Annotated in this window: 46 protein-coding genes and 1 rRNA gene; 18 read left to right on the plus strand and 29 right to left on the minus strand. The window is 35.2% G+C overall.

Annotated features, from left to right (window positions below):
- Nucleotides 1-111 (plus strand): IS3 family transposase (locus tag ACYIAJ_RS09655; RefSeq protein WP_483564297.1); only part of this gene is annotated, 111 nt, incomplete at its 5' end.
- Between the two features lie 1243 nt (nucleotides 112-1354).
- On the opposite strand, the gene ACYIAJ_RS09660 is transcribed toward ACYIAJ_RS09655, so the two are convergent.
- Nucleotides 1355-3040, minus strand: coding sequence for a hypothetical protein (locus ACYIAJ_RS09660; protein WP_483564708.1), 1686 nt, complete (start codon nucleotides 3038-3040; stop codon nucleotides 1355-1357).
- Between the two features lie 934 nt (nucleotides 3041-3974).
- Between ACYIAJ_RS09660 and glyQ the strand changes: the two genes are divergently transcribed.
- The 4 genes from glyQ (at nucleotide 3975) to ybaK (ending at nucleotide 8457) form a co-directional block, all read left to right on the plus strand.
- The gene (gene glyQ, locus ACYIAJ_RS09665; RefSeq protein WP_091350656.1) at nucleotides 3975-4907 is read left to right on the plus strand and encodes a glycine--tRNA ligase subunit alpha; all 933 of its coding nucleotides are present in this window, start codon (nucleotides 3975-3977) and stop codon (nucleotides 4905-4907) included.
- Between the two features lie 10 nt (nucleotides 4908-4917).
- Complete coding sequence (gene glyS / locus ACYIAJ_RS09670) at nucleotides 4918-6990, plus strand: glycine--tRNA ligase subunit beta (RefSeq protein WP_483564718.1); 2073 nt, start codon at nucleotides 4918-4920, stop codon at nucleotides 6988-6990.
- A 70-nt stretch (nucleotides 6991-7060) separates the two neighbouring features.
- The gene (locus ACYIAJ_RS09675) at nucleotides 7061-7873 is read left to right on the plus strand and encodes a hypothetical protein (RefSeq protein ID WP_483564709.1); all 813 of its coding nucleotides are present in this window, start codon (nucleotides 7061-7063) and stop codon (nucleotides 7871-7873) included.
- Between the two features lie 98 nt (nucleotides 7874-7971).
- On the plus strand, nucleotides 7972-8457 hold the full coding sequence (ybaK, locus tag ACYIAJ_RS09680; RefSeq protein ID WP_483564710.1) for a Cys-tRNA(Pro) deacylase: 486 nt from the start codon (nucleotides 7972-7974) through the stop codon (nucleotides 8455-8457).
- A gap of 193 nt (nucleotides 8458-8650) precedes the next feature.
- On the opposite strand, the gene ACYIAJ_RS09685 is transcribed toward ybaK, so the two are convergent.
- From ACYIAJ_RS09685 to ACYIAJ_RS09700, 4 genes are all read right to left on the minus strand, one after another.
- Nucleotides 8651-8923, minus strand: a complete 273-nt coding sequence (locus ACYIAJ_RS09685) for an HU family DNA-binding protein (protein WP_065558407.1) — start codon at nucleotides 8921-8923, stop codon at nucleotides 8651-8653.
- A 182-nt stretch (nucleotides 8924-9105) separates the two neighbouring features.
- Nucleotides 9106-9699, minus strand: coding sequence for a YjaG family protein (locus tag ACYIAJ_RS09690; RefSeq protein ID WP_174787341.1), 594 nt, complete (start codon nucleotides 9697-9699; stop codon nucleotides 9106-9108).
- The gene (gene hemE, locus ACYIAJ_RS09695; protein ID WP_483564711.1) at nucleotides 9692-10765 is read right to left on the minus strand and encodes a uroporphyrinogen decarboxylase; all 1074 of its coding nucleotides are present in this window, start codon (nucleotides 10763-10765) and stop codon (nucleotides 9692-9694) included. Before hemE ends, ACYIAJ_RS09690 begins: the two co-directional genes overlap by 8 nt.
- 98 nt (nucleotides 10766-10863) lie before the next feature.
- On the minus strand, nucleotides 10864-11763 hold the full coding sequence (locus tag ACYIAJ_RS09700) for a LysR family transcriptional regulator ArgP (protein WP_091350644.1): 900 nt from the start codon (nucleotides 11761-11763) through the stop codon (nucleotides 10864-10866).
- A 208-nt stretch (nucleotides 11764-11971) separates the two neighbouring features.
- On the opposite strand from ACYIAJ_RS09700, the gene rpiA reads away from it, so the two are divergent.
- On the plus strand, nucleotides 11972-12628 hold the full coding sequence (rpiA, locus tag ACYIAJ_RS09705; RefSeq protein WP_483564712.1) for a ribose-5-phosphate isomerase RpiA: 657 nt from the start codon (nucleotides 11972-11974) through the stop codon (nucleotides 12626-12628).
- A 35-nt stretch (nucleotides 12629-12663) separates the two neighbouring features.
- Nucleotides 12664-13905, plus strand: coding sequence for a phosphoglycerate dehydrogenase (gene serA, locus ACYIAJ_RS09710; RefSeq protein WP_483564713.1), 1242 nt, complete (start codon nucleotides 12664-12666; stop codon nucleotides 13903-13905).
- Between the two features lie 122 nt (nucleotides 13906-14027).
- On the opposite strand, the gene srlR is transcribed toward serA, so the two are convergent.
- From srlR to srlA, 6 genes are all read right to left on the minus strand, one after another.
- Entirely contained in the window at nucleotides 14028-14807 is a 780-nt protein-coding gene (srlR, locus tag ACYIAJ_RS09715; protein WP_483560145.1) for a glucitol operon DNA-binding transcriptional repressor SrlR, read from the minus strand.
- Between the two features lie 98 nt (nucleotides 14808-14905).
- Nucleotides 14906-15265: a transcriptional regulator GutM gene (locus ACYIAJ_RS09720; RefSeq protein WP_091350637.1), complete on the minus strand. Its 360-nt coding sequence runs from the start codon at nucleotides 15263-15265 to the stop codon at nucleotides 14906-14908.
- Nucleotides 15266-15343: 78 nt separating this feature from the next.
- Entirely contained in the window at nucleotides 15344-16123 is a 780-nt protein-coding gene (gene srlD, locus ACYIAJ_RS09725; RefSeq protein WP_174787339.1) for a sorbitol-6-phosphate dehydrogenase, read from the minus strand.
- 11 nt (nucleotides 16124-16134) lie between these two features.
- On the minus strand, nucleotides 16135-16503 hold the full coding sequence (srlB, locus tag ACYIAJ_RS09730) for a PTS glucitol/sorbitol transporter subunit IIA (protein ID WP_483560143.1): 369 nt from the start codon (nucleotides 16501-16503) through the stop codon (nucleotides 16135-16137).
- 51 nt (nucleotides 16504-16554) lie between these two features.
- The gene (gene srlE / locus ACYIAJ_RS09735; RefSeq protein ID WP_483564714.1) at nucleotides 16555-17562 is read right to left on the minus strand and encodes a PTS glucitol/sorbitol transporter subunit IIB; all 1008 of its coding nucleotides are present in this window, start codon (nucleotides 17560-17562) and stop codon (nucleotides 16555-16557) included.
- 26 nt (nucleotides 17563-17588) lie between these two features.
- Entirely contained in the window at nucleotides 17589-18137 is a 549-nt protein-coding gene (gene srlA / locus ACYIAJ_RS09740) for a PTS glucitol/sorbitol transporter subunit IIC (RefSeq protein WP_091350628.1), read from the minus strand.
- A gap of 275 nt (nucleotides 18138-18412) precedes the next feature.
- On the opposite strand from srlA, the gene ACYIAJ_RS09745 reads away from it, so the two are divergent.
- The 9 genes from ACYIAJ_RS09745 (at nucleotide 18413) to ACYIAJ_RS09785 (ending at nucleotide 25642) form a co-directional block, all read left to right on the plus strand.
- Entirely contained in the window at nucleotides 18413-18949 is a 537-nt protein-coding gene (locus ACYIAJ_RS09745) for a Dps family protein (RefSeq protein ID WP_091350626.1), read from the plus strand.
- A 71-nt stretch (nucleotides 18950-19020) separates the two neighbouring features.
- The gene (locus ACYIAJ_RS09750) at nucleotides 19021-19572 is read left to right on the plus strand and encodes an NADPH-dependent FMN reductase (protein WP_483564715.1); all 552 of its coding nucleotides are present in this window, start codon (nucleotides 19021-19023) and stop codon (nucleotides 19570-19572) included.
- 72 nt (nucleotides 19573-19644) lie between these two features.
- A complete protein-coding gene (gene mutH, locus ACYIAJ_RS09755) occupies nucleotides 19645-20316 on the plus strand; it encodes a DNA mismatch repair endonuclease MutH (RefSeq protein WP_483560139.1) in 672 nt (223 codons plus the stop codon).
- A 212-nt stretch (nucleotides 20317-20528) separates the two neighbouring features.
- On the plus strand, nucleotides 20529-20948 hold the full coding sequence (locus ACYIAJ_RS09760; RefSeq protein ID WP_160403428.1) for a PTS sugar transporter subunit IIA: 420 nt from the start codon (nucleotides 20529-20531) through the stop codon (nucleotides 20946-20948).
- Nucleotides 20949-21440 (plus strand): PTS sugar transporter subunit IIB, encoded by a 492-nt coding sequence (locus ACYIAJ_RS09765; protein WP_091350622.1) that lies wholly within the window; start codon nucleotides 20949-20951, stop codon nucleotides 21438-21440. It begins immediately after the preceding gene.
- A 33-nt stretch (nucleotides 21441-21473) separates the two neighbouring features.
- Complete coding sequence (locus ACYIAJ_RS09770; RefSeq protein WP_160403429.1) at nucleotides 21474-22292, plus strand: PTS mannose/fructose/sorbose transporter subunit IIC; 819 nt, start codon at nucleotides 21474-21476, stop codon at nucleotides 22290-22292.
- A 26-nt stretch (nucleotides 22293-22318) separates the two neighbouring features.
- Nucleotides 22319-23140, plus strand: a complete 822-nt coding sequence (locus ACYIAJ_RS09775) for a mannose/fructose/sorbose PTS transporter subunit IID (protein WP_483564719.1) — start codon at nucleotides 22319-22321, stop codon at nucleotides 23138-23140.
- A gap of 173 nt (nucleotides 23141-23313) precedes the next feature.
- Complete coding sequence (locus ACYIAJ_RS09780; protein ID WP_483560136.1) at nucleotides 23314-24558, plus strand: zinc-binding dehydrogenase; 1245 nt, start codon at nucleotides 23314-23316, stop codon at nucleotides 24556-24558.
- Nucleotides 24559-24811: 253 nt separating this feature from the next.
- On the plus strand, nucleotides 24812-25642 hold the full coding sequence (locus ACYIAJ_RS09785; RefSeq protein WP_483560134.1) for a sugar-binding transcriptional regulator: 831 nt from the start codon (nucleotides 24812-24814) through the stop codon (nucleotides 25640-25642).
- 74 nt (nucleotides 25643-25716) lie between these two features.
- Here the strand turns inward: ACYIAJ_RS09785 and argA are convergent, their stop codons facing one another.
- The 5 genes from argA to aroE all read right to left on the minus strand — a co-directional run bounded on the left by argA (nucleotide 25717) and on the right by aroE (nucleotide 30811).
- Nucleotides 25717-27045: an amino-acid N-acetyltransferase gene (gene argA / locus ACYIAJ_RS09790; protein ID WP_483560133.1), complete on the minus strand. Its 1329-nt coding sequence runs from the start codon at nucleotides 27043-27045 to the stop codon at nucleotides 25717-25719.
- A 284-nt stretch (nucleotides 27046-27329) separates the two neighbouring features.
- A complete protein-coding gene (locus ACYIAJ_RS09795; RefSeq protein ID WP_483560132.1) occupies nucleotides 27330-28529 on the minus strand; it encodes an MFS transporter in 1200 nt (399 codons plus the stop codon).
- A gap of 226 nt (nucleotides 28530-28755) precedes the next feature.
- Complete coding sequence (gene aroL / locus ACYIAJ_RS09800; RefSeq protein WP_483560130.1) at nucleotides 28756-29268, minus strand: shikimate kinase AroL; 513 nt, start codon at nucleotides 29266-29268, stop codon at nucleotides 28756-28758.
- A gap of 209 nt (nucleotides 29269-29477) precedes the next feature.
- Nucleotides 29478-29831 carry an Aca2/YdiL-like domain-containing protein gene (locus ACYIAJ_RS09805; protein ID WP_483560128.1) on the minus strand — a complete coding sequence of 118 codons (354 nt, stop codon included), beginning with the start codon at nucleotides 29829-29831 and terminating at the stop codon, nucleotides 29478-29480.
- Nucleotides 29832-29980: 149 nt separating this feature from the next.
- The gene (gene aroE / locus ACYIAJ_RS09810; RefSeq protein ID WP_483560126.1) at nucleotides 29981-30811 is read right to left on the minus strand and encodes a shikimate dehydrogenase; all 831 of its coding nucleotides are present in this window, start codon (nucleotides 30809-30811) and stop codon (nucleotides 29981-29983) included.
- 392 nt (nucleotides 30812-31203) lie between these two features.
- Here aroE and rpmB point away from each other — a divergent pair, with 392 nt between their 5' ends.
- Nucleotides 31204-31440, plus strand: a complete 237-nt coding sequence (gene rpmB, locus ACYIAJ_RS09815) for a 50S ribosomal protein L28 (protein WP_034884345.1) — start codon at nucleotides 31204-31206, stop codon at nucleotides 31438-31440.
- A 15-nt stretch (nucleotides 31441-31455) separates the two neighbouring features.
- Nucleotides 31456-31623: a 50S ribosomal protein L33 gene (rpmG, locus tag ACYIAJ_RS09820; protein ID WP_034884348.1), complete on the plus strand. Its 168-nt coding sequence runs from the start codon at nucleotides 31456-31458 to the stop codon at nucleotides 31621-31623.
- Between the two features lie 147 nt (nucleotides 31624-31770).
- Here the strand turns inward: rpmG and gltP are convergent, their stop codons facing one another.
- From gltP to rrf, 13 genes are all read right to left on the minus strand, one after another.
- The gene (gltP, locus tag ACYIAJ_RS09825; RefSeq protein WP_483564716.1) at nucleotides 31771-33093 is read right to left on the minus strand and encodes a glutamate/aspartate:proton symporter GltP; all 1323 of its coding nucleotides are present in this window, start codon (nucleotides 33091-33093) and stop codon (nucleotides 31771-31773) included.
- Between the two features lie 79 nt (nucleotides 33094-33172).
- Nucleotides 33173-35869 (minus strand): DNA topoisomerase (ATP-hydrolyzing) subunit A, encoded by a 2697-nt coding sequence (gyrA, locus tag ACYIAJ_RS09830; RefSeq protein WP_483564717.1) that lies wholly within the window; start codon nucleotides 35867-35869, stop codon nucleotides 33173-33175.
- A gap of 98 nt (nucleotides 35870-35967) precedes the next feature.
- A complete protein-coding gene (locus ACYIAJ_RS09835; RefSeq protein ID WP_160403447.1) occupies nucleotides 35968-36546 on the minus strand; it encodes an SIS domain-containing protein in 579 nt (192 codons plus the stop codon).
- Between the two features lie 17 nt (nucleotides 36547-36563).
- The gene (locus ACYIAJ_RS09840) at nucleotides 36564-36935 is read right to left on the minus strand and encodes a YraN family protein (RefSeq protein WP_483560120.1); all 372 of its coding nucleotides are present in this window, start codon (nucleotides 36933-36935) and stop codon (nucleotides 36564-36566) included.
- Nucleotides 36901-38745, minus strand: a complete 1845-nt coding sequence (locus ACYIAJ_RS09845; protein WP_483560118.1) for a penicillin-binding protein activator — start codon at nucleotides 38743-38745, stop codon at nucleotides 36901-36903. Before ACYIAJ_RS09845 ends, ACYIAJ_RS09840 begins: the two co-directional genes overlap by 35 nt.
- Nucleotides 38746-38765: 20 nt before the next feature.
- A complete protein-coding gene (gene rlmM, locus ACYIAJ_RS09850) occupies nucleotides 38766-39848 on the minus strand; it encodes a 23S rRNA (cytidine(2498)-2'-O)-methyltransferase RlmM (protein WP_483560117.1) in 1083 nt (360 codons plus the stop codon).
- A 47-nt stretch (nucleotides 39849-39895) separates the two neighbouring features.
- Complete coding sequence (gene lpxL / locus ACYIAJ_RS09855) at nucleotides 39896-40846, minus strand: LpxL/LpxP family Kdo(2)-lipid IV(A) lauroyl/palmitoleoyl acyltransferase (RefSeq protein WP_483560115.1); 951 nt, start codon at nucleotides 40844-40846, stop codon at nucleotides 39896-39898.
- A 246-nt stretch (nucleotides 40847-41092) separates the two neighbouring features.
- Nucleotides 41093-41887, minus strand: coding sequence for a thymidylate synthase (gene thyA / locus ACYIAJ_RS09860; RefSeq protein WP_483560113.1), 795 nt, complete (start codon nucleotides 41885-41887; stop codon nucleotides 41093-41095).
- A complete protein-coding gene (gene lgt / locus ACYIAJ_RS09865) occupies nucleotides 41884-42753 on the minus strand; it encodes a prolipoprotein diacylglyceryl transferase (RefSeq protein ID WP_483560111.1) in 870 nt (289 codons plus the stop codon). The genes thyA and lgt overlap by 4 nt, the downstream gene beginning before the upstream one ends.
- On the minus strand, nucleotides 42750-43322 hold the full coding sequence (gene rppH / locus ACYIAJ_RS09870; protein ID WP_483560109.1) for an RNA pyrophosphohydrolase: 573 nt from the start codon (nucleotides 43320-43322) through the stop codon (nucleotides 42750-42752). The genes lgt and rppH overlap by 4 nt, the downstream gene beginning before the upstream one ends.
- 162 nt (nucleotides 43323-43484) lie before the next feature.
- Nucleotides 43485-43649 (minus strand): YgjV family protein, encoded by a 165-nt coding sequence (locus ACYIAJ_RS09875; RefSeq protein ID WP_483560108.1) that lies wholly within the window; start codon nucleotides 43647-43649, stop codon nucleotides 43485-43487.
- Between the two features lie 184 nt (nucleotides 43650-43833).
- The gene (locus tag ACYIAJ_RS09880; protein WP_483560107.1) at nucleotides 43834-43980 is read right to left on the minus strand and encodes a hypothetical protein; all 147 of its coding nucleotides are present in this window, start codon (nucleotides 43978-43980) and stop codon (nucleotides 43834-43836) included.
- Nucleotides 43981-44027: 47 nt separating this feature from the next.
- Nucleotides 44028-44143, minus strand: a 5S ribosomal RNA gene (rrf, locus tag ACYIAJ_RS09885).
- Between the last annotated feature and the right edge of the window lie 2 nt (nucleotides 44144-44145).

The raw sequence follows: 44145 nt of genomic DNA on the forward strand, positions 1-44145 counted from the left end.
AAAGCGGATATTGAGGAATATATCCATTATTATAATCATAGAAGAATTAAATTAAGCTTGGACAAAAAGAGTCCTGTTCAATATCGGGAGTATTATTTTCCAGCAGCTTAGTTTTTTTGTACAACTTTTGGGGTGCAGTTCAGAATTCCCTTAGCAATCCCGCGCTTGGCTGCAGAATGTGGCCTACGGCTGCCCTCCGCCTTCGCTCGGTCTTAACGCACCGTTTGTGGACGCGTTCCAGACGCAGCACAAACTCGCCAAACATCCTTGTTTGGCGTGCTGACCTCGCTCTGTTGTCGGCACATTCTGATGCCGGAATAGGATAAACAACATAACCATCGTTTTTGGGAAAGATTGTTGTGTTTTTATAATTATATAGTTGATTTTATTTTGATTAAACGCCTACGCGACGTTAAGGTAATTTGGTTTCTCCGCCAACAGATGAGATATTTTCTAAACCGCCTACACGGCGTTAAGGAGAACTCAAGATTTGATAAATCTTGCTATATAAAGATAAACAACAATTTCATCTTTGAAAACCCTTTTTTTGAGGTGTTTTATAATATATTGATTTTATTTAATTTTAAATTATCGTTAAAAAAAGGGTTTGGAGCGGTTAATTTGCTGTTATTGGAGCACTATTCGTGGTTTTGTTGATTTGCTGTATGCTGGCCTTTGCTTAGGTTGTGTAAGTAATTGATTTATCTTAAAAACAGAAAAATAAAAACTTCAATAAAATCAATACCTTTCCTGACCACTTTTTGGATGTAATTGCATTGCTTTTTAACACAAAAATAACTCACCCAAAAACACCTAAGATTATGTTGTCTGTCTTATTCCGGCGTCAGAATGTGCCGACAACAGAGCGAGGTTAGCACGCCAAACAAGGATGTTTGGCAAGTTTGTGCTGCGTCTGACAAATTTGTCTGGAACAAATTTGAACATCTGAGCAAAGCGAAGATGGCCTCGAAGAGGCGAGTATCAGGATGATACGAGTAGCGTAGCCGCAGGCCACATTCTGTAACCAAAGCATGGGATTGCAAAGGGAATTCGCTTTAATTTCCTTTGCTCGGACGTGGTCACGATAGCTATTTTATTCACCAAAGGTCAAAACGTCCGAAACCTTGCCGTACTATAAATAGACCACAACTTTAAACCGCAACAGCATAATCCACTAGGATTACCAACCACGCTTTCAGCGTCGGCGGCGGCGTGATTGTGGCTTCGCCGCAACGGCACAACCCTAAGGGGAAATGCCCCAACTTACGCGAGGGCTTTATTCTTTGCTAGATTATTCTTTATCAGCACCATAACCGCCCCCGCGGCCTAAGGATTAAGGAATAAGAAATAAAAGCTAAGGTGCGACGCAAACAACATAGATGCTGTTGTAGTCGTCCCCGGTGGAGTTGGCGTTGCGGATGACGTAGCCCTTGAACGGGCTGACAGCGAAGTCATCGCTACCTGCTGTGTCACTCGCCCAGTAGATGACGGAGGTGGCGAAGCCAGAATGGTACGCGTCCATGGAGCCCCACTCCGTGAAAAGTCCTGCCCCCCTGTAACGCATGTAATGATTACCAGATGAACTAGGCGTGTCGCCATCTACGCCATTTAAACATGGGAAATTCCTATCCACACCACACTTCGCGTTAGTTAAATCCCTAACTCGTGGCAAACGATAACCCAAACTTCTACACCAATTGGAGCTGTTAGACTGATTACCCATCCGATTCCCAGAGACGAACCACTTCAGTAACACAAATCCATACTTCACCTCATTACCACGACTATCCCTACCCACCAACTCAAATGTCTGTGGCAAAGATGGACGTGTAAGCCAACTAGGATTAGCTGAGTTCTTTTGAGCACTATCCGCCTTAGGCCCTCTTAATGTTACCCGTGTGACAACTTTTCCTCTATCAACACGAGGAAGCCAATATTCATTAGCTGTTACACGTGCCACCGTAGCTGTTATAATACCATTCGTGACAACAGACCACGTCAACTGACTTTCATCCACTCCACCTATGAGCAAATCAAAATACAATTTATCAGCACCCGTATTGGGAAAATTTCGGACGTAAGATGAAGAATCATTAGACTGAGTTAAAAAACCCTTTGTAGGAGACCACATGCTAGATGAACCTGCGTAGCGAGGCGCATCCCAATAACTGACGTCAGTTGTACCACCCAACGTTAAAATCGGCCTTGCATGACAAACACGAGGACCACCATACGGATTAATATAATAATCTACCGTAGCTCCACTGAAACTTGTCCTATTAGGAACCCCGTACCGTGTTTGTAAATATCCCCCTGTACTACTTAAAGTTACCCTATAAGGAGCATTACATATATCCAATGCACCGTTACGATTAACTGTATTGCCATCCTTATCCGTAAACGATACCGATATATTCCCTGATGCGGTAACTCCATTAGCACCCTGTCCATCCCCATCATCATCACGCCAATAATTATACCTAGTGATTAAATCACTTAAACTCACTGAACTAACCGATGATGGGACTATCATATCTATATTACCCAGAGTATTCCTTGCATAAGGCAATCCTATTGGATTTGATACACTTGATGTATTAGTAGACGGCGTGATAACTTGACCATCCTGCAACTTAATAGACAATAAACTATCTGTTGATATTGCCTTTGTTCGACCACCGTCGAACGTTAAATACGGCGGAGTACCTTCAATTGCTCTTGATGTATGTGCCGTTAATGCCACAGAACTCTGTGAATACGACAACAACAATGCCACGAAGAACAACGAGAATCTAAGTAAACTTGGTAATTTAGATAACCTAAATAAACTAGGTAACTTAAGTAAGATAGAGAAATTAGAAAAGTTAAGTAGGCTACGTAAGCTAAGTAAAAAACTTAACCCCAACAACCTTGCCAAACGCGATGAGCTCAATAACCTCGGTGATAAAAATAAGAACTGTGTCTGATTTTGACTACGATGATATTGAAAAAGATTTAGGGCGTAGGTTTGGCAGGCCAGATGCCAGATGCCAGATGCCAAGTATGATAGCGCATTTCGATTATCCTGTCAAGTAAATTTTTGTTTTATTTGAATTTTTATAATTGACTGCTCAACCAATGAGCACTCCCTTGCTTTGAAGGCGCTTAAATTATAACCGCTTGATTAATAATGCGCTAGTTTTTTTGTTAAATATTTGTAAAGTTTTGTTAAGCACATAAGGTTGAGCTTTTGGTGGCGTATTTTTGGGAAATGGTTTTGGTGAGGTTTTTTTGAATAAAAAACATTAAATAAAAAATTCAATAAAATCAATGCATTTACTGACCGCTTTTTGAATGTAATTTCATTCCTTTTAACACAAAAGCAACTCACAAAAAAACACTAAAGGCTATGCTGTTTGTCTTGTTCCGGCGTCAGAATGTGCCGACAACAGAGCGAGGTTAGCACGCCAAACAGGGATGTTTGGCGAGGCTATTCTCCGTCTGGAACGGATAATAGCCGGTGCGTTAAGACCGAGCGCCGGCAGACAAATTTGTCTGGAACAAATTTGAACATCTGAGCACAGCGAAGATGGCCTCGTAGAGGCGAGTATCAGGATGATACGAGTAGTGCCGTAGGCCACATTCTGCAGCCAAAGCGTGGGTTGTCAGGGAATTCGCTTTAATTCCCTGACTCGGACGTGGTCACTATAGCTATTTTGTTCACCCAAGGTCAAAACGTCCGAAACCACTGCACAATTTATTCTATTCACCCAAAAAAAAGGCCTAATTTTCCGCCCAAAAATCAGTTAGAAAAGATATTGATTTTATTCAACTTTTCATTTTATTGTTTTTTTTACAAAAAAAACACCCATCTTTAACTCACCCCGTATATTCAAGCATAAAACAATTAGACATTTCACAACTATTAATAAAAAGTATAATATATAGCACTATTTAAATTATCGAAAAACCAATTCAACCATAAAGATAACATCATGCAAAAGTTTAATGTCAAAACCTTTCAGGGGTTAATTCTTACGTTACAAGATTACTGGGCTAATCAAGGATGCACCGTGATTCAGCCTTTAGATATGGAAGTTGGCGCGGGGACTTCTCATCCTATGACTTGTTTACGAGCCTTGGGGCCTGAGCCGATTAATGCTGCTTATGTTCAACCATCACGCCGCCCAACCGATGGGCGCTATGGCGAAAACCCAAACAGGTTACAACATTATTATCAATTTCAAGTTATCTTAAAACCTTCGCCCGATAATATCCAAGAGCTCTATTTAGGTTCGTTAAAAGAGTTGGGGCTTGATCCTACTGTTAACGATATCCGTTTTGTTGAAGACAATTGGGAAAACCCAACCCTTGGTGCATGGGGGCTTGGTTGGGAGGTTTGGTTAAATGGGATGGAAGTAACCCAGTTTACTTACTTTCAACAAGTTGGCGGGCTTGAATGTAAGCCGGTCACCGGCGAGATCACTTACGGACTTGAGCGTTTAGCAATGTATATTCAGGGCGTCGATAGCGTTTATGATTTAGTTTGGAGTGATGGTGCATTTGGTAAAACGACTTATGGTGATGTGTTCCATCAAAACGAGGTTGAGCAGTCAACGTATAATTTTGAATACGCCAATGTTGAATTTTTATTTTATTGTTTTGAACAACACGAAAAAGAAGCCAAGTTTTTACTTGAGCTAGAAAAACCGCTTCCTTTGCCGGCTTATGAGCGTATTTTAAAAGCTGCCCACTGTTTTAATTTGCTTGATGCACGTAAGGCGATTTCGGTCACAGAGCGTCAACGTTATATTTTGCGTATTAGGACGTTAACAAAAATGGTGGCCGAGGCATATTATGCATCTCGTGAAGCACTTGGGTTCCCTATGTGCCAAAATTCACGCGCTAACGACAGTGCATCAAAGTAGGAATTAGAAGATTATGCAAAAAACATTCTTAGTGGAAATCGGTACCGAAGAGTTACCACCAAAATCACTCCGCACTTTAGCAGAAAGCTTTGCGGCAAATTTTATACAACAGCTCGATAATGCCAATTTAGAACATGGTGAAGTGCTTTGGTATGCTTCGCCACGTCGTTTAGCGTTAAAAGTTTTAAATTTGAGCGATACCCAGCCCGATAGCCAAATAGTTAAACGTGGTCCGGCGGTGAGTGCGGCATTTGATGCCAATGGTCATGCGACTAAAGCTGCCGAAGGTTGGGCGCGAGGTTGTGGCATTACTGTTGAGCAAGCTGAGCGTATACAAACAGATAAAGGCGAGTGGCTTTCTTATACTCAAAATCAAAAAGGTCAGCCTGTTGTTAATCTTTTATGTGATATGGTTAAAACCGCATTAAGTAAATTACCTATCCCGAAGCCAATGCGTTGGGCAGCAAGACAAGTCGAATTTATTCGCCCATGTCATACGGTGACTATGTTGTATGGTGATGAGCTTGTGTCTGGTACCATTTTAGATATTGAGTCAAACCGCATTATTCGTGGCCACCGTTTTATGGGTGAACAAGAGTTTACTATCGATAATGCCGATCAGTATCCTGAAATTTTAGAGCAACGCGGTAAGGTGGTGGCTGACTATGATAAGCGTAAAGCGATCATTAAACAACAAGCCGAAGATGCCGCAGCAAAATTAAACGGTAAAGCCGACTTAACCGATAGCCTGCTTGAGGAGGTGTCGTCATTGGTGGAATGGCCTGTTGTGTTAACCGCTAAATTTGAAGAGCGTTTTTTAGCCGTTCCTGCAGAGTCGTTAGTGTATACGATGAAAGGTGATCAGAAGTATTTCCCTGTTTATGATAATCAAGGAAAATTGTTACCTAACTTTATTTTTGTTGCCAATATTGAGTCAAAAGATCCGCAGGTGGTAATTTCGGGTAATGAAAAGGTAGTTCGCCCTCGCCTTGCTGATGCTGAGTTTTTCTATAAGACGGATTTGAAACAACGTTTAGAAGATCGTTTGCCTCGCCTTGATACGGTATTATTTCAACAACAATTGGGTACGGTTAAAGATAAATCACTTCGTATTGAAGCTTTATCTGGTTTTATTGCTGAACATATAGGTACCAATGTTGAGCAAGCGAAACGAGCAGGTAAGTTGACTAAATGTGATTTAGTGACCAATACCGTTTTTGAATTCCCTGAAACGCAAGGCATTATGGGCCGTTATTTGGCACTAAAAGATGGTGAAAGCAGTGAAGTGGCCACCGCAATTGAAGAACAATATAAACCACGTTTTGCTGGCGATGAATTACCAAGTACAGCTGTGTCTTGTGCGGTTTCTATCGCTGAAAAAATGGATACTTTAGCGGGTATTTTTGGTATCGGTCAGCACCCTAAAGGCGATAAAGATCCTTTTGCATTACGTCGCGCTGCAATTGGTGTTTTACGAATCATTGTTGAAAAGACACTACCTTTAGAGCTTGTTGAATTAACCAGTTATGCCGCATCGTTATATGGTGATAAACTGAGTAATACAAATGTGGTTGAGGATATTGTTACTTTTATGCAAGGTCGTTTCCGCGCTTGGTATCAAGAACAAGGCTTTGCCATTGATACTATTCAAGCGGTTTTAGCGCTTAACCCAACAAAACCGGCTGATTTTGATGCGCGCATTAAAGCAGTTACTCACTTTAGAACCTTGCCAGAAGCATCGTCATTAGCCGAGGCCAATAAACGGGTGTCAAATATCTTATCTAAAGCCGAAATTACTATTCCAGAACAGATCAATGCAGCCTTGCTAGAAGCAGGTGCTGAAGGTGAATTAGCTAAAAAATTGGCGGTTTTAACCGATAAACTTTCACCTTATTTTAGTGAAGGTCGTTATCAAGATGCGTTAGTTGAATTATCGTCTCTTAAAGAGACGGTCAATGCCTTTTTTGATTCTGTCATGGTTATGGTTGACAATGAACAGATTAAACTTAATCGATTAGCGCTTTTGAAAAAGTTGCAGAACTTATTCTTAAAAGTAGCGGATATTTCATTACTACAAGCCTAATTGACAAATTGAATTTTTCAACAACATAAATGGTGGTAACAAAACCAGTTACCACAAGAAAGGAACTTTTATGGAAGAGCAAAAAAAACTGACTTTTTCTTTAATCTTTAAACAAACAATGAATTTTACTCGTAACCATGTAATGCCTATTTTGTTTGTAAGCCTAATGGTAGCGTTAGCTAATTCGGTTATTACTAACTATCTTTACTATCTTAGTTTGAACTTCCACTTGTATTTAGATCTATCTCCCCATATTCCAATTTTGATTCTAGGTTTGTTAATCCATAGCACTATGAAGTCAATTAGTATTGCAACCATTAGTAATCTTAATAGCAGCGATAAACTTAAGCCAAAGCTATTCTTGTCTAGTTTTCTATCCAGTATGCTAAAAATTCTTGGTTTTTATATTACTTTTATTTTTTTAGTATTCTTAATAGCAATCATTTTATCTTTAGTATTTATTTGTTTAAATTTTTTATTACCTAGCATTTTGATTTTGTTATTAATTGCTTTAATACTAATTGTTCCAATTATATTTTTCTCTATTTTTTCTGTTCTCTTTTTCGGGTCATTAGCTGATCCTAAACAAAAAAGTTTCGCTGATTTACTTTCGTTAAACTATCAGCTAGTAAAAAAATATTGGGCTCCTGGTCTTTTGATGTTATTAATTAGCGGTGCATTTTTTACCCTTTTGGCCAAATTGGGGATGACCTTAGATAATGAAAATATTATATTGAGTGCTATCATTTCATTCGCCTCTGCCTTTTTTGATATCTTTGTTACTAGCTTTTTCTATCGTCTTTATTCGCTAGCCACTAATACTACTAGCCAAAACTTGCCGGCAAAAGATGATTATGAAACAACCAGTAGTTTGATTGTTTAACTATTCTGATCCTCACCAATTTTTGTTGGTGAGGATTAACGTGCTATGTCAATTTGCGTGTATTAATTTGTTATAACAAAACCGGTAGGATAATAACTATGACACCCGCTATTAATTTGCTTAAAAAGTTGAACATCAAATTTAACATTCACCAATATAAGCACGATCCCAACCAAATCCACTACGGACAGGAAGCTGTAGATAAGCTTGATCCAAGTTTAAATGTCACTGCCGCCCAAGTGTTTAAAACGTTGGTTGTGAGCTTAAACGGTAACCCTAAAACCTTAGCAATTTGTGTGTTACCCGTTGATGGTCATTTAGATCTTAAAAAAGCTGCAAAAGCGTTAAATTGTAAAAAAGTAGATTTGGCAGATCCTAATTTAGCACAAAAGGTAACGGGCTATTTAGTCGGTGGAATTAGCCCTTTAGGCCAAAAACAACACTTTCCAACATTGATTGATTTAAGTGCAAATCAGCTCACTACAATGTTTATATCTGGCGGTAGAAGAGGATTAGAAATTGAAATTTCTCCCCAAGATTTGGCTGATATATTAAAAGCCACATTAACTGAAATAACCACTTAAAATTATCGGTAAAACAATTTTTAATTTGCTGTTGAGTTTAAGTGTTACAAAGTGGGATAAAAAATTAAGAAAACAGACCGTTTTCTATTTTTAGCACATATTATTTTATGTGTAGTAGCAGGGGCACAAAACGATGTCCTATGCCCTTGAAATCTTCCATCAATAAGAAATTATCGATAGAAAAAGAATCAACTTATTTGATTGCTTCTTTTAAACTTTTACCAGATACAAATGCTGGTACTTTGCTTGCCGCAATTTTAATTTCTTTACCAGTCTTAGGGTTACGGCCTGTACGTGCTTTACGAGCATTAACTTTGAATGTACCAAAACCAACTAATTGAACTGGTTCACCAGCTTTTAATGATTCAGTGATAGCTGCTAATGTAGCTTCTAATGCTGTTTTAGCTGCAACTTTAGTAATATCTGCTTTGCTAGCAATAGCGTCGACAAGTTCTGTTTTATTCATGGGTATATCCTTACATATTATTTTATTGTTAAAGTTAACATTACATACAAAGCAAGAATCAACAATCCTTGCTTCGTTACTGTAAACAATGTTTAGGTTACATTGCTGTTAAATGTAGTCTATATTTGCTTAAGATTAAAGAAAAATTTAATAAAAAATAAAAAAATCACACTTCAAATGGCTTAATTGCTCAAAAAAACACCAATATTACTTGTTTTAGCCGACCGTATTTCATCTTTTAAGCCTTTTATTAACTCAATCGTTTCGTTGGTTTCATCGCGTAATAATCGAAAGAGTTCCCACTGCAAATCAAACTCGTCAACAACGCTCTGTAAGTTTTGTTGTTCGTCTTCAGATAGCGCAACATTGGTTTTAGTCATTTCAAATTCGGCAACGGTAGTGGCGGATATACCACTTACCTTGGCACTATGTTCGGCTATTTCACCACTCAAATAAGAGTGTAGAACTTCACTAAGCGCCTGACAGGCATCAATAGCAGGGTAAACCATATAAGGGCTGTCGTCAGTTACCGTGGGAATAATGGCTTCTAATTTTTCAAGCTGTAAATCGAAGTTGATTTTAACATCTTCAACCAGTAATGATTCCCAGACTAAATCTAGTATTTTTTTGTAGCTCTTTGCATCTTCTTCATTTTGTTGTTGCTGGCAATAAAAAACAAAATTGGGATACATTCGTTCACATAGGCAAGCCATAAATAAACGTTGTTGCCATTGTGGTAACTTTTCTATTCTTAATTGAATAGGATTTTTAATCATGATGAAACCTTTTAGACTTTTGATGCACTGCGTCAATTAAATATTGCACATGTTCAACGGGAATATCTTGATGAATACCGTGACCTAAATTAAAAATATGACCAGAATAAGCACCAAATTCATTAAGAATGGCGCTAACATTAGATTCTATTGTAAGTTTATCCGCATATAAAACAGATGGATCTAAGTTGCCTTGTACGGCAATTTTTCCCTTTGATGCAATCGAGCTCAAATTTACAGTCCAATCAACACCAATAGCATCACACCCCGTATTGGCAATACTATCGAACCATAATCCCCCGCCCTTTGTAAAAAGCGTGACAGGCACATAAGATGTGATGTCTGACGTTTTATGACCACGTTTTAATTTTGATAAGATTAATTGCATATAATGCAATGAGAATGTTTGATAACTTTGATGGCTTAATACTCCACCCCAAGTATCAAAAATCATAATAGATTGTGCTCCTGCTTCAATTTGAGCATTTAAGTACAAGGCCACGCTATCAGCAAGCTTTTCAAGTAGTCGGTGTAGCGCTTTAGGTTCGCTATAAAGCATTTTTTTTATTTTAGTAAATGCTTTACTGCTCCCTCCTTCTATCATGTAGGTGGCTAATGTCCATGGACTGCCTGAAAATCCAATTAACGGTACTTTGCCATTGAGCTCTTTTTGAGTTAAACGTATCGCTTCCATCACATAATTGAGTGATTGATTTGGATCAGGAATCGGTAATTGCTCAATATCAGACAAGCAAGTAATCGATTTTGTAAATTTAGGTCCTTCACCTGCCTCAAAATGTAAACCAAGCCCCATAGCATCAGGAATGGTTAAAATATCAGAAAAGATAATAGCGGCATCAAGTTTATATCGTGCTATGGGCTGTAAAGTCGCTTCGCAAGCGAGTTCGGGAGTTTGACATAAAGTCATAAAATCCCCTGCTTTTGCTCTTAACTGGCGATACTCGGGTAAATAGCGGCCAGCTTGACGCATCATCCAAATCGGTGTGTAGTCCACAGGTAAACATTGCAAAGCACGTAAATAACGATCATTTTTTAATTGGCTCATATCTTCAGTTCTTTCAATAAAGAGGTTAGTTTGTCAAAAATTTCAGGATAATATGCGTTTAAGCATAAAAATCACCTGTTTTATCTATTATTTGTGCTCTAAACCTGAGGTTGTGATAATGTATTTTGAGCATAACAGATCAAAGCTTCAGAGATATTTTTCATTACACTACTTTCTGGAGCAAAACGATGCCAATATAACATTCGCCTTTGATATAACCCTTCCGTTAGATTGATTAATTCACCACTTTTTAATTCTTGTTCAACCTGTAATTTTGGTAGCATACAACACGCTGAACCTTGTTTAGCTAGTTGTACAAAGGCTTCAGATGAGCTGGTAATATGGCAAATTACACTGCCTGGCGTGAGGTTGAAGTTTTCTTGCAAAAAGGCTTGATGCATGTCATCTAGATGGTCAAATGCAACAGCTGGGGCTTTTAATAATGAGGAGCGAGTTACACCATTTGGAAAGTACTTTTTAGCAAAATCAGGAGAAGCCACAAAAATATAGTCTAGTGCACCTAATAAATCAGATAGGCAACCCGGTAAAGGGTTAGCTTGAATGCTAATTGCAGCAACCACAGTGCCTAAACGCAATAGTTCTAGCGTATGTTCTTCATCTTTAACTTGTATATCAAACCGTAAGATATTTTTATCTAAAACTGGTTTTAATGCAGGTAATAACCAAGTCGCTAACGAATCGGCATTGATTGCAATAGATAATGATAACGGCGTTGTATTTTGTTCATTATCCCCCAACCATTGTTGTTCTAATAACTCAACTTGGTGCAATAACCCTAAAAGATGTTCACCTTGTTTAGTGGCTTTTGGTGGAATGGTTCTGACCAATAATTGCTGACCAAAAAAGCTTTCTAATTGTTTAATACGTTGCGATACTGCAGGTTGTGTTATACACAATTTATCTGCTGCTCGTTCAAATCCTCGCTCTTTTATCACTGCATCTAATGCTTGTAATGCTCTATAATCTGGACGCTTCATAATCTCTTTAATAATGATTTGATCATTGCTTGAATATTTAAACTAATTGAATTCCGCAATAAATTATAAATATATTAAAAATTAATATATTTTCTTAAAATCCTAATGATTTTTGCTTTCCAATTAGTTACTATGCCATATCTTCAATGATTTTGCTTTCAAAATTTTATTTTTTTAACAAAAATTATCCTCAAATTAGGGTGATATCATGACACAAGACGAATTAAAAAAAGCTGTAGGTTGGTCTGCATTAAAATTTATCAAACCTGATTCTTATGTCGGCGTGGGAACTGGCTCAACAGCATCCCATTTCATTGATGCATTAGCAACAATTAAAGATCAGATCAAAGGGACTGTTTCAAGTTCAGAAGCATCAACTCAAAAATTAAAAAGCTATGGTATTCCAGTATTAAATTGTAACCAAGTCGATAGCTTAGATGTTTACGTCGATGGTGCTGATGAAATCAATCATCATTTACAAATGATTAAAGGCGGTGGTGCAGCTTTAACCCGCGAAAAAATTGTTTCTGCTATTGCTAAGCAATTTATTTGTATTGTTGATGAGTCAAAAGTAGTTGATGTATTAGGCTCTTTCCCATTACCTGTTGAAGTGATTCCAATGGCTCGCTCTTATGTTGCTCGCGAATTATTTAAGTTGGGTGGAAAACCAATCTATCGTCAAGGTGTAGTCACTGATAATGGTAATGTTATTTTAGATGTTCATGATCTCGTCATCGCAAAGCCAATGGAATTAGAAAATAAAATTAATAGCATTGCAGGTGTAGTCACTGTTGGCTTATTTGCGAATAAAGGCGCTGATATTGCACTAGTTGGGTGTAGTACGGGTGTAAAAGAACTCAGATAAAATCATTTGTTAGAACAAATTTAAGAGAGGAAATAATGGTTATTCAGACTTTAACCAAAGATGAAAACAAATTTTTGTTACTCGAGGGAGTTCATCCGAGCGCAATAGATGTATTAAAATCAGCAGGCTTTACCAATATTGAATATCATAAAAGTGCATTATCGCCCGAAGAACTTCAGCAAGCCTTAAAAGATGTCCGTTTTATTGGGATCCGTTCAAGAACACAATTAACCAAAGATATTATCGACGCAGCACCAAAACTCGCTGGCATTGGCTGTTTTTGTATTGGCACCAATCAAGTGGATCTTGATGCGGCAACGGTGAAAGGTATTCCAGTATTTAATGCGCCATTTTCTAATACTCGATCAGTTGCTGAACTTGTTTTAGCTGAAGCAATTTTGTTATTGCGCCGAGTACCTGAAGCAAATGCTAAAGCACACCAAGGCAAATGGAATAAGATTGCCACAGGTTCGCACGAGGCACGTGGTAAAAATTTAGGCATCATTGGCTATGGTCATATTGGTAGCCAATTAAGCATTTTAGCTGAATCACTAGGGATGAATGTCTATTTTTATGATATTGAAACAAAACTGCCTTTAGGTAATGCTAAACAAATTTCAACAATGAAAGAGTTATTGTCTATAAGCGATATTGTCTCCATGCATGTGCCGGAAAACGCAACGACTATCAAGATGATCAGCGATAACGAAATCGATGCCATGAAATCAGGTTCAATTTTGATTAATGCTTCGCGCGGTAGAGTCATCGATATTGATGCATTAACTAAAGCGCTAAACACTCATAAACTGAGCGGTGCAGCCATTGATGTTTTCCCAACTGAACCGGCTAGTAATAACGATCCGTTTGAATCACCATTGTGCCAATTTGATAACGTGATTATTACACCACACATTGGCGGTTCAACAAGCGAAGCACAAGAAAACATTGGTATTGAAGTCGCCACAAAACTAGCTAAATACTCAGACACTGGCGCAACGCTTTCAGCGGTTAATTTTCCAGAAGCCTCTTTACCAATTCCAGCTAAAGGCGCAAGCCGTTTTATCAATATTCACCATAATCAACCCGGTGTATTAACCGCTATTAATACCTTATTTGCCGAACAAGGTCTGAATATTTCAGCCCAGTATTTACAAACCGATCCTAAAATTGGTTATGTTGTTATTGATATTGATAGAGTTGAACAAAGCAAAGCTGAAGAGTTGTTAGTGAAACTGAAAAATGTATCAGGAACAATCCGGGCCAGATTGTTATTTTAAGCGATTCAAGCAAGATAGATGGATTAACATTATTTTTTACAATAGGTTAATCCATCCAAAACAAGTTCTAAATCAATTTTATTGATTTTGTCTAATCGTATTTAGATAATGATATTTTTATATTATTTATCAATCACTTTTACTTTAATCACTTTAATACCTTTTTGCATTAGTGCATCATAATATCTATCATCTAAATTATCATCAGTGATAATTGTATCGACAGCACTTAAATCACAGACTACATTTGGGCTACGCCGTCCAAATTTGGTTGAGTCAGCTAATAATATTAATTTTGCTGCTGCTTTGCTCATCGCCACACTACCGTGATAACTTTCATTAAAAGTTGTTATGCCACCCACTAAATCTACTCCATCCGCGCCCATAAATAGTTTATCAAATGTATAAAGTTCAAATGCGGCTGCTGTCGATGCACTATTACTGTGAAAAGAGGCTGATTTTCGACGAAAGGTCCCCCCAGACAGAATAATGGTATAATTATTATTATAAGCAACTAGCTCGTTTACTATATGTAGGCTATTAGTCAAAATAGTCAGATTATCGAATCTAGCAAGCATAGGTATCATTTGTGCAACTGTACTACCAGAATCAAAAATAATTGAATCGCCCTCATGAATCAGGTTAGCCGCTTCTTCTGCTATTGCTTTTTTCGATGCGGTGTTAATGTAAGTTTTATGATCGATGGCTCTATCACCAACTTCACGATTTAACATAGCACCACCATAAGTACGTAAAACCAAACCACTTTGGTGAAGCTGGGTTAGATCTTTTCGAATAGTTGTTCCTGTTGTTTTAAAATGTTCCACCAATTCATCAACACTAACCTGTCCATGGTTTTGGAGGTATTCTAAAATAGCTGTTTGTCGTAGCCTTACTTTCATACAAAAATTCCATCATTATTAGTATACAAAAATTTTTATTTTACAAAATATTATACTGTACAATGAAAGAAATTACTTTTTAAAATAAAAGATAATTTTCAATTATTTGCTGTTAAGGCAGTAGTTAATGCACTTTGTGATGCTGCATCATTCGGAAATATCTTTTCTGGAATGATTTTTGATACTGATAATCCATGTAATTGTAAAATGGGTTTAGGTAAAGCAAATACCGTTATCCCTTTCATTATGACTGAATCGATAACAACTTTATTTTCATCTAATGAAATTGCAATTAATACCCTTGGCATAAACCGTTTACCTTTGCTACGACCAACGCCTAAATAAGTGCCTTTTTTCATGGCTAAGAAAGCTTGATTAAAACGGCGAATTTGAAACCAACTAAAAACGATTTGGATACACCAAGCAATTAAGGCAATAGTGATTAACGTGGTCGTCATATTTGTGATTTTCCATTTAATGTAAGTTAGAATAAAAAGTGCGATAAGTCGTAAATTAACTTTCGCACTTTATTTTAACTAGAACATTACTTGTCCGCCAGTGATGTTGATTGATTGTCCTGTGCAATAAGATGCTTTATCGCTTGCATAAAATAGCAATACATTAAGGACATCTTGATAATCACAACCACGTTTTAACGGCACTTTATCAATATAAACTTGCTCAACTTGCTCATCTGGAATACCTAATTTTTTAGCATATTGAGGTATTAATGATTGGAACATTGGTGATTTTAGCAAATTCCCCAACATTAATGAGTTTACCGTAATGCCATAATCAGCGAGATCAAGTGCCAGTGATTGAGTTAATCCAACACCACCAAATTTAGCTGCACTATAACCAGAATTATGCTTACTACCTACTTTGCCTGATTTGGAGTTAATTTGGATAATTCGTCCATGAGTTTTGTGTTTTACCATTAATTTAGCAAACTCACGCGCACATAAAAAATAGCCTGTAAGATTTACATTAACCGATAATTGAAAATCACTTAATGTAAAATTAGTAATAGGTGCAGCTCTTGCAATACCCGCACTGTAGACCATTAAGTCAACACGTTTGAATGTATCATCAGTATCTTGAGCTAGTTTAATGACACTGTCTTCATTTGTTGCGTCAACAGCAAAACCTTTGGCTGTACCTGCTCCATGTTTTTTGTTAATTTCTTCGGCCACTTTATTTGCATTAGTAACATTTAAATCAGCAACAACAACTTTGTATCCAGCATCGGCTATGCCTTTACATAAAAATTCGCCTAAAGTTTGGCCACCACCTACAACGACTGCTACTTGTTTCATTTTTAAGTTCCTTAGTCATTTAAAATTATAATTTCATCACCCACACAAAGTTGATCTGGTACATCCCCTTTTACATGTACCGTTCCAGGCAATTCAGCCTGATGATTACCATCAAATCTTAATGTGATATGTCCCAACTCTCGAAAATTAATACTGCCTACATCACCGACTGCAGTAATTTCATAAACATGTTTACCTAATTTAATTTCCTGACCTACTTGCAAGTCTTGCTGCAAATCATCATGACTGTGAACAAAACAGTACTCAGCTAAATCTGCTGGTGCGCCATTCTTAAACAGGATTAGCATTCCATCAGCTAATGCCTCTTGGGCAAATTCACCAATTTGATTAATTTTTGAATGATAGATAACATTTGCCATTATTAACCTTCCGTCCGCTTAAGATGGGATTTATTCATCCCATTTTTTAATTTATTGATATATAAATAATGAAACAGCCCATGCAATTAAGACCGTTGGCGCGCCAGTTAAAAAACGACTAACCAACACAGATGGAACCCCTACTCTCACTGTATCTTGTTTAGCTTCAGCTAGTGATAACCCCACAGGAATAAAGTCACATGCAGCTTGAGCATTAATAGCAAACAATGCTGGTAATGCTAAATGAGGAGGAATATTACCAAGCCCAATTTGTACACCAACTAAAGTACCAATAACTTGAGCAATAACCGCTCCAGGACCTAAGAAAGGAGAAAGTAATGGGAAAGAACAGATCAAGGCTAATATAACAAGTCCAAATGGGTTGTTTGCTAAAGGAACAAGCCCATGAGCAATAAAATTACCTAATCCCGATGCAATGATGATTCCAATTAATGCTGATACAAACGCCATAAAAGGAAGTATTGTTTTAAGTACCGTATCAATAGTATCACGACCAGCTTGGAAGAAAACGGCAACGCCAGATCCCATACCAATACCAATCCTTGCTAGTAATCCGTCGCTTTGTTCAGTAATTTTTTTACTGCTGTCATATTCCTTAAATTCAGCTGATTTATTATTTGTTTGCGGTTCTTTGGCTGCTGATACCATTTCGCTTACGCTATCACCTTCTTTTTCTATCAATTTGATATTGTTTGTCTTTACTGCTGAAACATAAATATCTTCAACAATATATTGGGCAAGAGGACCTGATTTACCTGTTGCATGAATATTGACAGTTGGTACGCGGTTTTTTGGATAGATACCACAACGTAACGTTCCACCGCAGTCAATAACCGCTACACCGATTTCTTCTTTAGGTGGTTCACCTTCTTTGAATCCATCAATAGCTTCCCACCCTGTTAATTCCGCTAATGTATCAACAATCGCTGGACGCGTTCCTGCTGCAATATAGACAATTTTTTTCCCTGCAATGACAGGAAGTTCTAAAGGCCCACCCCAACCAGCTTCGCCTCTTTCAATACGAATAAATTTAGCCATTTTTATATTCCTTATTCCTTATAATTTTACAGATGAACTTTTCTTTCTAATTTAATACCCATTTTTCTTTCAAAAATGGCTGTACAAAAGTCAGTAATCCAACCTCTAAAAAAGTTAGTACCTAAACCAACAAGGAAATAACTCACAGCAAGAGGACCTAAAGGTAAATGTAATGTAGTTAAACCTGCCGCTATCCCCAAATAAACAAAAAGCTCACCAGGGTTAACATGTGGAAATAATCCATTCATTGAATGGCAACTATAAGATGAAGCTGCATAGTAGCTTGGTTTGTAAAACTCTGGCATAAAACGACCTAAACTTAATGTCATTGGATTACAAAAAACAAAAGTACCAATAAGCGGTAACAGTAAATATCTAGAAATGGGATTACCCGCACAAGCTTGCGCTAAACGCTCAATACGTTCTTGTCCAATAAATTTAATCACTGCATTCATTACAACAAGTAATGAAATTAATAATGGTAGAATTCCCGTTACCATCCCAACAAATACTTTTCCGCCTTCTTGGAATAAACCAATAAACCATTCAGCACCAAATGAAATAGCATCAATCATATTGTCTCCTATTGAGTTGAATTCGAGTTGATAATATCAACACCAAACCACAAAAACTTTTAAATAGATCACAATTTGAAAAAATATCTTTCATTTTGAAAGAAAGTTAATTCAAAAAATAATTAAATTAAAATAAAGAAAATAAATGAAAGTGATAGATTGCTGAAATAACAGTAATAGTTAAAAATAGCTGATTTTTATTGGACATTAATTGTGAGTTGGCGTAACTTGGTACAAAAGCGTTGTTTTATTATTCAATTTAAGGAGAATATATTATGGCTAAAAGTATTACCTCGGCAAAAAAATTACAACAAACAGCAATTTTATTCCCTACTGACTTAGGTCAAAAAGCGTCAAAAGATATTTCTGGAGCAATGAATTCTGTTTTAGCAGATGTTTTTGCTTTATATTTAAAAACCAAAAACTTTCATTGGCATGTGAGTGGTCCTCACTTTCGTGATTACCATTTAATGTTAGATGATCATGGTGAAGAACTATTTGCCATGACAGATCCAATTGCAGAACGTGTACGTAAATTAGGCGGAACAACACTACGTTCAATTGGCCATATCGCTAAATTACAAAGTATTTCTGATAATGATGCTGATTTTGTTGAACCATCAGATATGCTTGCCGAACTTTGCCAAGATAATGTAAGACTGACTGAGCGTATGCGTGTAGCACATGATATCTGTGATAAGTACAACGATACGGCCACAGCAAGTTTAATTGAAGAGTGGATAGATCAAACAGAACAACGTGCATGGTTCTTATTTGAAGCCGGACGAAAAGTCGACTCATCAGGACATTAATAAATAATTATTAATGAATAAGATAAGAGGCATACTCAGTGCCTCTTATTAAAAATACGTGGAGATTTAAGATGAGTAAAAAAATTGCTGTACTGGTTGGGAGTTTACGTAAAGACTCTTATAACTTAAAAGTGGCAAAAGTTTTTCAGAAAATAGCACCACCATCACTTTCGTTACAAATTATCCAAATTGGGGATTTACCTTTATATAATGAAGATATTGATAATAATACCCCTCCAGCCTCTTATACTCGTTTTCGTCAAGAAATAGCCGATTGTCAGGGTGTTATTTTTGTGACACCTGAATATAATCGGGGCTTACCAGCAGTGATCAAAAATGCAATAGATGTAGGCTCTCGCCCTTATGGTAAGAGTATTTGGTCAAAAAAACCTGCTGCGGTTGTTTCCGTTTCACAAGGTGCAATTGGTGGGTTTGGTGCTAATCATCAATTACGACAATCTTTAGTCTTTTTAGATATGCCGACACTACAACAACCTGAAGCTTATATTGGCAATGTGAATGCTGCTTTTGATGAAAGCGGTAATATTACTTCCAAAAGTAAAGAGTTTTTAACCGTTATCATTAATAGCTACGCCAGTTGGGTTGAAAAGTTAAGTCAATAACGCTTTATTTTACGATTCACAGTCAATATAATTGGCTGTGTTTTCTTAGCAAGCAAATTAACTCGTTTTGTCATGCCTATATTTCTTCCTAATAGTGAACAAAAATTATTACATCGCGCGCAGTTAGTGGCGGGGTACACTTTTGGCGAAATCGCACAATATTTAAACATCCCTATCCCCGCTAATTTAAGCAAACAAAAAGGTTGGGTAGGAAATCTTATCGAAATTTTTTTAGGTGCTAATGCTGGTAGTAAGGCTGAGCGTGATTTTGCTAATTTAGGAATTGAATTGAAAACAATTCCTGTTGATAAGCAAGGTAAACCGTTAGAAACTACTTTTGTCAGCGTCACACCATTAATGGCTAATCATGGCGTTATTTGGGAAACCAGCCATGTTAAATATAAACTAACAAAAGTACTTTGGATCCCAATAGAAGGCGAAAGAACGATTCCTCTTGCTGACCGAAAAGTAGGAAAACCTATTTTGTGGACACCAACTCAAGAACAAGAGCAACAACTCAAGCAAGACTGGGAAGAATTAATGGATATGATAGCGCTAGGACAGGTTGAAAAAATTACCGCTCATTACGGCACCTATCTACAACTGAGACCCAAAGCAGCCAATGGGCAAGCACTTACTGAAGCAATTGGTGAAAATGGACAAATTATTTTAACGCGCCCAAGAGGATTTTATCTTAAAAAGTCATTTACTATGCAAATTTTAGATAATGCAATGAAGTCTTAATAATTTTTATGTTCAATTAAATAGCACACACCATTACATATCATAATCATCACCTCCTAGTTTTAAAAACAAATAATATTACTTTCATATAGTTGACACAAAAATCAAATCTACGTCACATTTTTTCACATTAGTGATTTACTTAGATCAAATGTGAGAATAAATTCACCTTAACATTTGTGAAACAATAAGAGAATTTGTGAGGGTTTAATATGAATTTTATTTTATCTGGGCATGGGAACGTTGCTATTGAAATGAAAAAAAGTATCGAAATGATAGCTGGAAAATACCTCAATTTACATGCAATAACTTTTGAACCTGGTGAAGGTATTGAAAGTTTGCAAGATAAATATCTAAAAATTATTAACCAATCAGAAAACCAGCAATTCATTATTATCACTGATATTTTTTCTGGTAGTCCTTATAACGCGGCAGCGATATTAGCGCTGAAACGAAGAAATATTGAAGTTATCAGCGGGCTCTCCTTACCACTTTGTTTGGAGTTATTAAATTCTGATTACTCCTTAATCAATATTGAAAACGCATTTGAACAACTTGACAACGTCAAATTGGATTTTATCAAGTCATTCAAATCATTATCTAAAAATGCATGTATAGAGGAGGATTTATAAATGATTATAAATTTAGTTCGCATTGATGATCGTTTAATTCATGGTCAAGTGACGACTGTTTGGACCAAAGAAGCCAAAGCAGAAAGAATAATTGTTGTAAGTGATGAAGTTGCCAATGATGAAATCCGTGCAACACTCGTTAAACAAGCAGCCCCTCCAGGCACTAAAGTTTCGGTAGTGAGCATTGAAAAAGCTGTAGCTGTTTATAAAAACATAAAATATGAACATGATACCGTATTTTATCTATTTACTAATCCAACCGATGTGTTGCGCTTAATTCAAGCTGGTGTTCCTATTAAAAATGTCAATATTGGTGGTATGTCATTCAAAGCTGGTAAAAAACAAATTACTAAAGCTGTTTCTGTTGATGAAAACGACGTATCGGCATTTAGAAAAATGCATGATATTGGAGTAAATCTTTATTTAAAAGTGGTGATTACTGATCCTTTTGTCGATTTTATCAAACTACTTGAACAAGAATTTCCATATTAATAATCACTATTAATAACAAAATAGGAGGCAATAATGGAGATTTCATTATTTCAAATCATATTAGTTTTTATTTTTTCTTGTGTGGCTGGTATGGGGAGTGTGCTGGATGAGTTTCAAACTCATCGTCCATTAATTTCCTGTACTGTAATTGGTTTAATTTTAGGAGACGTCAAAACCGGAATTATTCTTGGAGGTACATTGGAACTTATCGCATTAGGTTGGATGAACATTGGAGCAGCGCAGTCACCCGATTCAGCATTAGCCAGTGTTATATCAACTATTTTAGTTGTAGTTGGTAAACAAGATATCCAAACTGGCATCGCTATCGCATTACCAGTTGCTGCAGCAGGACAAGTACTTACAGTATTTGCTAGAACCATCACAGTGGCCTTTCAACATGAAGCAGATAGTGCAGCTGAAAAAGTCCAATTTAGAAAAATAGAATTATTACATTTTAGTGCACTTTTTGTTCAAGCGCTAAGAGTGGCAATTCCGGCGACATTAGTTGCTATATATGTTGATGCAAACACAGTAAATAGATTATTAAATTTATTACCTGATATTGTTACTGGCGGCCTTGCTGTTGCTGGTGGATTTATTGTTGTTGTCGGTTATGCCATGGTTTTAAATATGATGATGGTCAAATACTTAGCACCATTTTTCTATCTGGGTTTTATTTTGGGTGGATACCTAAACTTTAGCCTCCTGTCATTTGGTATTTTAGGAGTCATTTTTGCCATTATTTATGTTCAATTAAATTCTAAATTTAATACAGTTAAAAATAATGAAAATGCAATAAATCTATCAACCAATAGCAAATCAATTATTGCCGATGATGAATTAGATGATTAATTAACAAGGATTTTATTATGAAAGAAATGATAAACACCATCCAAAAAAAAGATATTATTAATACGTTTATTCGATCTAATTTTCAACAAGCTTCTTTTAACTATGAACGAATTCACGCTTTGGCATTTTGTGTGGATATGATACCAACAATAAAACGAGTCTACAAAACAAAAGAAGAACAACGTGAAGCCTTAAAACGACATCTCGCTTTTTTTAATACTACTCCTGCGATGTGTGGTCCTATACTTGGTGTCACAATGGCAATGGAAGAAGCAAGAGCCAACGGTGCACCTATTACAGATGGGACAATTAACAGTTTAAAAATTGGATTGATGGGACCGTTGGCCGGTGTCGGTGATCCATTGGTATGGGGAACACTCCGCCCAATTACAGCAGCACTTGGTGCATCATTAGCGCTTTCCGGCAATATAGCCGGCCCATTATTGTTTTTTATTCTGTTTAATTTAGTTAGGCTTGCTATGAAATGGTATGGACTGACTTATGGTTTATCAAAAGGGATAGGGATTGTTAAAGATCTTTCCGGCAATATTTTACCAAAATTGACAGAAGGCGCGTCAATTCTTGGATTATTTATCATGGGAGTATTGGTCACAAAATGGACTTCAATTAACGTTCCATTAGTTGTATCTCAAACAGCTGACATAAATGGTAACCAAATCACAATGACAGTTCAAAGTATACTTAATGATCTTGTTCCAGGCTTATTACCGCTTGGATTAACACTCTTAATGATGAAACTACTCAGGAAAAAAGTAAGTCCAATAATACTCATTTTTATACTTTTTGCTGTAGGTATTATTGGATATGGTTTAGGAATACTTGCTTAACAAAATGATAAATAAATGTTTATTAAAATTTAAAGAGTTTTAAGTTCAATAACCAAAATTCAAAAAGTACGCAAAAAGGTTAGTCAGTTATTTTATTTACACAATATAAATAAAATCTTTCAGCCTTTTTGTGTCTGCCCTTCAACAAGATTTAACTTATCAAAGAGGAATATATGAAAACTCAAGCTGTTAGGTTGTATGGTAAAAATGATTTGCGACTAGAGTCGTTCGAACTTCCCCAAATAAATGATGATGAAATTTTAGTTTCGGTAGTTGTAGATAGCATGTGTATGTCTTCATTGAAATTAGTCAATCAAGGAGAAGATCATAAAAAAACACCACCTGATTTAGTCAATAATCCTATCATTATTGGTCACGAATGCTGTGGTGAAATTTTAGAAGTTGGCAAAAATTGGCAGCATAAATTTAAAGCGGGACAAAAATATGTAGTACAAGCGAATCTACAACTTAAGGATAGTCCTTATTGTGTCGGTTATTCTTATCCATACACAGGAGGATGCGCCACTTATATGATCATTAATCATGATGTATTAAAACAAGATTGTTTAATTCCATATGATGGCAACACCTACTTTGAGGGTGCTTTAATTGAACCTTTATCCTGTGTTATTGGCGCATTTAATGCTAATTATCATTTAAAACCTAATAGTTACCAACATGTTATGGGCATAAAACGCGGTGGGGATCTGATAATTTTAGGTGGAACAGGCCCAATGGGGATGTTGGCAATTGATTATGCTCTAGGGGGACCAATAAAACCTAAAAAAGTGGTTGTCACAGGACGGAGTAAAGAAAAAATTGCTCATCTTAAAACGTTGTATCCTCCTCGTAATGGCATTGAACTTGAATTTGTTGATATATCAAATGTTGATGACCAATTAGAATCATTAAAAAGCCATTCGACCAAAGGTAGTTTTGATGATGTTTTTGTTTTTTTACCTTCACAAGAATTAATTCAATTAGCATCAAAATTATTAGCTTTTGACGGTTGTCTTAACTTTTTTGCAGGTCCTCAGAATAAAGATTTTTTAGCTGAAATTAACTTTTATGATGTCCATTATAACTTTACCCACATTGTTGGAACATCTGGTGGAAATACCGACGATATGCGTGAGGCAGTCAAACTTATTGAAGCTGGAGCTGTTGATGTAGCTAAAATTGTTTCACATATTATGGGGATCAATCAAGCTAGTAAAGCAACTCAAATGCAAGATAAAATTAAAGGTGGTAAAAAGTTAGTTTATACCCATAAGCAATTTGAACTTAAAAATATAGAATCATTGACTGATAGTAAAGATGATATTGCATTAAAACAAATACTGAATAAAAATCATGGAATTTGGTCAAAAGAAGCTGAAGATTTTATATTAAATTATTTTCCTGATATTGAACCTTAATTTTTGATATACTTTATTAGCATCAAGATGTCATCATGCTGAAAATAAATGACTTCTTGATGTTATTAAATAGGCTAATTTTTAAAACAATAGATAATAAGATAACGCTACAATGATAAATCACAATTTTAGCAATAACGATTTTGAGCAACATAAAATGTTAATTAAAATTGCACAGCTGTATTATGAAGAAAATAAAACGCAGTCAGAGATAGCAAAAATAGTTCATATACATAGGTCGAGCATAAGCCGAATGCTAAAAACAATACGTGAATTAGGCCTCGTCTCTATTTCAATTAATTATGATTTATTACCCAATATCGCCTTAGAAGAAAAGATTTGTAGTCAATTTAATTTAAAACAAGTTATTGTTGTGCCTGTTAACCCCAATTTAGATAATGATACGAAAAATCAAATTGTGTGTAATGTAACATCTAGTGTATTACTTAAAAATATTCACGATAACGATGTTATTGGTATATCTTGGGGACGCTCAATTAATTATATTGTCGATAGTTTAAAAAATGACAATAATACATTTGACAATATAACCATTGTACCAATGATTGGTGGACCTTCTGGAAAAATTGAAACAAAATATCATGTCAATAACATTGCCTATAAATTATCCAACAAACTGAAAAGTAAATCGATATTAATTGATTACCCAGCCATTGTTGACACATCTAAATTGAAAGCTGAAATTGAAAAAACTCAGCACATGAAAGAGTTAAAAGATTGGTGGAATAAAATAACCGTAGCATTGTTTAGTATAGGTTGCCCCGCCATATCTAAAAGTTCAATTTGGTACGGTTTTTATGGCGAACTATTCCAAACGATTACCAATAAAAAAATTGTGGGCGATATATTATCTCGATTTTATGATAAAAATGGAGCTGAATTAGATACACCATTCTCTAATCAAATTATTGGCGTCACCTTAGATAAACTAAAACAAATCCCACTTAAAATTTGTGCTAGTGGTGATCCCGAAAAACTTAATAGCTTAGTTGCAGCATTAAATGCAAATTATATTGATATATTAGTCATTAGTGATGAGTTAGCTAATCAACTAATTGACTAATTTTCAAACCAAAATAATAAAAAATAGTCTTAATTAATAACAATACTCTTTTTGATATTTAATATCAAAAAAATCTAAATAATATCAAGTATTAAAATTTTTGAATTTCGTTGATAATTATAAAGTTGCTTTTTTTTAATTGGCAAATCATCTACCTCTGCTGGATTGAATCCTTTTTCCCTAAACCAGTGAATACTACGAGTAGTGAGAACAAATATTTTTTCTAATCCTAATTGGGTTGCTTTTTCAGTTAACTTTTCAATTAATACGTTCCCCCGAGAAGAGCTACGATAATCTGGATGAATAGCTACACAGGCCATTTCGCCCATTTTTTCTTCAGGGTAAGGATAAAGCGCAGCACAACCTATTGTCATATTATCACGTTCAATAATGGTAAATTTATCAATTTCCATTTCTAATTGTTCACGAGATCGTTTAACCAATACACCTTGTTCTTCCAGTGGTCGAATAAGTTCTAAAATCCCACCAATATCATTAATCGTTGCCGAACGAACCTTCTCAGAATGCTCCATTGCAACTTGTGTTCCAATTCCATCGCGCGAAAATAATTCTTGTAAAATCGAACCATCAATCAAATAACTTACCAAGTGGCTTCGTCTAACTCCACTTCGGCATGCTTTAGATGCCGCGCGTAAAAACCGTGCTTCACTGGATAAATGTTTGCCTTGCTGTTCTTTTTGATTAACATAATTATCTGCATCAACAGGATAAAGGTCAGTAATGACACGACCTTGTTCATCTAAAACCCCTTGTTCTGCACAAAAGCTGATTAATTTATCCGCTTTTAAGCGAATGGCAACTTCAGCTGCAACATCCTCAGATGCTAAATTAAAACTTTCTCCAGTAACCGAAACGCCAACAGGGCCTAATAACACAATAGAGCCACGAGCTAGCTGTTCTGCTATCGCCTCGTTATTGATTCTTCGAATTTTACCTGTATGACAAAAATCAACGCCATCATCTACACCCAATGGTTGGGCAATTACAAAATTACCACTGACAACACTGATATGAGCACCTTGTAATGGAGTATTATTTAAACTCATCGATAAACTTGCGGTAATATTAAGTTGTAATGATCCTGTAACTTGTTTAATGATGTCTAGCGTCATTGCATCAGTGATGCGCGTATTTTTATGATATTTCGGTACAATATGATGGTTTTTTAAAGACTCATCGATCTGATTACGAGCACCATTGACAATAACAAGTTTAATACCAAGACTATAGAGTAAACCAATATCACTGATAATACTTGAATAATTATTACTTTTTAACACTGCACCTGTGAGCAAAATTACAAATGTTTTTCCATGATGAGCATTAATATAAGGTACTGAATGTCTTAATCCATCAACTAATTCAGTTGTACGTTCTTGCATTTTTACAACCACCTTAAAATGAATATTTATTCAAATTAAATGTAATTTTATTTATTTTTAATCTAATAGCAAGTAATATTTTAAGCATCTATCAACAATCTAAATATTTACTATTTATAAAAGATAAAACTGAAAATCGATAAGTATCTGATTGAAAAATGGCCAATTAGCCCAACATTAAATAGTTAATTAAAAAGATTAAATTAAAATTTTAAAAACCGTTAGTATGAAAAAAAGCATGCCATATTGGCATGCCCCATAACATTAAACTTTAGATCTACAAATTATATTTTTGTTAAATCAATGACCTTCTTAAAACGATAAAAAACAATTGATCCAAGTAATACACTTGATACTGCAATAAAAAAGTCTATTAAAATAGCATAACTGACATTGATCATAGCTAATTTTGGCACTATACGCGGAATGACAACAAACGATAGTCCACTGAATGTATACATACAACCAACGGCCAGACCTTTACGAGTAGGGAACAGTTGTTGCATTACAACCAAAGTCAACTGTAACACACCTCCTGCAGCAGTAAACCCTACGCCAATTGCGGCAATGACACACATGACTGGCGAAATATTGAAATAAAACACAATTAATACTAAGGCAGACAAAGCAGGCAGAATAATAATACAAAATATTGGTTTTAAGAAACGTTTAACCACAAATGCTGTAACAAATACCGAGATAATGGATGCGGTGCTATAATAGCTAATCAGTTGTTTTGCATCGATATCGTTCATATTAACACCTTTAACAGCGATAGTTGGCAACCACTGTAAAATAATGACAAATGTTGCTGTTGTAGTAAATCCCATGATAATCAGTAAAATACCTTCAAATTCAAATCGAGGATTACCTGTAAAATAGTTTACTGAACCTTCACAACCTTTGATTGTCGTATCTTTATGTGGGAATTGTTGAGGTAATAATAATAAACTGTTAATGATTAAATAAGCAGTAAAACCAAGAAACGCCCAACCATACCATATTTTGTTGGTATCAAAAAAAGTAACAATAAAAGGTAGAACTAGCGTTCCGATGGAAATAAAAGCTTTTATAAGGACGCTTGCAGAGCTCGCAGATCCAGGAAAGCATTCAGTTAACGCAGGCATAGAACCTGTATCTAAAAAAGAATTACCTGCCCCCACGGCAATCGCTAAACAAAAAGCTATATGAATGTTGGTACAAAAAATGATCCCTACAAAAAAAATAGCATAACAGATCATACCTAGATAAATAAATAACTTTCTACCAAATTTATCTGATAGCACCCCACCAATGAACATTAAAAAGATTTTGCCAATTCCTATGCCTGATGCAACATAACCAAGCCCAACTATATCAGTATTTAGTTGCTTTGAAAGCGCTAGGGAAAATTGCATAATCACAATTAGCGCAATACTTTGAATAATATAGTTTGCATAAATAGATCCAACAATTCCATAAGAATTGACCTTTCGATTTTCCATTTGTCATACTCCATATGTAAAACATAAAACTTTAGTTCTATTCAATATATATGTATTAATATTAGGCAAAAAGAGTAAGTCTAGATTTGTTACTTAACTTTTATCTTTTTTATTCCTAAAAAATATCAAAAATATGACATAAAATTAAAGTCATATAGAATTTTATTATTGTCTATCACCAATAAAAATACCACTTTTTAAGTGGTATCTGTTATAAAAGGTTAAATTAACTTCCAAGCATTTCAAGCATTTTAGCTAGGATCAAGCTTTCATCTTGATCAACATTCACTATATGGTGCGCAGCATCATGATATAAAGGCAGTCTTTCAGCTAACACCTTTTCTATTTCATCAGCAATAGATAAACCCGTTAATGAGGGTCTTTGAGCAACATTCGGATCTTTCATTAAACGAGCAGCTAGTGTTGCCGCTGGCGCAGATAAAAAGATAACCGTACCATTTTGTTTCATAAAATGGCGGTTATGCTCAGCTAATACCATGCCTCCACCAGTTGCAATGACACGATTGGGTTTAGTTGTATCAACAAGCACTTGGCTTTCTCTTGCTCTAAATCCTTCCCAACCTTCTTTTTCAACAATTTCAGCTACTGTTTTTTGAGTAGTCTCAAGTAAATGGCTGTCGGTATCAATAAAAGAAAACGATAGCTTATTTGCTAACATTTTTCCCATTGTTGTTTTACCTGCTGCTCTTGCACCAACTAAAAAAATTGTTTTATTCATATTGGGTTCTGTCCTTTTTTCTTTACAGAATATGTTAGCCATGCTAGTAATTCGCTCTTATTTTGCAATATATTTTAAATATTATTTAATAAATTTAAAAAATAATTTTTAATGAAATCTAACATCACGTTTAAAAATATTTCTGTAAATATTTTTTACAAAAATTATAGAGATTTTAAATAGTGCTAAAATTTTTTTGATAAAACCAATTAACACAGTTTTTCTAGACCACGAAAATAGAGCTCTGTCGCGATCGATTGATGTAATCGCCACTGAATAATGTCAAGGTCAATATTTACCTTTTTAAACTCTTCGTATGTCATAAAATAACGAATAGTATTACTACCGACACGATCATTGATACTATTGATGATGATATTTATTTTTTCAATTCGAAGCTTTTTTAGCTCTTGCATTGCTGTTGTAACAAATTCTGGAATGGGTTTTGTTCCATTTTCCCAATCATGCCATGTATTAATATCTGTTTTACCAATATATTCACTGGCCTCTGACACTTTTAACATAAAGAAACGACGATATGCTTGCAATTCTAAATTAGTCATAAATGCTCCTTATTATGATGCTCTTGGACTATTCAATTGATATATTAGCTTTGTTTAGACCAATTAATTTGGCAATCACAAAGCAATTATATAAATAGCGGAAAACATGACTAACTCTAATTAACTAGCCATATTTGCCATTTGAGTAATTATTTTTTAGTCAAAGCATCAATTACAGCCTGTTTTGCGCGTTCAGAAAGATTTTTCCCTGTCCAAATTTTAAACTGAGCATTTGCTTGGCCAATAAACATTTCACGTCCTGAAATTGACTCCCAGCCAGCTTGTTCTGCTTCTTGTCTAAAACGCGTATTATATGGAGTATAAACAATATCATAAGCCACACCATTACCTTTAAACCAAGCTTGTTTATAAGGTGTTTGATCTTCAAATTTACCCGTCATGCCTAATGGTGTTGAGTTAATAATAATTTGAGCCTCAGCTTTACTACGATCTTCCCATTTAATAGTTTTAAGATTGAATTCATTAGCTAACATATTAGGTAAATCATCCACAATATCTGTTACTGTAATATCGGTATAACCAAGTTCCTGTAGCCCAACAACAGCTGCGCGAGCAGCTCCCCCTGCACCAAGTAATAATACTTTGTTATAATCTGCAGGTAGTTTTTTTGTTTTAAGCGGTTCCATAAATCCAACAATATCAGTATTGTCACCACAAAGTTTATCCCCATGCCAATAAACCAAATTAGCCGCTCCCGCTTTTTTTACATGCTCGGTTACTTCATCTAAATAAGGAATAATGGTTTGTTTATGCGGAATAGTGACACATAAGCCTCGAATGTTTAATAGCCTTATGGATTTAAATAAAGTTGCAATATCTTCCGGAGGTGTAGCAAAAGGAACTAAAACTGCAGGAATTCCATTGTCTTGAAATGATATAGTATGAATAAGAGGGCTCATACTATGTCCTAAAGGATAACCGATAATGCCGTATATACTATATGGCGTAAACTGGTTCATATAACCTCCTTGAAAATTAGAAAATTAAACCTAAATAGATAAAATCTATAATGCATAGTATTAAAACATATTTATTATAAAATTAAACCGTTTTTGTATTTAATCAACATAATCAAAATTAAAAAGTCATCATTTAGTAGTAATAGACAATAACTGTTATCTATTTGCTAATATTCCTTTGGGCAATAAACTTATTTTTCGCTTAAATAAGATAATGCTTGAGAATTTGCGTATAACAGCGTATACTTCGCTACCTCATTATTGTGGGTGTAGTGTGAGAGGTTAGACTGCTTCTCAGATAGAACTGCAGCAAACTAAAAGCCTGACGAGGTTAATTCCATTAACATATTACGCCCAGGGCTTAAGCATAGAAATTTCGGAGAATTATTGACATGTCACGAGTATGCCAAGTAACAGGAAAAGGCCCTTTAGTAGGGAATAATCGTTCTCATGCGATGAACGCTACTAAACGCCGTTTTCTACCAAACCTTCAAACTCACCGTTTCTGGATTGAGAGTGAAAAACGTTTTGTAAAATTGCGTGTATCTGCTAAAGGTATGCGTACTATCGATAAAAAGGGTATTGATGCAGTTTTAGCTGAACTTCGTGCCCGTGGTGAAAAGTACTAATAAGGAAACCATATCATGGCAAAAGGTGTACGCGAAAAAATTAGATTAGTTTCTTCTGCTGGTACAGGTCATTTTTATACCACTAGCAAAAACAAAAGAACTATGCCTGAAAAAATGGAGATCAAAAAATACGATCCTGTAGTTCGTCAACATGTAGTTTATAAAGAAGCTAAAATTAAATAGTTCTAAATAAACAAAAAACCCAGCAATGCTGGGTTTTTTTATATCTTTTTAAGATTAATGTTGCTCATTGATTGCCATAATAACTATTTAAAAAATAAAAAAGCTTCAGTTTTACCTGAAGCTTGAAATAAATAAAAAATAATAATTTTATTTTAAATATTGTCGCTCATATGATCTTGCTTTTTTATCGTCAAAGACATGTTCCCAACGTGCAATAACAATTGCAGCTAATGCATTACCTACTACATTAACTACAGTTCTTCCCATATCTAAGATTCGCTCAACCCCCATAATATAACCAATACCTTCAAGAGGTATACCGACACTACCAAGTGTTGCTGATAAAACTAAAATTGAAGCACCTGGAACGCCAGCAATCCCTTTAGATGCAATCATTAATGTGATAACAATAATAATTTGATCCAAAATCGTTAAATCAATACTAAATAGCTGTGCTAAAAAGATAACAGTTATGCTTTGATAAAGTGTCGATCCATCAAGATTAAATGAATAGCCTGTAGGAATAACAAAGCTGGTTATTGATTTTGGAGCACCATAAGCTTCCATCTTTTCAATAATCTTCGGTAATGCTGTTTCAGAACTAGCAGTTGAAAATGCAATTACCAACTCTTCTTTTAAAATTTTCAACAATGTAAAAATATTAAAGCGACAAAGTTTACAAACGAGACCTAGTATCACTAATGTGAAAATAATCATTGCCGAATACACAGTCAAAATTAATTTTAATAAAGGCAGTAAGGATTCAAAACCATATTTAGCAACAGTTACTGTAATAAGTGAAAAGACACCAATTGGTGCATAACGCATAATCATGTTAGTTACTTTAAACATGGTATCTGAAATCACTTTTAAGAAGAAAAGAAATGGTTCACGTTGTTTTTCTGGTAAAGACATTAGCCCTAACCCGAAAAAGACACAGAAAAAGATAACCGGTAAAATTGCACCATCAGTCATTGCTTTAAAAATATTTGCAGGAATCATATCAAGAATCATAACAATCAAACCATGTGGTTTTCCGCTCAATTCCTCGGCTGCTTTGGCATATTTACTAACATCTGTGGTTGCAAGAGTAGATGAATCAATGCCTGCTCCCGGTGAAAAAATATTTCCCCAGCAAATACCTAACAAAATCGCAATAGTTGTAATAATCTCAAAATAAAGTATTGTTTTAAATCCTAATGTACCTAATCGTTTCGAGCCACCAATACCCGCAATACCTAGTGTTAATGTGCTGAGTATAATAGGTAATACAATCATTTTAATTAAACGAATAAAAATATCACCCGCTGGTTGGAAAATATTGACTATCGAAAACTGATAATAAGAATGTAGAGGATGAGATGGCACAGAAAGCTCAAATAAATAAGCCCCCATCGCAACCCCTAAAACCAAAGCAATTAAAATTTGCCATGCAAGATTTGTTAAGATTTTCTTTGTAAAAAACATCATCTAATACTATTCCTTTTCGAAATTATTCTAAATAAAAAAGGATTAGTTATATTAACTAATCCTTTTTTATAATTAAAAATTATTCTTCGGTCCCCTGCACCAAATCACTCCGCTCTCCACATTGCGATAATAATTCGGATTCATTATCATCCTCTGTTTCAGCGATTCGCTGTAACCCCACTACTTTTTCGGTTTCAGCTGTTCGAATAAGCATAACCCCTTGAGTATTACGACCAACAATACTAACTTCTGAAACTCGAGTACGAACAAGCGTTCCTGCATCTGTAATTAACATGATTTCATCTGTTTCATCAACTTGAACAGCCCCAACCACAGCTCCATTACGCTCACTCACTTTTATAGAAATAACACCTTTAGTTGCTCGTGATTTCGTTGGGTACAATTCTTGCTGTGTACGTTTACCATAACCGTTTTGGGTTGCGGTTAAGATTGCTCCATTTCCACGTGGTACTATCAAAGACACCACTTTGTCATCACTATCAAGTTTTATACCTTTAACACCCGCAGCAGTTCGCCCCATACAACGAACTTTATTCGCAGGGAATCGAACAACTTTACCGTTGGCTGAGAATAACATAATATCCTCAGTAGTTGAAAATTGTGAAACTTCATTATCTTCAGTATCAACATCTTCTATCACGATATCATCATTCATTTCTTCATCATCAGTCATAGCTGAAGGATCATTACGAGTCAAATCAACACCGATCAATTCATCATCATCACGCAAATTAATCGCAATAATGCCGCCACTTCGTGGACGGCTAAATTCAATTAAAGAAGTTTTCTTAACTGTACCTTGTGCGGTAGCCATAAATACACAATGTTCATCATCAAATTCTCTAACTGGCAAAATTGCAGTAATACGTTCATTTTCTTCCAACGGTAATAAGTTTATTATTGGACGACCTCGAGAGCCACGGCTAGCTTCAGGTAATTGATAAACCTTCATCCAATATAATCGACCACGACTTGAGAAACAAAGAATCGTATCATGGGTATTAGCAACTAATAATTTTTCGACAAAGTCTTCTTCTTTAATTTTAGTTGCTGATTTACCTTTACCACCACGACGTTGAGCTTCATAATCTGAAAGCGGTTGATATTTTACATAACCTTGATGCGAAAGAGTAACAACGACATCTTCTTGGGCAATAAGATCTTCAATATTAATATCTGCACTGCTTGCGGTAATTTCGGTCCGTCTAGCATCTTGGAACTGGTCACGAATAGCTTCAAGTTCTTCTCGAATCACTTCCATTAAACGCTCTGAACTTGCTAAAATATGCAATAACTCACCAATTTGAACTAATAAATCTTTATATTCATCAAGAATTTTTTCATGTTCAAGTCCTGTTAACCTATGTAAGCGAAGATCTAAGATCGCTTGAGCTTGTGCATCTGATAGGTAATAGTGTCCATCATGAATGCCAAATTCTGGCGCTAAGTCTTCTGGTCTAGCTGCATCATCACCTGCTTTTTCCAACATTGATGCAACATTTCCAAGTTGCCAAGCTTGAGCCAGTAATTTAGCTTTTGCTTCACCTGGTGTTGCAGCTGCACGAATTAATTCAATAACAGGATCAATATTAGCAAGTGCAATTGCCAAACCTTCTAACACATGAGCACGTTCACGTGCTTTACGTAGTTCATAAATAGTTCGTCGAGTAACTACTTCACGGCGATGAAGTACAAAAGCTTCAATCATTTCACGCAAGTTTAATAGTTTGGGTTGACCTTTATGTAAAGCCACCATATTGATACCGAATGAAACTTGCAATTGAGTCAACGAAAAAAGGTTATTTAAAACAACTTCGCCAACCGCATCACGTTTTATTTCAATAACGATACGCATACCATCTTTATCAGATTCATCGCGTAATGCCGAAATACCTTCTATTTTTTTATCCTTGACTAATTCGGCTATTTTTTCGATCAATTTTTTCTTGTTAACTTGATACGGGATTTCATTAATAATGATTGTTTCTCGTCCTGAATGGTCATCAACTTCGATAGTTGCTTTAGAACGAATATAGATAATACCACGACCAGTACGATAAGCATTCTCAATGCCTTTTCGGCCATTAATCAATGCTGCTGTTGGAAAATCAGGCCCATGGATATACTCCATTAAACCATCAACCGAAATATTTTCGTCTTCAATAAAAGCCAAGCAGCCATTAATGACTTCAGATAAATTGTGAGGAGGGATGTTAGTCGCCATACCAACAGCAATTCCTGATGCTCCATTAATTAATAAGTTAGGAATTCGCGTTGGTAACACATCTGGAATCATTTCTGAACCATCATAATTAGGTGAAAAATCAACTGTTTCTTTATCAAGATCAGTCAATAATGCCCCTGCAAACTTTTGCATACGAATTTCGGTATAACGCATTGCAGCAGCTGAATCACCATCAACAGAACCGAAGTTACCTTGACCATCAACTAACATATAGCGCAATGAAAATGGTTGAGCCATACGTACAATTGTGTCATAAACCGCCGAGTCACCATGTGGATGATATTTACCGATTACATCCCCAACAACACGAGCAGACTTTCGATAAGGTTTATTCCAATCATATCCCGCTTCATGCATAGCAAATAAAACTCGCCTGTGAACAGGCTTTAAACCATCACGGACATCAGGTAAAGCACGCCCAACAATGACAGACATTGCATAATCAAGATAAGAGGATTTTAACTCATCTTCAATATTAACGGGGGTTATTTCTTTGGCTAGTTCGGTCATAACACCATGTTCTCTTATTAATTTAACTCATCAAAACAGTATATAATTATAGCATAAAAATCGCTATTAATGCAGAACTAAACTGTTTTTATTTCAACTTATTCGCTATGAATAAACAACGTATTTTCAATTAATTGGCATAAGCAATTTAAAATCATGGCGTGCATTTCGTAAGCCATCACTTTTTTATAAGATGGAACTCTTATTTCAATGTCATTTTGCCCAAGTAAACCAATAACTTCACCGCCATCAAAAGCAGTTAATGCAACGATTTTCATATCCTTAATTACCGCTTCTTGAACAGCACGAATGATGGCTCGGCTATTTCCTTGGCAAGTTGCTATAATTAAGACATCACTTTGTTGACCTAATGCTTGAATTTGACGCGCATAAATTTCTTCATGATTAGCTATAGCACTTAACAAAACATTGTCCGAGACTAAAGCTATTGCTGGAATACTTGGTCTTTCGATATTAATACTGGTGATTAAACGTGAAGTAAAGCTTTGTACATTAGCAGCAGATGAACCATTACCACAGCTCATAATCTTATTACCGTTAAGTAAACTCTCAACAATAATATTTGCTGCTTTTTCAATAGAGTAACCGAGCGATTCAGCCATCACAATTTGAGTTTGAATACTTTCAGTAAAATAATTTTTAATTAAATCTTGCACGCCTTTTCACCTAAAAATTAAAATGCATTAATAATCCACTTTTGACTTTTACCTGTAATAGCAAAAACATCAAATCTAAACTCTGTATCCTCAATATTTAAATTTTGTTCGATCATCCACTGTTGAGCAGCCTGCTTGATTTTATGTTGTTTATTTAGTGTCACAGTCATTTCAGCATCACCAAAATTTGCATTTTTTCGATAACGCACTTCAATAAAAACAAGGCATTTGTTATCTAACATAATTAAATCGAGTTCACCAAAGCGAAATTGGATATTATGAGCAAGAAGTATAAGTCCCTGTTTAAGTAGATATTGGCAAGCAATATTTTCATAATGCTCGCCGATTTGTTTTTTATTCGCTTTTTGAATCAGATTTGGCTTCACCATAAGTATATTGCTGCCAAGAAAGCGAGCGAGTCACTTCACATTGAGCACTTGTTGATAGTTTTCCTGTCATACCATCTAAAAAATTAGGTTGATATGAATTAAGCTGATTGAACCGATTAGCGAGTCTCCACGCATCAATTCCCATTGCATACAAGCGCATTAATGAATAGTCTTTCTGAATATTGTTAGGTATGTTTGTATTCACATTATCCTTTTGCTCCATAATCATAGGAATTTCTGCATATTCAGTTTTATTCATATCATAATTAAAATCTTTAGAAGAATTGGCTATATGACTTTTTGAACTTGTATAGAGCATGACTGCTGATGAATTGCCAATAGTTTTATTTGCCCCCATATCAAGCATTGGTTTTATCAATGTTAACTCATCATATGAAGAATAAACATAAATAGCATCAAATCCCGCAGATATTTCCACTGATGGCATATCATTAATCAATATAGGATTACCGGTAAGAGTAATACCGATATTACGATTCATATTGGCGCTTAATGTTGTAGTGTTTCCAAAATATTGCACGTAAGCTTGTGAATTATTCGCCGATAATTGCGACCACTGTGCTGCAAAACTTTGTGCAACACGTTGTCCTAAATCAGTTTGCGGCACTAATAATAACGGTTTTACTCTATTTTGAGAATAAATATGGTTTGCCGCATCTTTTGCTTCATCTTCAGGAGATAATGCAAAAAAACACATTTTATTAACAGAGGTAGTCTCATTATCAACTTTATTTAAAGCTAAAATAGGAATAGCGGGAGCTAGCTCTTTTATTTTAGCCACTTCATCTTTTAATAGAGGCCCTACAACTAATTCAACATTATCTTCCTGGGCTTGCTGGATTAAAGTATCCATGGATGCACTAGTTGTATCAAGTACAATCACATTTTGTTGTGGTTCTTGTGGAAAAATTTTTATAGCATTCATATAACCTTGGCGAATAGTTTCACCAAATATACGTGAAGAACCATTTAATGGTAACAATAAAGCAACTTTTTTTGCATTAGCATCAACAGAAAGTGTTTGTTCACCAGTCAATATCGAAATAATCTCTTTAGCTGGATGATCTGGATATTGTGTAGCCCAGTTGTTGACAGCTTGTTTCAATAACTGTTTTTGATTTTCAGATTTTGTTGCAATAGTGTCTGGAGTATCATCATCTTGTGAAACAATTGCTTGGTTATTATTTTGATAAGTATAAGCTAAGTCAACCCAGCCTTGTAGTGTTGTTTCATTTTCACCGACTAAAACTTTGCTGATTTTATCAGATTTTAACTTACGGAAAAAATTCCATGTATTATTTAATAATTGCCTTTTTTCGACTTCTGTTACATATTTTTCTAATTGAAGATAATCGTGAGCTTGAGCATTAATATCCTTACTGTTTATATCCAAACCTAATTTAATCGTATAATAACGATATAGCTGTGAGTTATTCAAATCTGAAATAGCGAATTTATTAAGGTCAAATGATTGTCTTTTTTTTACAGCAATTTCACCTTCTGACAATAACTTTTCTTTTTGCTGCTCAGTATTAAGATTAAGAGGCAAATTTGATAATAGTACATTGGCTTGAGAAAATTTATTTTCTTTTATCAAAGCTCGAATAGCTAATAATTGCCAATTAACTTTAGTAGAACCAGTGCTATTATCTGCTTGTGACAAATAGTAATTAGAGTTTTGATGCTCATCAAAGTTAAAGGATTTCTTTGATATTTCTAAAGCACATCCCACCAAAATCGCAAACAATGGCATTATTAACATAGCACAAAAAGAGCGTTTTAAATTCATACCTATTCTCTTGTAAGTTGTTATCCCCAAATTCGTTGCACATGAACGGTCACTTCTTCTCGATCATGATAAAGCTGTTTAGCCTGAATTTGTACATTAATGTTTTTATTATTTAGTTCGTTGTTTAGTAATTGTAAACTTTGTTTTACTTCTTCATAACGTTTTTTCATTGGTAATTTGAGATTAAAAATAGTCTCTCTACACCAACCATTAATTAGCCATTTGGCTATTAATTCTGTTACTTTTGCCGGCTTTTCAACCATATCACAAACCAACCAGTAAATATTATGCTTTTTAGGTACAAATTTGAAGCCATCTTCACGATAATGTTTAACTTGTCCTGTTTCCATCAGTTTCTCATTCATCGGTCCATTATCAATGGCATAAACCATCATGCTTCTTTTTACTAGCTGATAAGTCCAACCTCCAGGACAAGCTCCCAAGTCAACCGCATTCAAACCACCTTTTAATCGTTCATCCCATTCTTCATAAGGAATAAAAATATGAAAGGCTTCTTCTAATTTTAACGTAGAACGGCTTGGTGCATCGGTTGGAAATTTTAGCCTTGGAATCCCCATATAAAAAGGTGAATTATTTTGACTCAGTGAATAACCAACATAACAACTATTGCTATTGATAAAAAATAAGTGAATAACAGGTCTTGATGGGTTTTCAGCTTTTAATAAAATACATTTACTTCGTAATGCCTGGCGAAGAGGAACTGTAAATTTACGACAAAAACCGGAAAGTGCCTTGCCATCATTAGTATCGGCAACTTCTACACGCAGATCCCCAGCTTTATCTATAATGCCAGATAATGCATCAATAATGGGAGAGATACGATCATTATTCGGCAAATCTGTTAATAAATCACCCGATACAAACATTTGTCTCGCAAAAATTAATGTACGAAAAGCCAATTTTTTTATTAATAATTGCGCACCTCCATCTTGATAGCATTCAAAAACAACATAACCACTGTTTTCTTTAACTTTAGCAAAGCCATATATTTCTCTTTGCACGGCCCTATCTGTGATTTCAGCAGCACACTCTTTTTCAAACCCACAACGACAATATAAAACGATCTTATTTAATTTTTGCATAATTGTATATTAAATTTATTAAACCACCATAATAAGCAACAATCACATCAATCAGATTGAACATTATCGGTATATAAAGGTGCTTCCCCTTTTGGACGAGTTTTAAATCGTCGATGTAACCACATATATTGTTCAGGTGCTTTTAAAATTTCTTGTTCAATAGCTTTATTCATAAAAGTAGCAGCACGTACGTCATCATCTATTGGATAGCCTTTAAGCTCGGAAGTCACATAAACTGTGTAATGTCCACTTTTTTCACGCTTAGGTGTGAATGGGATAATAGCAGGCTGACCTAATTTAACTAATATGCGTGTACCAACGGTTGTTGCTGCTTTTTCTACTGAAAATAGAGGCGCAAATACACTATTTTTAGGGCCATAATCATGATCCGGCGCATACCAAAGCAATTCACCATTTTTTAGTGCTCGGATCATACCCTTTGTATTATGACGGTCTAACATATATTTGTTTGACTTAAGTCGACCTTTAAGCTGAACATAATCCATTACGGGATTATCATTTGGTCGATAAACACCCACACCTGGATGGCTCATTCCTAAAATACGTGCACCTAATTCTAATGTTAAAAAATGAATACCTATGAGCAGAACGCCTTGACCTGATTGTTGCACCTTTTTAATATGAAAGTCGCCAACAATAGAAACGCGCTTGGCAAGCCGTTTATCTGACCAAAACCAAGCCATACCTGTCTCAAAAATAGCCAAACCGGTCGAAATAAAATTTTCACGTAACATCTGGTCACGTTCTTGTTGTGTTTTTTCAGGAAAACAAAGTTTAAGGTTTTGGCTCGCCGTTTCTTTTCGTTTGCCAATTAATTTCATTGAAAGTAAACCTAATCCTTTCCCCAATTGATAAATAATTGGATATGGAAACAGTAGAATTAAATACAAAATACCGATACCAAACCATGTTAACCAATAACGAGGGTGCAGTAAGCATTTAGTAAAGATAGGGCGAATTTCTTGATTTTGACTCATATTAAGATCAAGTTATTGTTAATAATAAAGTTGATTATTATATACCATATCCTGATTTTAGGGGCAGAAAAATCAACAAGGTTAACTTACAACTTTATATTATCATTCAGTAACAAAAGTTAGAATCGATTTATATTTAAAGTAGAAGATCATAGCGAATAATGAGAATTACTCATTATGATCAGTTCTTAGCACTTCCTACTTTTATACTAAAATACATATTTTCCCGAAACTTTTCACAAAAGATCAAACAGCAACAGGGGCTTTGATTGCAGGATGCGGATCATAACCAACAATTTCAAAATCTTCAAATACATAATCAAAAATTGTTGAAGGTTTACGTTTAATTACTAATTTGGGTAATGCTCTTGGCTCACGACTTAATTGTAAATGGGTTTGTTGCATATGATTAGAGTAAAGATGTGTGTCCCCTCCAGTCCAAACAAAATCACCTACTTGCAATTCACATTGCTGTGCAATCATGTGAACTAACAATGAATAGCTAGCGATATTAAATGGTAGTCCTAAAAATACGTCACAAGAACGCTGATAAAGCTGGCAAGAAAGTTTACCATCTGTAACATAAAATTGGAAAAAAGCATGACATGGGGCTAAAGCCATTTGATCTAATTCCCCAACATTCCAGGCAGAAATAATCATGCGTCTAGAATCAGGATCAATTTTAATTTGTTCAATTAATTGTGAAATTTGATCTATTTTACGACCATCAGCTGTACCCCATGCTCGCCATTGTTTACCATAAATAGGACCTAAATCACCATTAGCATCAGCCCATTCATCCCAAATTGTGACTTTGTTGTCTTTTAGATACTTGATATTCGTATCGCCTTTTAGAAACCAAAGCAACTCATGGATAATTGAACGTAAATGGCATTTTTTAGTTGTAATAAGAGGAAAACCTTCTTGCAAATTAAATCGCATTTGATGACCAAAAATAGATAATGTACCGGTACCAGTTCGATCTGATTTAAGTGTACCTTCATCTAAAATTTTTTGCATTAACTCTAAATATTGTTTCATCGTGCTTTTGCCTTCTTGTCAAACCTATACGCAAATAAAAAAATTAAAATACCACCAATAATCATCGGTAAACATAAAATTTGTCCCATACTGATAATATTTAAAAATAAACCTAGTTGTTCGTCAGGTTGTCTAAAAAACTCTATAACAAATCTAAATAAACCATAGCAAAGTAAAAATAACCCAGATACAGCACCTGTAGGCCTTGGTTTTAGAATAAAAATATTTAATATTACAAATAGTATAATTCCTTCAAATGCCATTTCATAAAGTTGTGACGGATGTCTTGGTAAAATACCGTTTAATTGAGAGTAAAGTGAAAACCATTCAGGATGAGACTGAACAAACATAAAATCAGCATGCGATGATGTTGGAAATAACATACCAATAGACGAATTAGTTACTCTTCCCCAAAGTTCTCCATTAATAAAATTACCAAATCGCCCAAACATTAAGCCTATTGGGACAAGAGGAGCAACAAAATCACCTACTTGCATAAAAGTTTTCTTTGTCTTCTTAGCAAAAATAGCAATAACACAAATAGCGCCAATCAAACCGCCGTGGAAAGACATACCTCCTTCCCAAACTTTAAATAAAATTACAGGATCTTTAATAAACGTATCAAAGTTATAGAAGAAGACATAGCCTAATCTACCGCCAATAAATAGCCCCAAAAACCCCCAAAATAATAAATTTTCAACCTCTTGTGGCGTCCATTTACTATTTGGTTTATTTGCTCGACGCTTAGCTAAGTAAAGAGCACCCAGGACGCCAAATAAATACATTGCTCCATACCAATGGAGTGATATAGGGCCAATAGAGAAAGCTATTGGATCAAAATCAGGAAATCGCAAATATTGATTCATTTTTTAATACGCTTTTTATTTTTTCGTTTATGTATAAAGAAATTAAATTTTTTCTTTTTAGGAATACTAATAATTGGTGCATCTAATTCGGTCTGTATAGCAAAAACAGAGGAAGAAAATTCTTTCATTGCTTTTCTATAAACGTCTCTTTTAAAAGCAATAACCTGTCGAATAGGATACCAATAATTAACCCATTTCCAATCATCAAATTCAGGAGTAGAAGATGCATTGAGATTAACTACTGATGGATCTGATATTAATTCTAATAAGAACCATTTTTGCTTTTGTCCAATACAAACTGGTTGGTTTTCCCAACGGATCATCCTTTTAGGTAACCTATATCGCAACCAACCATTAGTAACGGATAAAATTTTTACATCTTTTGATAATAAACCAACTTCTTCATTTAATTCACGAAACATTGCCTGCTCAGGCGTTTCGTTTTGTTTTATTCCGCCCTGAGGAAACTGCCAAGAATTTTGCCCATAACGACGAGCCCAAAGTACTTGACCATACCTGTTACAAATAACTATTCCTACGTTTGGACGGTAGCCATCATTATCGATCACTGACTACCTCAAGAAATCTATTTTTATATAGTTAAATTGTTTCATACATGGAGCAATAAATAAATAGAAAAATGACTTAATTGAGCAAATATGCTTTCTCATATAGGTTATTTTTTCAATAATTTAATAATTGTAACAGTATTAATTATAGCAAATGTTACTTCAATAGCTATGCTGCCTAAAGATCCTATCCACAAGGCTATAAATAATCCATAAAACACTACTTAACAATATAATCAATCGCCTATTTTGCTGTTGTAAACGGAACAGTACAATAGTCACCAATATAGTACCTAAAATTGAAAATAATGAATAAATTACATCCAATCAGGTGTGGTAAGAAAATAAAATATCCGCATTAAAGCAATAAAAGAAAATATCGCAAACATATTTTTAGTAAGCAGAAGCAATATTTCTAAATATATTTACAATATTCAGTACTGCTGCAGGATATGATTCTGGCCCCAATAAATAAAAGTGAAGAGTTATAATGAACATTAACAATGGCCAATTACCATCTAAAAGCATTATCATTACGTTGTAAAAAAGTAATAATGCCTACAAAATAACCTAACATACCCATTAATTGTAGAATTGTCGTATATTTTTCAACAAAATTTACACTAGCAGACTCATATAAAAATTTCAGACTATCCATAAAGCAAAAAAGCCCAGCATGACTGCTGGGCTCTCTCTAATTTAAAAGTCTGGCGGCACCCTACTCTCACATGGGTAATACCCACACTACCATCGGCACTACGGCGTTTCACTTCTGAGTTCGGCATGGGGTCAGGTGGGACCACCGCGCTATTACCGCCAGACA

The sequence above is a fragment of the Gilliamella sp. X-46 genome, from assembly GCF_057063525.1.

What these genes read in the sequence shown, in the direction of transcription:
- glyQ (WP_091350656.1), top strand. Translation starts at nt 3,975, where the DNA reads ATGCAAAAGTTTAATGTCAAAACCTTTCAGGGGTTAATTCTTACGTTA.
- ACYIAJ_RS09675 (WP_483564709.1), top strand. Translation starts at nt 7,061, where the DNA reads ATGGAAGAGCAAAAAAAACTGACTTTTTCTTTAATCTTTAAACAAACA.
- ybaK (WP_483564710.1), top strand. Translation starts at nt 7,972, where the DNA reads ATGACACCCGCTATTAATTTGCTTAAAAAGTTGAACATCAAATTTAAC.
- ACYIAJ_RS09685 (WP_065558407.1), bottom strand. Translation starts at nt 8,923, where the DNA reads ATGAATAAAACAGAACTTGTCGACGCTATTGCTAGCAAAGCAGATATT.
- ACYIAJ_RS09690 (WP_174787341.1), bottom strand. Translation starts at nt 9,699, where the DNA reads ATGATTAAAAATCCTATTCAATTAAGAATAGAAAAGTTACCACAATGG.
- hemE (WP_483564711.1), bottom strand. Translation starts at nt 10,765, where the DNA reads ATGAGCCAATTAAAAAATGATCGTTATTTACGTGCTTTGCAATGTTTA.
- ACYIAJ_RS09700 (WP_091350644.1), bottom strand. Translation starts at nt 11,763, where the DNA reads ATGAAGCGTCCAGATTATAGAGCATTACAAGCATTAGATGCAGTGATA.
- rpiA (WP_483564712.1), top strand. Translation starts at nt 11,972, where the DNA reads ATGACACAAGACGAATTAAAAAAAGCTGTAGGTTGGTCTGCATTAAAA.
- serA (WP_483564713.1), top strand. Translation starts at nt 12,664, where the DNA reads ATGGTTATTCAGACTTTAACCAAAGATGAAAACAAATTTTTGTTACTC.
- srlR (WP_483560145.1), bottom strand. Translation starts at nt 14,807, where the DNA reads ATGAAAGTAAGGCTACGACAAACAGCTATTTTAGAATACCTCCAAAAC.
- ACYIAJ_RS09720 (WP_091350637.1), bottom strand. Translation starts at nt 15,265, where the DNA reads ATGACGACCACGTTAATCACTATTGCCTTAATTGCTTGGTGTATCCAA.
- srlD (WP_174787339.1), bottom strand. Translation starts at nt 16,123, where the DNA reads ATGAAACAAGTAGCAGTCGTTGTAGGTGGTGGCCAAACTTTAGGCGAA.
- srlB (WP_483560143.1), bottom strand. Translation starts at nt 16,503, where the DNA reads ATGGCAAATGTTATCTATCATTCAAAAATTAATCAAATTGGTGAATTT.
- srlE (WP_483564714.1), bottom strand. Translation starts at nt 17,562, where the DNA reads ATGGCTAAATTTATTCGTATTGAAAGAGGCGAAGCTGGTTGGGGTGGG.
- srlA (WP_091350628.1), bottom strand. Translation starts at nt 18,137, where the DNA reads ATGATTGATGCTATTTCATTTGGTGCTGAATGGTTTATTGGTTTATTC.
- ACYIAJ_RS09745 (WP_091350626.1), top strand. Translation starts at nt 18,413, where the DNA reads ATGGCTAAAAGTATTACCTCGGCAAAAAAATTACAACAAACAGCAATT.
- ACYIAJ_RS09750 (WP_483564715.1), top strand. Translation starts at nt 19,021, where the DNA reads ATGAGTAAAAAAATTGCTGTACTGGTTGGGAGTTTACGTAAAGACTCT.
- mutH (WP_483560139.1), top strand. Translation starts at nt 19,645, where the DNA reads ATGCCTATATTTCTTCCTAATAGTGAACAAAAATTATTACATCGCGCG.
- ACYIAJ_RS09760 (WP_160403428.1), top strand. Translation starts at nt 20,529, where the DNA reads ATGAATTTTATTTTATCTGGGCATGGGAACGTTGCTATTGAAATGAAA.
- ACYIAJ_RS09765 (WP_091350622.1), top strand. Translation starts at nt 20,949, where the DNA reads ATGATTATAAATTTAGTTCGCATTGATGATCGTTTAATTCATGGTCAA.
- ACYIAJ_RS09770 (WP_160403429.1), top strand. Translation starts at nt 21,474, where the DNA reads ATGGAGATTTCATTATTTCAAATCATATTAGTTTTTATTTTTTCTTGT.
- ACYIAJ_RS09775 (WP_483564719.1), top strand. Translation starts at nt 22,319, where the DNA reads ATGATAAACACCATCCAAAAAAAAGATATTATTAATACGTTTATTCGA.
- ACYIAJ_RS09780 (WP_483560136.1), top strand. Translation starts at nt 23,314, where the DNA reads ATGAAAACTCAAGCTGTTAGGTTGTATGGTAAAAATGATTTGCGACTA.
- ACYIAJ_RS09785 (WP_483560134.1), top strand. Translation starts at nt 24,812, where the DNA reads ATGCTAAAAACAATACGTGAATTAGGCCTCGTCTCTATTTCAATTAAT.
- argA (WP_483560133.1), bottom strand. Translation starts at nt 27,045, where the DNA reads ATGCAAGAACGTACAACTGAATTAGTTGATGGATTAAGACATTCAGTA.
- ACYIAJ_RS09795 (WP_483560132.1), bottom strand. Translation starts at nt 28,529, where the DNA reads ATGGAAAATCGAAAGGTCAATTCTTATGGAATTGTTGGATCTATTTAT.
- aroL (WP_483560130.1), bottom strand. Translation starts at nt 29,268, where the DNA reads ATGAATAAAACAATTTTTTTAGTTGGTGCAAGAGCAGCAGGTAAAACA.
- ACYIAJ_RS09805 (WP_483560128.1), bottom strand. Translation starts at nt 29,831, where the DNA reads ATGACTAATTTAGAATTGCAAGCATATCGTCGTTTCTTTATGTTAAAA.
- aroE (WP_483560126.1), bottom strand. Translation starts at nt 30,811, where the DNA reads ATGAACCAGTTTACGCCATATAGTATATACGGCATTATCGGTTATCCT.
- rpmB (WP_034884345.1), top strand. Translation starts at nt 31,204, where the DNA reads ATGTCACGAGTATGCCAAGTAACAGGAAAAGGCCCTTTAGTAGGGAAT.
- rpmG (WP_034884348.1), top strand. Translation starts at nt 31,456, where the DNA reads ATGGCAAAAGGTGTACGCGAAAAAATTAGATTAGTTTCTTCTGCTGGT.
- gltP (WP_483564716.1), bottom strand. Translation starts at nt 33,093, where the DNA reads ATGATGTTTTTTACAAAGAAAATCTTAACAAATCTTGCATGGCAAATT.
- gyrA (WP_483564717.1), bottom strand. Translation starts at nt 35,869, where the DNA reads ATGACCGAACTAGCCAAAGAAATAACCCCCGTTAATATTGAAGATGAG.
- ACYIAJ_RS09840 (WP_483560120.1), bottom strand. Translation starts at nt 36,935, where the DNA reads ATGGTGAAGCCAAATCTGATTCAAAAAGCGAATAAAAAACAAATCGGC.
- ACYIAJ_RS09845 (WP_483560118.1), bottom strand. Translation starts at nt 38,745, where the DNA reads ATGAATTTAAAACGCTCTTTTTGTGCTATGTTAATAATGCCATTGTTT.
- rlmM (WP_483560117.1), bottom strand. Translation starts at nt 39,848, where the DNA reads ATGCAAAAATTAAATAAGATCGTTTTATATTGTCGTTGTGGGTTTGAA.
- lpxL (WP_483560115.1), bottom strand. Translation starts at nt 40,846, where the DNA reads ATGAGTCAAAATCAAGAAATTCGCCCTATCTTTACTAAATGCTTACTG.
- thyA (WP_483560113.1), bottom strand. Translation starts at nt 41,887, where the DNA reads ATGAAACAATATTTAGAGTTAATGCAAAAAATTTTAGATGAAGGTACA.
- lgt (WP_483560111.1), bottom strand. Translation starts at nt 42,753, where the DNA reads ATGAATCAATATTTGCGATTTCCTGATTTTGATCCAATAGCTTTCTCT.
- ACYIAJ_RS09880 (WP_483560107.1), bottom strand. Translation starts at nt 43,980, where the DNA reads ATGGATAGTCTGAAATTTTTATATGAGTCTGCTAGTGTAAATTTTGTT.